The organism is Flavivirga amylovorans, assembly GCF_030540875.1.
In the GTDB taxonomy this organism is placed as follows: Bacteria; Bacteroidota; Bacteroidia; order Flavobacteriales; family Flavobacteriaceae; genus Flavivirga; species Flavivirga amylovorans.
Genome location: NZ_JAUOEM010000009.1, coordinates 1 through 57,671, shown reverse-complemented (window position 1 = coordinate 57,671; position 57,671 = coordinate 1). Strand labels below are relative to the sequence as shown.

Genomic DNA, 57,671 nt, shown 5'->3' with positions numbered 1-57,671 from the left:
ATCTTTTAAAACCATAGGTGCAGATGGGACTATACTGTGTTTCTTTTCCTCAAAAAAACTTAAAAATTTTGACCGTATATCTTGTGACTTCATATATTTTTGTTAAAAATCTTGTTTTCATTAAGTGTCTTTTAATAAAAAACAATTTTTATATTTACTTTCGATTAATTCTAAATTTAAGATCAACTAAACATACAATGAAAATAATCACAAATGGTTATGATAATTTTTTTGTAGGTTTGCTCGTTTGCATATTAAATGAGGGAATTGCTATGACCTCAATTTAGTTGCAAAAATAGTATAATTTAAGAAATGAGTAAGGTAAAATATTATTACGATTCAGAATCGCTTTCCTACCGAAAAATAGAGCGAAAAAAAAGAACCACTTTTAAGTATGCTTCCTTTTTTATATTAGGCTGTGCTTTTTTTGCTTTTATCTTTGTTTTTATAGCAAGTCAATATCTGGAATCTCCTAAAGAGAAAGCAATGAAAAGAGAGCTACATAATATGGAGCTACAATTTGAATTGCTTAATAAAAAAATGTCTGAAGCAGAAACTGTTTTGGCTAATATAGAAGATAGGGATAATAATATTTATCGTGTTTACTTTGAAGCCAATCCAATACCTGAAGCACAACGTAAAGCTGGATTTGGAGGTATAAATAGATATAAGACTCTAGAAGGTTTTGATAATTCTAAATTAATTATAGAAAGTAATAAGCGTATAGATATATTACAAAAGCAAATTGTAGTACAATCTAAATCTCTTGATGAAATTGCTATTTTAGCAGAAGAAAAAGAAAAGATTTTGGCAGCTATTCCAGCAATACAACCTGTTAGTAATGAAGACTTAACAAGAATGGCTTCTGGTTACGGTATGAGATCCGATCCTTTCACTAAAGCTAGAAAAATGCACTGGGGCATGGATTTTACTGCACCAAGAGGCACGCCTATTTATGCTAGTGGCGATGGAAAAGTTGTACGTGCAGATTCAGGATCTAGTGGTTACGGTAAGCATATAAGAATTGATCATGGTTTTGGCTACGTAAGTTTATATGCTCATTTGTATAAATATAATGTGAGAAAAAATCAAAAAGTTAAACGTGGTGATATTATTGGTTTTGTTGGTAGTACTGGGCGCTCTGAAGCACCTCACTTACACTATGAAATTTTTAAAGATGGTTCACGTATTAACCCTATAAACTTCTACTACGGTAGTTTAACAGCTGAAGAATTTAACAAACTATTGGAGCATGCTTCTTTAGAAAATCAATCTCTGGATTAATGCATATAGACTTACCTGAAAAACGATATTATGGTATTGGCGAAGTCGCCAAAGCATTTAATGTTAATACCTCATTGATTCGTTTTTGGGAAAAAGAATTTGATGCTCTTAGACCAAAAAAGAATGCTAAAGGCAATCGCAAGTTTACCCCTGAAGACATAAAAAACCTAAAACTTATTTATCATCTGGTTAAAGAACGTGGTTTTACTCTTGAAGGTGCCAAAATTCATTTAAAGGAAGGCAAAAAAGAAACCCTTACTAATTTTGAAATTATAAGCAAGCTTGAAGATGTTAAAAATCAACTCATAAAAATAAAGCAACATCTTTAAAGTGACCGTCTAGAATTAAAAATACATTTAATTATGTAACGTTTTTAAAAATTGTGTGTCTCATAAATAACCATTAACAAATTATATTAAACTAATTTATTATGAAGAAATTTTTACCATGGATCATTATAGGAGTTCTTGTATTTGGTCTATATTCTTGGGGAAAAGGTTTTAACAATACAGCAGTTAATCTTAATGAAAATGTAAAAGAAGCTTGGGGAAATGTTCAGACATCTTATCAACGTAGAAATGATCTTATTGGCAATCTAGTTAATACTGTAAAAGGTGCTGCTGATTTTGAAAAGAGCACTTTAACTGCAGTGATTGAAGCTCGTGCTAAAGCAACCTCTATAAACATTGACCCATCTAATGTTACACCAGAACAATTAGCAAAATACAACCAAGTTCAAGGAGGTTTAAGTGGTGCTTTAAAAAGTTTATTGGTAACTGTAGAGCGCTACCCAGAATTAAAAGCAAATCAAAACTTTTTAAAATTGCAAGATGAGTTAACCAGTACGGAAAATACTATTCAAACAGCAAGAACGCGCTATAATGAAAAGATAAAGCCGTATAATGTACACGTAAATAGCTTCCCAAATTCAATACTTGCTGGTATTTTGAATTTTGATGAAAAACCGTATTTCGATGCAGAAGTGGGAGCAGATAAACCTGTTGATGTAAAGTTCGATTTTAATTAAAAGTTCATGTCTAAAATAGAAGATTTTCTTTCTAAAGAAGAAGAACAGGAAATCGTTGAAGCTATTAGAATAGCTGAACAGAATACTTCTGGGGAAATTAGAGTTCACATTGAAAAAACATCAAATGATGATATTTTTAATCGTGCCATGGAAGTCTTCCATTACCTCAAAATGGACAATACTAAAGATCAAAATGGTGTTTTAATTTATGTTGCAGTCGAAGACAAAGCATTTGTTATATATGGAGATAAAGGTATTAATGATGTTGTTCCTGATAATTTTTGGGATAGTACAAAAGACCTAATGCAATCACATTTTAAAAAGGGCAACTTTAAAAAAGGGATCTCTGAAGGTGTATTAAAAGCTGGAAAACAGTTAGAAACTTATTTTCCATGGAAACATGGAGATGTTGATGAATTGTCTAATGAAATTTCTAAAGGCTAAGTTTTAAGTATGCAATATTCAAACCCCAATATCCAATCATTTAAAGCGAAAGGTATTATCTCCGTTTTAATAATAACACTTTTCTCATTTGTTAGTTCCCATGCTCAATTTAACATTCCTGAAAAGCCTGAATTTCAAACAAGCATTTACGATTATGCTAACTTACTTTCTACCTCACAAAAAAAGAGTTTAGAACAAAAACTTATTAAATATTCAGATACTACTTCTACTCAAATAGTCATTGCAATAATAAGCACAACTAAAGGGGAGAATATCGGTTTATTAGCACCAAGATGGGGGCATGAATGGGGTATTGGACAAGCTGAAGAAGATAATGGAGTATTCGTTTTATTAGCTAAAGATGATCGGAAAATCTGGATTTCCCCTGGGTATGGTGTCGAGCATAAATTAACAGCAGGTATTACAGGTGAGCTTATTAGAAACATTATAATTCCAGAATTTAAACGTGGAGATTATTACAGCGGGTTAAATAAAGGAGCTGATGCCATATTTCAAGTTTTAAATGGTGAATATAAAGGAACGCGCAAAAAATCATCTGAGAGTGGCTTCCCTGTTGGATTCATTTTCATTCTTATATTTATTTTTATAATCATACTTATTTCTATTTCTAAAAACAAACGTGGTGGCGGAGGTGGAAATAGAGGTAATAGATCTAAAGGCAGTAATATTCTAGAGGCTATTATACTCAGCAATATGGGACGTGGCAGCTACAACCGAGGTTCATCTAGTGGTTGGGGCGGAAGCTCAGGAGGTGGATTCGGCGGCGGTGGCTTTGGAGGCGGCTTCGGTGGTGGTGGTTTTTCTGGTGGTGGTGCTGGGGGTAGTTGGTAATTATGAAAAGAGTATTATCATTTCAAAAAACGATAGAAAAACGGATATCATAATAGGGAATAGTACTGAAAAAACAATAAAAGATTACATCTGTAAGTGCCTAATAAACAGCGCATTAATTTCTGATTTAAAAAACAGAAAACTAAAACACATGAAAACCACCTTCTCTTATTTCTCCCTTTTGCCCCAGACTATTAAACTTCCAACTAAAGCTTAACATAAAATATTGTTGTAGCACTGTACTTTGAGAATCTTGAATAAAATTCTGATTTGCAGTTCGCCTTGCATTCGTGTTTTGGTTCAATAAATCGTAAGCTTTAAATGTTATGGTAGATTTATCTTTCATAAAAGAATAAGCTAAAGTAGCATTCCAGAACCAAGAACTTTTTTGAAAACCTTCAGCAATATTAGGATTATAATTATATTGCATTTCGTTTCGCCATTCAAAATGTTTAGGCAAAAAGGTTGCTGTGCTTAAATGCAGCGAATGAAACAAAAACTCTCTATCTTCAAAGGAAGTAATGTCGAAAGTGTTTTTAGTAAAATTAATTTGATATCGTGGCATAAACTCCATAACATCTTTCCATGTGAACATAAAATTAACACTAGGAGATAAACCCGTTATATGACTAGCATATTGTACCCCATTATTATAATTTATGTTTCTATTTTTATTTCCGTTTATTCCAATGGCCAATCTTAAAGTCCTTAGTGAATCTAGTTTAACACTTTTATTATAATTTAAATTTCCGTTAATTCTATAATTTCCATTTACATTCGAATAGGTTGTTTCTCTAACAAAATTCTCATCAATAGTTGTATTGGAAACCACTTGATTATTTATAAAACTAACATTAAAATATGAGTAAAATCCTGTTCCTTTTTGAAAATCGAACGCATTGTAACTTAAATCAACTCTATGATTATTTGTTGGTTCCAAATTAGGATTACCTACTATGGTGTTTAATGGGTTAGAAACATTTTGAAAGGCTTGTAATTGCCTTAATTGTGGTGGGCTATTATTCAATCCATAACCAATACGTATTGACGATTTTGGACTAAACCTATAACGAAAGTTAGAACGTAATTCTACGGCTTCGAATTTACGTTTAATAGTAAATTCAGGTCTTAATAAATCTTTATTTTCTAAGTTTCTAAACAGATAACTTGTATTAAATCTAGCTGACCATTTTTTATTTCTATATCTAATTGAAAATTCTGGTGTAAGTATTTCATTTATATATTCAAAATCTGTACTTAATTCCGTATTAAAAACTGTATAATCTCCGTTAACATCTTTATCTAGTGTGCTTTGTTTATCTTCTTGCTTATTTCGACTATACCCGTATCCAAAATTTAAAAATAGTTCTTTTGCGATTAAAGGGATATTATAATTTATACTTGTTCTTAAATCATTAACCTTATTATTCCCTCTTGTAAATTGATCCCTTATAATTTCATCAGGATTATCTCCATAAATATCAGTCTTAGAAAATAAAAAATCATCGCTCTCTCTACTACTAATTTCGTTATCTATATTTAGCCTCAAGTAAGCTCCATTTGAACCAAAACGCTTGGTAACTTGAATATCATTAGTGAAATTCTTACCAACAGTTTCCACAACCGATTCTGTATTTGACTCATTGATTAGTGCATTTAATTCATCTCTGGAATCTTCATCTCTAGAAAAAACAGTTTTACTTCTTGTATGCCTAAATGAAGGTTCTATGTTGATTAAAAATGTAGAATCAATTTTCATATCAAATTCCATATTAGCACTATGATTGTCATTATCGCTAAAAGACCTAGACTCTGAATTAGTAAAAAACCTGGAGTCTGGTAATATATTTTCTCGTTGCGTAGATGTAACATTTTCTGAGCTACTCCCTGAATAAAAGTAATCTGTGCTCAAATCTACTTTCTCACCAAATTTATCGGCAAAATTAGCCCCTACATTATTAGATGTTGTAATCCCTTGACCTCCTCCAAAAGAACGCCCCCCTATTTGAAAAGCTCCTCCTCCGTTAAAGTTCATGGAATTACCCCCTCCAAACATTTTTCGTATTTCCCCAAAACTAAACCCTGGAGAATTTATATTATTTCCTCCAACCAGCACACTAAATCGCTGATCATTGTCAAAACGATTAAACATACCCGCAAACTCATATCTTTCATCTGTTCCTGTACCTGCCGAGGCTCTACCAAAAACACCTTTGTTATTTTCTTCTTTTATAGTAAGGTTAATCGTTTTATTTTCATCATCTCCTTCTTCTCCAGAAAATGCTTGCGACTTTGTTTTTGTATCTACTACTTGTATTTTTTCAATAACATCTTTTGTTAAATTTCTAGTAGTTATTGTAGGGTCATTTCCAAAAAAAGGTTTACCGTTTACGAGAATCCTGTTTACAGGTCTGCCATTTACAGTTATCACTCCTTCTTCATCTACTTCAATACCTGGTAACACTTTTAACAGATCTTCAACATTAGCGTCTTTTTTAGTTTTAAAAGATTTTACATTAAATTCAAGCGTGTCTTTTTTAATAGTAATTGGTGCTCTAGATTTTATAACAATCTCATCCAGAGCGTTAGCGTCAATCTGCATGATAATTTTACCTAAATTAATTTCAGGCCTATCTATTTTTATCGTTTTTGAATAGGTTTCATAACCAACATAGGATATTAATAGGTTTAACTGCATATCTACAGTTTTATCTTCTAGGGTAAAAAGACCTTTTTTATCGGTTATTGTATAATTAACTAAAGCACTATCTTTTATACGCTCTATATAAACAGTTGCAGACTCTAATGGGAGATTTTCGTCATCTGAAATTAAGGTTCCAGAAATTTTAAACGTTTTAGATTGAGAAAAGGATAATGTTACACATAAGAAAACTAGATAGAAAAAGTTTTTTTCCATTTGATTGATAAACTAGATTGATGACTAACTGATATCTTTTCCTTACATGCATTACTCCTTACTTAGGAAAAAACTTAAACGAAGATAAATTAGTAATTGTATAAACTTTCTTAAAAAAAATATAAATCATTCATAAAGAAATGTTATTTCTTTCTCATACACACACTAATGGGAACTCCTTTAAAATCAAAGTGTTCGCGAAGTTTGTTTTCTAAGAAACGTTTATAAGGACTTTTACATGTAATGGTAATTACATAAAACAGAAGTTCCGTTTTCACGATGGTTGTGAGAGGCTTATTTCTGGCGAACGGTAAGAGAGCATTATATAATACAAAAAGTCTCAACCTATTAATAATTGAGACTTTTATATAATATCAATTTAAATTATTTCTGTATTTCAGTATTAAAAATTGTTTTGAGTTTAGCATTCGAGCTATGCCCCATCTTAGGGTTTACAACTCTACCTTTCTTATTTACCAATACATAATGTGGAATTCCTGAAATATTAAATTTCTCAGTTAAGTAATTCCATTCATCTGTAGATACCCTATAATGTTCTCCTTTAATATTTGCAATAGCATTTTTCCACGTGTCTTCTGGAGACGTTTGATTTGTTATATATAAAAAAACCACATCATCATTTTTCATAGTTTCTTTAAGTGGTGCAATTCTCTTAATACCAGATTTACAAGGTCTACACCATGTTGCCCAAAAATCCACATACACTACTTTTCCTTTAAACTTTTCTATCATAGAATCAAACAATTCATCCCCTTCTGTTTTATTGACTTCATTTACAGTATACCCTCCTTTAGTTTTGTTTGTTTCAATGTTGGCTTTTGTCCGCTCATTTTCCACAGACAGATAGTTTGCCAAAAAGGGATCTTTTATTTCGCTCTGAACTCTTACTAACTCATTATCTGTATAGACTTTATAATCTTCCAATCTTTTGCTTGCTCTTTGAAATCTTATTACATCATATAAAAACGCATCAGATTTACCGAAATAGGCTTTAATCTTATTATCTCTATCAGAGTAGTATTTATATCTACTCACATCAGAAAAACTCTTTCCATACTTTTTGTAAAACCGTTTGGTTACTTCTCCATACGTTTCATAAAAAATGCGTTCTTTTTCAAATTCTTCTTTAGTCTTCATGATTTTAACAGCTTCTACCATCTTCATTTCTTCATTAGATAGTTTTTCGCCTTTACTTTTAATATACTCTGCCATATTTACAAGAAAATGACCATGTTTTGGCTTTAAATCATTTTCTTTTAAATAGTCCCTATAAGCTTTCATGTCTTCTTTGTGCTTTTTATAAAATGCTTGTTCAGATTTACCATGAACTTTTCTAAAAGCCTCTTCTTTCTTCAAAATTTCAGATGTTTGTATTTGCTTACTCATTTCAACCATCTCTAATTCTTCTACTGTAAGTTCTCTATTGTTTTTTTGTAACCAATCAGCAAATTCTGTAAAAGTCGCTCTAGAAGATTGATTTACTTTAAAAAGGTCTGCATATATTAATCTGTTTACGAAAAAATAATAGTCATTGGATAATAGTGCTAGTTTGTTATTTATAATATCTTTTGGGATAAAATCATAATAGTCTTCATGAACCTTAAAATCTTTAAAAGGTTTTTTCTTTTTATCTGATTTCGCCTTTTCATTTTGACGCTTTAAACTTCGTCTAGACATTCCATAACCTAAAGCATTTTGATAAGCCGTTAATTCTATCTGTATGTTTTTAATTTGAAATGCTTTAGCACTTACAAAATGATTATTAGCATATTCTTTTAGCGTATTTAACTCTTTATCTCTTACATCTAAGCATACTTTTTTATAATCTTCAGGAGAAGTAATCCCAATATTTTCTCTTGTTTTTCGAGAATTAAAATACTTTATAAACTCCAAAGCTTGTAAATCTGAATTCACTTGAGCACAATCTCCCATGAAAAATGATTCTTTTCCATCTATACAATGAAACGTTTCCTTACCTGGTTCTACAAAAACGGAATAGGCACCATTCGGCATTCTTACAAATGCAGACTGAGGATGAGTAATTGGGAACTTTACAGAAAAACTACCATCGTCAGCAATTTTGATTAAATAAGAATCTTGATGCCCAGAAAAGGCGTTATTAATATGTATCGTCCCAGTTTTTTGCTCTGCTCTAGTTGTAAAACCTTTTACAAATCCAGAATATGTTGTTGAATCTAAATTAAATATAGGTTCTGTATATTCAACATTATTAGCTAATTTGTAATTAGGGTTATTTACTTTCTTTAAACTATAACTTTGTGATTTTTTTCGGCTTTCACCAAATCCAACTTTATCATTTTTAAGAAGTTTGGCATACACTGTTTTTATAGTACTCCCTTTTTCTAAAACTATGGTGTATTTTTTCCCTTTCACTTCTATAGACTTATACTTCCATATAGTCTTGTCTATGACAGCTCTTTTTGAATATAAACCGTAGTGCCATTGATTGCTTCCATCGGTTAACATCCAATTTCCTCTAAGTGCTTTTGGCAGCCTTAAAATACTTTTATCTTCATTAATTACAATATCATAAACTTTCCAATCTCCTCCTTCATTAGCTTCACCAAAATCAATTGCTTTAACGTTCTTATTTAATTTTGGAAAATGTAAACTGTAGCTATTTTCACCAGATTCTGGGACTACATTCCATTTTCCAAGCTTCGTCCCCTCAGTCTTGGTTATAAATAACTTATCTCCTCCATTTAAATCTTGTATGTAAGATTGCTTAGGAATAAAGAAACGGCTACCATGACGCATTTTAAGATGGAAATGCAATACAGTTGATGTATCTAATAATTCTACTTTTACGATAGTTCCAGGAACAGAACTAAACCCGTATTCTGGATTTTCAATTACTTTTTGTGCAAATGTGTTAATACATACGAATCCTAATAGGAAAGTGATGATCAGGCTTTTTTTCATGTTGATTGTCAATAAATTGATTTGATTATTAATAGCTTTTGTTATAACGAATGTAAAACATAAACCGTATGAAGGTTCTTAATCAAATTATAAAATACTCTAAACTGATGTTATTTTTTATCCTTTTTATAAAAAGAACATGCTTTACTTATTGGTAAGTATAAGCTTTAAGTAGAATGTTACAAATTTCCAATAAATATAAAAGTACTCTATACCAATTACAGCATTTTGTCTCAAAAAATGAGTGATTTACTATAATTAACTAGAAATATGCTTTTATTTTTCATAAAAAGTCTTAAAAGGCTATTTCTTACGCATATAAACACTAATAGGCACACCATTAAAGTCAAAGTGTTCGCGAAGTTTATTTTCTAAGAAACGTTTATAAGCATCTTTTACATATTGTGGTAAATTACAGAAAAAAGCAAACTGCGGTTGTGGTGTTGGCAATTGCATAATGTATTTAATCTTTACAAATTTTGCTTTATAAGCTGGCGGTGGATAGTTTTCTATAATAGGAAGCAATACATCATTAAGCTGGCTCGTTTTTATTTTTTTGGAACGATTTTTATAAACCTCAACAGCTGTTTCTATCGCTTTAAAAATACGTTGCTTGGATACTGTTGAAATAAATATAACTGGCACGTCCGTAAAAGGCTCTATTTGCTTTCTAATAGCCTTTTCATACGCTTTCATTGACTTATGGTCTTTCTCTACCAAATCCCATTTGTTAACTAAAATAACAATGCCTTTTCGGTTACGCTCTGCTAACCAAAATATATTCTGTACCTGTCCATCAAAACCACGTGTGGCGTCTAATACTAAAAGACACACATCTGCATGCTCAATAGCTCTAACACTACGCATGACTGAGTAAAATTCTAAGTCTTCTTTTACTTTGGCTTTTCTACGTATTCCCGCTGTGTCAACTAAATTAAACTCAAAACCAAAACGATTATATTTTGTATCAATAGAATCTCTTGTGGTTCCTGCTATATCAGTTACTATATACCTATCTTCCCCTATTAATGCATTAATAAATGACGATTTTCCTGCATTGGGACGACCAACAACTGCAAAGCGTGGTAGTTCCTCTTCTTCTACTTCTTCCTTTTCTGGTAAGGCTTCAACTAAAGCGTCTAATAAATCACCTGTACCACTTCCGTTGATACTTGCAATATTATAATATTCTCCTAATCCTAATGAATAAAACTCTACGGCATCTTCAGAACGTTTAGCATTATCAACTTTATTAACTACCAAAAACACTGGTTTGCTAACTTTTCTAAGCAAATTAGCAACGTCTTCGTCCATACCTGTAACGCCATTTTCAACATCTACCATAAAAATAATAGCATCTGCTTCATCTATAGCTAATTCGACTTGCTTATCAATTTCAGCTTCAAAAACATCATCACTACCTAACACATAGCCCCCAGTATCTATAAGAGAAAACTCCTTTCCGTTCCAATCACTTTTACCGTAATGACGGTCTCTTGTAACGCCACTCACTGCATCAACTATAGCTTCTCTTCGCTGTATTAAACGATTAAAAAAAGTTGATTTCCCTACATTTGGTCTTCCTACTATAGCTACTATATTGCTCATAATCTATAAATGATATGCAACAGCCTAAGGCTGATTTATTTATATTCCTCGTTTGAAATATTTTGCAAAAATAGGAAATATAGTCTACTCAAAGTGTTTTTATAAAGATTAAAACTAAGAACTCATTTAGACTTTTTGGATTTAAGCGAAAATTAGAAGTTTTTGACTATGTTGAAGGCTTTTTTGAATTGTATAACAGAGCTATGGAAGGAAAAAAAGACAAAAACAGAGCTGAAAACAGCCATTTTTTAGCAAATTGAAAAAGTCTAAATGAGTTCTATTTATGTTTTATAGAAAAAAACAGTAATTTACTGTACTTAAAATACTGATAACATGCCAGCAACAAATGATATTGTTTTAAGACCTCGTTTTAAAATAGAACTTAATAAAAGCAACCAATCTATTTTAAAAGATTTTGAAGCTCTAAAATCCAGCCAATCTGATTTTATTGTAACACGACTAGACAATCATGTATTTATTAAATTCCCAAAAGAAAAACAGCATTTTTGGTCGCCTCAACTCCATCTAGAAATTGATGAAATTGACAGCAATTCAAGTTTACTTCATGGACTATTCGGACCAAATCCTACGGTTTGGACCATGTTTATATTTTTTCATTTTCTAGTTGCAGGTTTATTTATAGCCTCTGGAATATGGGCTTATACTAATTCATCTTTAGATAAAAGTTATGCAATACAAGTTAGCCTAATGTTCTTAATGGTACTTATATGGGTTGTTTTATACTTTGCTGGTAGTATAGGGAAGGCTTCGAGTAAAAATGAAATGCGAGCATTGCATAATTTTATGAACGATGTTATTAAAATTGAAAAAGCACCTAAATTTTAAAAATCAAAGTGCTTAATCAACTAACTAAAACTCAATAAGCTAAACTAACTAAACATTATTGAATATTTTCTAAGAAACCAACTACCAACTTCATCAGAAGCCAATAATAAATACTCCTATATTTTGGCTTTGTTGCATTGCAGAGTACTAAGCATAAATACTAAACGGTTTGCTATAAAGTTTCATATTTGGCTACTTTTAAAGTCTCAAAGATGATACATATATTTAAAATTAACGTTACCCTATTAAGAAGAAAGTATTAAGGTTTTCTATTGATTGTAACCAAAACGTTTCAATTGATTTTGATTGCTTCTCCAGTTTTTATTCACTTTAACATACAACTCTAGGTGGATTTGCTTACCGAAGAACTTTTCTAAATCTTTTCTAGCTTCTACGCCTACACGCTTTAAAGCACTTCCTTTATGACCGATAATAATGCCTTTTTGAGTTTCTCGTTCTACCATGATAACAGAACGAATTCTGATTATTTTCTCTTCTTCTAAAAACTCTTCGGTATCGACTTCAACAGCATAAGGGATTTCCTTTTTATAATGAAGTAGTATTTTTTCTCTTATACTCTCATTTATAAAGAAACGTTCTGGTTTATCTGTTAACTGATCTTTGGGATAAAATGGTGGCGATTCCGGAAGTAAGTCTATAATTCTATCAAATACTTCTTTTACTTGAAAACCTTCAAGCGCAGAAATTGGTATAATCTCAGCATTAGGTACTTTTTCTGCCCAAAGCTGTACTTGTGTTTCTAATTGTTCTTGATCTGATCTATCAATTTTATTTAAAAGTAATAATACAGGAATTTTAGAGCTTGTAATTTTTTTAAAGAATGCTTCATCTTTTAATGCTTGCTCTCCAATTTCAACCATATAAATTAATACATCTGCGTCTTCAAAAGCCGATTTCACAAAACCCATCATTGATTCTTGCAATTCATAAGCTGGCTTTATAATTCCTGGCGTATCACTAAACAGTACTTGAAAATCATCTCCATTTACGATACCTAAAATTCTATGACGTGTCGTTTGCGCTTTAGATGTTATAATAGATAACTTTTCTCCCACAAAGGCATTCATCAATGTAGACTTACCTACATTAGGATTACCAATAATATTTACAAAACCTGCTTTGTGACTCATATGTTCTCTATTTTTTACTGATGCAAAGTTACGATGTTTGTACTTTATCACAGCATCAATACTTATAAAACAAAAAACAGGAAGCACGTGCTTCCTGTTTTTTGTTTTATAGTGAACTCATTTAGACTTTTAGGATTTAAGCGAAAATTAGAAGTTTTTGCCTATGTTGAAGACTTTTTTGAGTTGCATAGCAGAGCTACGGAAGGAAAAAAAGACGAAAACAGAGCTGAAAACAGCCATTTTTTAGCAAATTGAAAAAGTCTAAATGAGTTCAGTGTTAAATAGTTTTAAATTACTTAACTATTTCTAATAATTCTACTTCAAATACTAAGGCATCAAATGGCTTAATAGCACCACCTTGACGTGGAAAAGCACCATATGCTAAATCTTGTGGAATGAAAAATTTATATTTTGAACCAACTTTCATAAGTTGAAGTCCTTCTGTCCATCCTGGAATTACTTGATTAACTCCAAATTCTGTTGGTTTTCCTCTATCTACAGAACTATCAAATACAGTTCCATCAATTCTAGTTCCATGATAATGAACTTTAACTTTTGACGTTACTGTAGGAACTTCTCCTGTACCTTGTTTTAAAACAATATATTGCAATCCACTTTCTGTAGATTCTACACCTTCTTTAGATAGATTTTCAGTTAAAAATTTCTCACCTTCTATTTTATTTCCTCCATACTGCTCTTCAGCTTTTTTAAGCGCTTCTTCTTGCGCCTTTTTAGCTTTTTCTTGCTGTGCTTTTTGCATATAGGTTTGAATAATTTTCTGAACTTCTTCTTGTTTAATTAAAATATTAGAAGAATCTGATGCATTCACATATCCTTGAACAAATAAATCATTGTCAAACTCAGTAAAACTAGTTTTTACGTTTCTAGCTACATCCATTCCAATGGCATAACTAACAGAGTCTATTTGTGTTGTTAATGGTTTATTTGTAACACCGCTCTTATTACATGACACTACAAGTAAAGCAATCATTGCTACACTTAAAAATTTTATTGTCTTCATCTTTTTAATTTTATTTTTTTAGTTACTAGTTATTACATTTATAATTTCGACTATAAATGCTAAGTTTTATTATGTTATTTTTCAATTGATGCCAAAAGTAACAAATTTACACGCATAAAAAAAAGAAAAACCTTCCTGAATACAGGAAGGTTTTTAACCATGTAGGGTTAATGATATTCTTTTAATTGATTATCTAACCTCTTTAATAAGTTCAATAGAAAACCTTACTTTCTCTTCAATCTTAGCATAATCAAACTGCCCATTGGCATCTTTCGCCATTAACTTAGATCCCATTCCAACACAAGTAACTCCTGCATTAAACCAAGCTTCAAGGTTTTCTTTTGTTGGAGACACCCCCCCAGTAGGCATAATACTTGTCCAAGGTTGAGGCCCTTTAATCCCTTTTACAAATTGTGGTCCGTAAATATCTCCAGGGAATAATTTAACAATCTCACAGCCTAATTCTTCTGCTCTTGCTATTTCTGTTAAAGTTCCACAACCAGGAGACCATAAAACTTTTCTTCTATTACAAGCAATAGCGATATCTTCTCTTAAAACTGGTGTTACAATAAAGTTAGCTCCTAAAGCCATATACCTAGAAGCAGCAGCAGCATCGGTTACAGAACCAACACCCATTACCATACCTGGTAATTCTTTAATTGCATATTTTATTAGCTCACCAAAAACTTCATGAGCAAAATCACCACGAGCTGTAAACTCTAGTAATCTAGCACCACCATCGTAACAAGCTTTTAATACTTTTTTACTAGCTTCTATATCACTATTATAAAACAAAGGAACTAATCCTGAGCTTTTCATAACTTCTGCAACTTCTATTCTTGTAAATTGTGCCATATATCTTTAATTTGTTGATTTATTGAGATATTTTACTATCTAGCAACTCTTCCTGAAGCGTCACCGCCCATTAATTTTTCTACTTCACTAACAGTAACTAAGTTAGCATCTCCTTTTATTGTATGTTTTAGACATGATGCTGCTACGGCAAAATCTAAAGCATTTTGGTCATCTTCTGGGTATTTTAATAATCCGTAGATTAGGCCTCCCATAAATGAATCTCCGCCACCTACTCTATCAACAATATCTGTGATTTGGTATTGACGTGTTTCGTACATTTGCTTACCATCATATAAAACACCTGCCCAAGTATTGTGGGATGCAGATATTGAACCTCTTAACGTTGTAATTACTTTTTTAGCTCTTGGAAATTTTTCCATCATTTGCTGACAAACAGATAGGAATGCTTCCGCTTTTACATCATGTCCTTGCGTTTGAACCGAAATACCTTCTGGTTTAATACCAAAGTGCATTTCTGCATCTTCTTCATTTCCTAAAACAACATCACAGTATGATGTTAACTCGGTCATAACGGCTTCTCTGTGCGCTTCATCACAGTATTTCCATAATTTAGCACGGTAATTTAAGTCTGTAGAGATAGTAATTCCTTTTGCGCTAGCTGCTTTTACAGCTTCTAAACAAACATCTGCAGCACCTTGAGAAATTGCTGGTGTAATACCAGTCCAGTGGAACCATTCTGCACCATCAAATACTTCATCCCAATCAATCATTCCTGATTCAATTTCAGCAATCGCAGAATGTGCCCTATCATAAACAACTTTACTTCCTCTTGAAACGGCTCCCGTTTCTAGAAAATAAATCCCTAAACGATCTCCTCCATAAACAATCTTATCGACACCTACGCCTCTTTTACGCATTTCCATCATTGCACATTCACCAATGTCATTTTTTGGTAAACGTGTTACGAAATCTACTGAGACACCATAATTAGCTAATGAAACCGCTACGTTTGATTCACCTCCACCATAAATAGCATCAAAATTATTAGCTTGTGAAAATCTTAAAAATCCTTGAGGAGCTAATCTTAACATGATCTCTCCAAATGTTACTACTTTACCCATTACTTAAATCCTTATTTAGGTTAATTTATTATTTTGCTTAAACGTTTAAGCATATATGCTAAAATATAATCAAAGTCATAAAAATTATATAATTTTGATTATAAAAACTAACGCAGTATATTTGCTTAAACGTTTAAGCAAATATATAAAAAATTTGAATATCAAAAAGAAAACAACCATAAAAGATATTGCTAACGTATTAAATATTTCTCCAGCTGCTGTTTCCAAGGCTTTGCATGATGACTCTCGTATAAGTGAAAAGACAAAAAAAGCTGTAAAACAAGTTGCTAAAAATTTAAATTACCAACCAAATCATCTTGCCAGTGCATTACGCAAAGGGAAAAGTCATTTAGTTGGTGTTATTGTCCCTAGAACAAATAGTAACTTCTTTTCTTCTGTAATTCAAAATATTGAGGAAGAATTAGATAAAGAAGGTTATAACATTATTATTACGCAGTCTAACGAATCTTATAAAAAAGAGTGCCGTAATATCGATACTCTTTTATTTACACAGGTTGATGGCATTATAGCTTCTATGGCTAATGAGACTATTAACTTAGATTACTATGAAAAAATTAAATCTAAAGGGATTCCACTGATTTTATTTGACCGTGGGGAAAATGATTTAAACGTAGATTATATTGGTATTAATGATTACGATAGTAGCCACATGATTGTTGAGCATTTAGTACAGCAAGGTTGTAAACGAATTGCTCATATTGGTGGTTATAAGCGTACACGAATTTTTAATAATAGGATTAGAGGTTATATTGACGCTCTAAAAAAGCATAATCTTTCTTTAGAAGATGAACTATTAATTGAAAGTAATCTTACGATTGAGGATGGAAGAGAAAAAATGTCTCAACTGTTGGCTTTAAAAAACAAACCGGATGCTGTTTATGTTGCTGGGGATTATGCCGCTTTGGGTGCCCTACAAATATTAAACGAACAGGGTATCAAAATACCTGAAGATATTGCTTTAGTTGGGTTTGGTAATGAACCTTTTACTGCAATGGTTACTCCCAGTATTACGAGTATAAATCAACATAGTGCAGAGATAGGAAAACAGGCCGCTAAAACGTTTTTAGAGCATGCAAAAAAATCGGTTGTTAAACAGCAATTGAATAAAATAATACTGGATGCCGAGTTAATTGTTAGAGATTCTTCTAACATTAAAAATTCATAATTTCTATTATAGAAATTCGTTTAAACTGCTGCTGCTAACTTTGCAGCAATTCCAGAAAACACTACCAATGTACCAACTGTCTTACCTCCAAAATAATCGCTTGGTAATGTTTGAACATTTTCTATAGCAATTTAGAAGCCACGTAAATATCCTCGAGCCCAAAAATGATTGCCCAATATGGTTTCTCTTTTAAATAGCACTTCTTTGAAAATATTTGAACGGCTGTCTTTCCATTGACAACTCCTACTATCTTAGAAACAGAATACTTCGAAGGAATTGAACAAACTAAGTGGATGTGATCCGGTTGAATTAAAATTTCTTCTATCAAAACATCATACCAACTACATATTTGTTCTATTCTTGATACTACTATTTCTTTGATTTTTCCCTCTAAAACACGAAACCTATACTTAGGCGTCCAAACTATATGATATGTACAACTATAAACACAATGTGTTAATTTCCTCTATTTTGGCGTAAACCAAAATTATAAAAATCGGTGAAACCAATGGGGGCGTAATTCCACCAAAAGTAGAAGTTTTACTAATTTTCAATAAAAAAACCTTCAATCTATAATTGAAGGTTTTGCCTATTCGATTTCTTTTTGATTTTATAAATAACGCTTCTGGGGTACAAGTGATTAAGTTGGTAACAATAAACAAATTCACTAGGAGTTTTTATATCTAAACTAATTATTCTCCATAACTCCCATTAGCTCCATTGAATAGTTATCTTTTGCCTGTATATAGGCTACTTTAGGAATAATAGTAGCCCCTACTTTTTTCTTTTCAAAGGATGCAGTCATACCAAAATCTATCTTTTTAAACCCAAGTCTTGTAGCTCGTTTAATTGTTTGATACAATAACTGTCTATAAACCTGATGTTTTTCGGTATAATTATAATCCATACCAATAAATGCGGGTGTGTATGTCACTCCTAAATTCTTATAACAAAACATAACGCCCACTGGGATATGCGATTTCCCTTCATTAAACTCCTCTTTTAAATAAATTGCTATAAACTCCCAATTAGGATGCTGGGACATCATTGTAAATAACTTTCTCGGTAAAGGAAACATGTTTAAAGCAAGATTATGCTTATTCACATTAGTATATAATTCATAAAATTGATCTATCAGTTTTTCACTGGATGCTTCACTATATGATACCTTAAAGTGTTTTTCATAAGGCTGGATATCTTTTTTAAAGTGTTTTCTAGAACGTGTGGATAATGACTCTGGATACTCATCTATGGTTTTCCAATGAAGATCAAGTATTTGGCATGAGTCTGGCATCACTGTTTTAATAAAACCTTGTTGATGGAATAATTGACTTAGCTCATCATCGTTTTCAAAATCTCTCAGTACGACCCAATTTGAGTTAAATTTCAGCTCCAGTTCTTCAATTTTATCCAGCATTTGCTTCATTGCCAACTTCCAATCTGGATGTGATTTATCTAAGTATATATGCTCCCCTTCAGTAAATGGCGACCCCATTCCCAATACCTGTGAGGTGAGATAATAAGGATCGTTCTTTCGTGTTTCTTCCAACTTAAGCGATACAGAAACCGGAGCTAACATATCTTCTTTCCAAAGCGCGTATGTAAAAAATGTAGCTAGTATAGGAGTGTTGTTTTCATCTCTAATAATGATATAGTGAAAGTCCCAATTATTTTCGGAAAGCTTGTTTTTAGTAAAAACATTTTCAAGAAAAAGTAAACCATCCCAATCAAAAACTCCTTTTCCTCCCATCAGTTTGTTCCATTCACCCATATCGACATCTTGTATGGTCTTTTCATACACGACACGGAATTCTTCATGAACTTTCTTTTTAGGCGTTTCGTCTAAAGTAGGCAACTTAAAAGCTCTTCTTACTTTATCTGAAGTTGTATGTGTATCTTCTAAGGCTTTCGGATAATGGTAAACCATGGCATCTACTAAGCTTTTAATTTCTTCTGCTTGATTATGTCTAGAAATAGTAACTCTTATACCTGTATTCTTTACAGGGACTGCTGGAAATATTCCTAAATTCACAAAAAATCCCTCTTTCATTAACCTATTCACAAAATTATATCCAGTAACCGGCATACCTGTACCAATATAGAATACAGGAGAATTGTTTTCTTCAACTAAAGGCAGGTCTGTTTTTGATAATAAGGTATTGAATAGCGTTATGCGTTCCAATAGTTCATTTTGAAGCATATAAATTTCGGGGGAAAGATGAATATCGGCAGATGCTATTGCTGCTGCAACTGACGCTGGTTCTAATTGAGCTGAAAAGGTTAAAGGGCCTCCAAAAGTTTTAATTTTATGATATCTTTTTTTATGAGTACATACTGCAACAGCACCACTGGCTCCAAAAGTTTTACTAAGTGTTCCAAACAATAACACATTATCTGGTAATTCATCTAATTTACTAAGAACATATCCTGTTCCATTTTTACCTGCCCAACTCATTCCATGAACATCATCTAAATACAAGTGTAGTTGCGGGTATTTGTTACATAACTCCATAAGTTCATCTAAAGGCGCCACATCTCCGTACATAGAATAAACACCATCGGCCATGTACCATATCTTTTTGTACTTAGAAGATAATTTTTTGATTTTGTCTTCTAACATATCAAGGTTGCTATGCCTAATCATCTCAATGGGCACACTACGCGTTTTAAGTACATTTGCTGCACTTTGCACGCTCCAATGCACCTGATGATCTAAAATAATAGCATCACCATCTTCAACAGCACTAGGAATAACACCAAGATGCCCAAGCGTACTGTTCTTTGTAATAATAATTGGCGCATCGTACAATTGGGTGATTTTCTCCTCTAGCCCAGCATATAATGGGTTTGAAATATAGCTTTTAGAAAGTGGAAACTGTGTTCCGTATTTATAAACAGCGTCCATAGCTGCTTTTTTTAAACGCTCATCCTGTTCCAACCCTAAATATCCTGTTGTTCCGAAATGAAAAAGATCTTTTTGTTTTATCCGTATCTTTCTACCTGTAAAACTATCGCCTTCTGCATACAAATGCAAGACACCTTGTTCTTTTGCATCTGTGAATACTTCATTAACGGTGTCAAGAAAATTATTGTGCTTAATTTTTGCCATTTTAAAGTTTATTATGTGATTAAAGTAATATATATGGGGACAGATACGATCTATAGTACTTAACCCGTATAGGCTATAAATCCAAACAATACTAACACCTAGATATTTATTAAAATTAAGAACCTAATTTCACAATAACTCTAATGATTTAATAAAAAATCCCTTACAGATAAGTTTTTATCCCTTTAAGACAAGTTTTGTTAAAGTAAAAAAATGTGTTGAGACTAATTTATACAATCAAAAAAACAACCAAAAAACCTAACAAACAGACGATTAACAGGAGATTCATTTTTTTTTGTTTTTTTTAAAAGCAGAGAATTAAAACATAATACATAATTAACTAAAAAAGACATCTAAGGATTAAAAAGTACGGTTTTACCCCAGCTACGTTAAAATAATTGTAATTATATTTGTTTTGTTATAATCTATTTTGTCATAATTTGTTTCGCTTTATATTAAGATAAATCTCTCCCTTATACAAATATAATTGCAATTTATGCGTTTAGATTAGTTATGTATAAAATTTTTGAAACCCCTAAATTATAAAACACTTTGATAGACCATTTAGAAAATGAGTACGCGAAGTTTTGGATAGAAAAAGACATTCTTTATTTTGTTTACAAAGATGGAATCTCTATAGATCAATCGGTCGCGATAAAAGTTGTAGAAGATCGACTTCTACTGCAACAAGGCAAGGCTTTTTTAATCCTTTGTGATATGAGAGGTATTAAAAAAATCAATAAAAGCGCAAGAAATTATCTAGCGTTGGAAGGATCTACTTTAATTAAAGCGGTTGCTTTATTAGTTAATACCCCATTATCTAGTACTATATCTGGTTTTTATATAAAAACTAGTAATCCCTCAATTACAACTCAGGTATTTACCGAACAAGAGGATGCTTTAAAATTTCTAAATAACTATAACCCTTTATAAGTTTTGATTTCTCTATTTTTTCAAGTAAAATAATTTTTAGCTTTTACTGTTTATAACATATTAAACCCCTCTAATAATATAAAACAATGCATCTATTTAAATTTAATTTTACCCCCTATCAATGTAAATAGTATGGCTAACCGCGTGATAGAAAACGAGTATGCTAAATTTTGGATTGAAAAAGGTATTCTATATACCGTATACAAAAATAGTGTCTCATTAAACGAATCTGCAGCCATAAAGATTGTAGAAAACCGCCTGACATTGCAACAAGGTAAATCTTTTTTAATCCTTAGTGATGTAAGAGGTCTTAAAAACACAAATAAAAATACGAGAAACTACTTTGCTATGGAGAGTTCTGTACCAATTACTGCTGTTGCATTATTAGTCAATAGTCCATTAGACAATACCTTGCCAGAATTTTTTATTAAAGCCAATAATCCTGTCTTTAAGATTGAAACGTTTACTGAAAAAGAGAATGCATTAGAGTTTCTTAATAACTATACCACCACACCGATTAACTATGAACCCTATAGAACTTTAGACCCCAACTGTTCAATTAAATTTGAAAAGGATAAATCCCTTGAACATTAAACATAACCTATAAAGTAACATTTATGAACGATGATGACACTAATAAAGAAAGAATAAAGCAAATCCATACGATGCTTTTGGAGTTTGCCAGTGGAAATTTTGCATACAAGATTGAAAGATCTGACTTGGATGATGATATTGAAGCACTTACCGCACTAGTTAACATGACCTTTGAAGAAATAAAAGCTTCTTTTCTTCATCAAGGTTATGCAAATCTTAATGAAACGTACAAACACCTGGTTCAAATGTTTTTGTTTTAGACACCAAAGACTCAATTATTGCCTTCAATTCTCGTATTAAACAAATGTTGCTTTTTGATGATCATGAATTACAAGATAAAACGTTTTCTACGTTTCTAACTGATGATTCCAAATTAGCCTGGAATGGTTTAAAATCTAAGCTAGCTAAAATTAATATCGATGCTCAAGAGGAATTCATTTTGCTGTCCTTTAGAACTAAACAAAAGTTAATTTTAACAACAAATTGTCTGGTTAGTAAATTTATAGATAAGGTCAATCAATCGGAAAGAGTCGTCATCACATCTATAGAAATTATTAAAAACAGTACAGAAAGAGAAACCGAGTTACGAAAAACGGTAAGCTCTGGCAAGAATCAAAATAAAATTGCCAGTCTTTCCTCCAATGTAACTAAAAGTAAACAATTAAATTTAAGTTTCGCTGATATTAGAAAAATCCGAAAAATACATGATCACATCATAAACAATTTAGACAAACCTCTTTCTCCACTAATAGAATTGGCACACACTTTTGGAACCAATGAGTTTAAATTAAAGTATGGTTTTAAACAATTATACGGACAAACAGTATTTCGTTTTTTAATAAATGAAAGGCTCCGAAAAGCTAGTGTATTAATCCAACATACGGATACATCCATAAAAGAAGTTGCCCATGTAACAGGGTTTATAAGTGCGCCTCATTTTTCTAAAGCTTTCAAGGAAAAATACGGGTACACTCCAAGAGATTTAAGAAAACGATCTAATAACGATGATTATTTATAGCTAAATAACATAACGTTTTATTAACATTCCTTTTTGTAACTTGTTATTCTTTAATTCAAAAAACAGTATTCATGCCTGATGATGCTACGAATAAAGAAAGGATAAAACAAATCCATAGAATGCTTATGGAGTTTGCTAGCGGAAATTTTGCTTACAAGATTGAAAGATCTGATTTGGATGATGATATTGAAGCACTTACCGCACTAATTAACATGACCTTTGAGGAAATAAAAGCTTCTTTTCTTCATCAAGGTTACGTAAACCTAAATGAAACTTACAAACATTTAGTCCAAATGTTCTTTATATTAGATATGGAGGACACTATTATCACTTTTAATGCTCGCATAAAACAAATGTTGCTTTTTGATGATCATGAATTACAAGACAAAACGTTTTCTACATTCTTAACCCAAGACTCTAAATTAGCTTGGTATGCCTTAAAATATAAACTCACACAAATTAATTTAAACACTCAAGAGGAATTTATTTTGCTTTCCTTTATAACCAAACAAAAGTTAATTTTAACAACAAATTGTCTGGTTAGTAAATTTATTGATAAAGCTAATCAATCAGAAAGAATCGTAATTACGTCTATAGAAATTATTAAAAATAGTACGGAAAGAGAAAATGAATTACGAAAAACAGTACGTTTTGGTAAGGAGCAAAGTAAAACAAACCATATATCCGGTAAAGGTAAACAGTTAAGTCTAAGTATTTCTGATATTAAAAAAATACGAAACGTATATGATCACATCATAAGCAATTTAGAAAAACCACTGTCTCCATTAATAGAATTAGCACACACTTTTGGAACCAATGAGTTTAAATTAAAGTATGGTTTTAAGCAATTATACGGACAAACTGTATTCCGTTTTTTAACAAACGAAAGATTAAGAAAAGCTAGTGTATTAATTCAACATACGGATACATCAATAAAAGAAGTCGCGCATGTAACTGGTTTTAAAAGCGCTCCTCACTTTTCTAAAGCTTTTACAGAAAAATATGGATATACTCCCAGAGATTTGAGAAAACGATCTAAAGATGATTCAGTACAATCTAATGATAGCTCCTAAGTTTAAAAAACCAAACATCAAGTTCCAAATATTAAATATACCAACATCTAGCACAAAGTATCAAGTTTTGGACTTCTAGCTCAACGTCATTAAGTTAAGGCTGAAATGTTAGTCTGAGTACTTCGACTATGCGCAGTATAAACTAAAGCTTAGAATCTAAGCTTCAATCAAATACCAAATTCTAAGTTTGAAAGAACATACAACCTCCCGTTTACTGTAACTGACAACTGCCTGTAATATTACATCCCTTTCAGATAAGTTTTAATCCATTTGAGTTAAATTCTATCATCGATATTTGCCATATAGTTGTTAGTTAGTTAGTTGTCTTTTCAACTTCGGTTGCGCCCAGTCAACTTTATTGGGATTTTAGATGTTGAGCGTAACTGGATTTGAAAAGAACAAAATTTCTAGTACTAAACAATAAATCCATAGCGCCCATTGATAACCATTTCATTAATTACTAACAAAACGACAGCCTCTATAAAGACTTATAGCATGGGCTCAAAAATCAACTTTCATATCAAAAAACAAGGCTATTCATCACAAGTTTGTATAAAGAGGCACTCATTTTTATTAGCTTTTAAAAAGTCTAGCGTGGGAGTTACTTGCTCCTACAAATTCCATATTACTAAATTAATTCATTGCCAGTTAATAAACTTAAACGTGTGAAATATTGTTTTTTTGTATTTACAATACTTTACCTGACGGCATCTTTCGCACAGACAAAACCGTTTAAAATTTCTGGAACACTCATTTCTGAAACAGACAAAATACCTTTAGAAGCTGCTACCATTTATTTAGAACGTGTTAAGGACAGCTCACTAGTTACCTACACTATTTCAGATAAAAATGGTATATTTTCTTTAGAAGGTAAAACAACCGATACTCATTTAAACTTTTATGTCTCGTATGTAGGGTATCAAACCCATTATCAAACAATTCATTTAGACCAAGAAATTACCGATTTAAAAACCATTAGCTTAAAAACTGATCTTAATGCTTTAGAGGAAGTTTTTATAAAAGTCAGTCCTCCAGTTGTTATAAAAAAAGACACCCTAAAATTTAATGCTTCATCTTTTAAAACAAAAAAAGACGCTAATGTTGAAGATTTATTAAAACAGTTACCAGGAGTTGATGTTAATGAAGCAGGGAAAATAACCATAAATGGTAAAGAAGTAGATAACATTTTGGTAAACGGAAAACCTTTTTTTAGCAACGACCCCACTATTACGACCAGACATTTAAGTAAGGAAATTATTGAGAACATCCAGATTACAGATACAAAAACAAAGGCTGAAGCTTTTGCTGGAGACGAAGGAGATAGAGAGAAAAAAACAATTAACCTCGTTATTAAAAAAGAAAACAACGATGGTGTTTTTGGGCAAGTAGCAACTGGCATCGGAACAGATAAGCGTTATAAATTTGCTGGGATGCTTAACCTTTTTAATAACGATCAGCGTATTAGTCTTCTTGCTGGAGGAAATAACATTAATTCACCTGGTTTTAGCTTTGGAGGTGGACTTACAAACGGTCAGGGCATTACAGTATCACAAAATTATGGCGCTAATTACGTTGACAAATTAAAAGACAAGAGCGATATCTCTTCCAATTATTTTTTCTCTAATAGTAGTACTGAAAACGAGAACACTGTGCAACGTGTAAATATTCTCCCAGATTCGAGATACAATTCCAATTCTAACACAAAATCATATAGTGAAAGTGATAATCACAATGTTAATCTAGGATTTAATATCGAGTTAGATTCCACACTTTTAATTCATATTAATCCATCATTTAATGTTTCTAAAAATAATACCGAAACTTCGGGAAGTGAAGCATCCAGAGATGAAGAAAACACGTTAACAAATCAATCCAGTACATCTTCATTTTCAGAAGCTTTAAATAAAAATTTTAGTAATCATTTAAGTATTACAAAGCGTTTTGGTAAAAAAGGAGCTTATTTAAGATTTAATATCTCAAACACCTATAATGTTATAGAATCAGATGACTTTTTAAACACTGAAATTGCCATTTTTGGAGATAATCCAGAAACTATTAATAGGGATCAATTTACAGATGGGGATCAAAAATCAAAAAGTATTAATACAAGTACTACTTTCAGATGGCCTTTACTATCAAAAGCATTGTTTTTAGACCTTAAATTTAATTACAGGCATGACAAACAGCAAAACATTAAAAGTACTTTCGCCTTTGATCCAAACACACAAGATTTCACTCAATTTGATGAAGAACTGAGCACCGATTTTAAATATACGAACAAAAGGAGCACACCAGCTTTAAGACTTGCTTATAAAAAAGAAAAATGGTCTGTTAGTTCTGAAGCAGGATACGTATTTAGGAGCTTACAGAATAATGACCTTTTAAGACCTCAGTTAAGTTTAGCTCGTAACTTTGAAACCATCGAATTACGATCGAATTTTCAGTATCAATTCAATCCAAAATCTTATGCATACGCTAGCTATGGCCTAGACAACGTCCCACCACAACTGTCACAACTACAACCCTTTCAAGATATATCTAACCCCCTAAATACGGTGACAGGTAATCCAAATCTAAAACCCACAAACACGCATAGTTTTTATTTTGGGTATAATACATTCAACTTTCAAAAACGCAACGGTTTCTTTAGCTATATCTATGCCAATTTAAGTAATAACCAAATAGTCACTAAAACAACTATAGACGAAAATTTTGTTCGAAACACCAGTTATTCTAATGTAGATGGTGGCTATACTTTAAGTGCCAGTAGCAGTTACAACAAGACAATAAAAATAGATAGTTTAAAAACATTTAAATATAATGTGGGGCTCTCTGCAAGTATAAACAAATCTGTTAACTTTAATAATGACGTACAATATGCTTCAAACAATACGGCTTTAACACCACATCTAGGCATTACTTTTGCATGGGATAACGTTATGATGATTGTCCCCAACTACAGACTATCATTTAACAAAACCACCTTTGATTTAGATGATTTTGAAAACCAGGAGTTTATTAATCATTCGGCTGGATTACAAATAACAACATTCGTTCCCAAAAATTTCGAATGGCGGCACGATATAAATTTTAATTATAATCCTAATGTTGGAGAAGGCTTTCAAAAAAGTGCCTGGTTTTGGAATACAACTCTGGCTTATACTATGTTTAAAGATCAGGGAACTTTATCTTTAAAAATTTATGACTTATTAAATCAAAACACAAACGCCAGGCGTATTGCGACCCAAAACTACATTCAAGATTCTCAAAGCACGGTTCTTAAACAATACTTTATGTTTAGTTTTAATTGGAAGTTTAATAATTTTTAAAAGATCTCCTATTTAGTAAATTGCTTTGTCAGAAGAAGGAACGACTGAAGAATCTAAAAAACGTTTTTCGCTTTATCAGTAATTCTACAAATACAGAAACGATGTAAAACATTGATTTTTCAATAGATCTAAGAAGTGTTATGAGATTCCCTGCCTGCGGCAGGCCAATGTCATTAAGTTAAGACTGTGGTGTCATTTTGAGCATTACTGAATAACAAAACATGTTTTGTTATGAAAGTAGCAAGCATAGCTTATCGAAGACATTTAAACTACTTGCTTTCAATAGCATTTCGACTGCGCTCAACGTGACAAAATAAAATAAATTCCTTTAACTTAATGACATTGTGCGGCAGGCAGGTTCGCTTTGCTCTGACAAACAAATTTTTTAAAAATATATACTTATTATAACAAGGTTCTTAAACTAAACTTGAAGCCTTCCAGAAAAGTAAAACGAATGTCATATTGGGGCCTGTCGAAATATTTCAACTATTTAATAATCAACGTTTTTTTCGACAAGCTACTGTTGACGTATATTTTAAACAAGTATAAAACAACATATCTACTTGTCAATTCGAGTATTCCAATTTTTTCATCGGAATATACCGAGAACTCATCATAATCGTTACTTTTAATTAGGTCTCGATACATTTTTATCGTTCCTCAAAAAACACTCGACCTGACAACTTGATATTATTTCAAATTACTTTGAACATTTTCAATAACTATTCGGAATGGAGAAATCACATAATTAATAACTATATTTTCTCTAATGTGATATCTCCTATCGTCGACATGACAACAAAACACAATTTCACATTCAGTGTCAGTTCAGTATTCCGATTTTTTCATCGGAATGTATCGAGAACTCATCATAATCATTACTTTTAATTAGGTCTCGATACATTTTTATCGTTCCTCAAAAAACACTCGACCTGACAACTTGATATTATTTCAAATTACTTTGAACATTTTCAATAACTATTCGGAATGGAGAAATCACATAATTAATAACTATATTTTCTTTAATGTGATATCTCCTATCGTCGACATGACAACAAAACACAATTTCACATTCAGTGTCAGTTCGAGTATTCCGATTTTTTCATCGGAATGTATCGAGAACTCATCAGAATTGTTACTTTTAATTAGGTTTCGATACATTTTAAAACACTCGACCTAACAAGTTAAAATTACTATGCCTTTTTTGGATAGCCTTACTCTTTTCTATAAAACCAACACGATATCGTTAAATCCTTTTCAGTTAAGTTTTAATCCATTAAAATTAAACTCTATCCTCGATATTTGTGATGGTTAGTAATTTTTGTCTTTTTGACTTCGGTTGCGCCCAATCAACCATCTATTGGATTTCTTCCGATTGTGCGTAGCCGAAACAAAAAAAAGAAAGTATCTTTTTCTTTTAATCAATCTTGTCAACTAAGCATATACCTATCCTTCTATGTCAGTCTAAAGGAGCGTAGTCGAAGACATTATTTAACCTTAGTTATTAATAATATCCCAACTTTAGTTGATGTTAAATACCTACAATATAAACCAAACAAAAAGACATCCTTTTCGGATAATTTTTCATCCTTTTAAGTTAAATCTTATCCTCGATATTTGTAGTGGTTAGTAATTTTTGTCTTTTTGACTTCGGTTGCGCCCAATCAACCATTTACTGGATTTCTTCCGATTGCGCGTAGCCGAAACAAAAAAGAAAAATAGACTCAATAGATACACGAACCAAGCCCCATTTTATAAATAATATACTACGATATTTTTTTGCTGTTAACGCAGTCATATCTCCAAAGTTGGACAAATTAAAACATGAACATATCTATTTATAAACCAGACTTATAAGACATCCTTTAAGGACAAGTTTTAATCCTTTTCAGTTAAATCTTATCATCGATCTTTGTTCAGTCTGATATCTAATTTCGGTTGCGCCCGATCAACTTTTTTATAGGGATTCTGGGGGTTGAGCGTAACTGAAATTAAACAGAAAATCTGATGTTTTCTTTAGGTTAGTCTTAACATTTCAAAGTTATTTATATTTTTAATAGACTTACTTAAATGTCATGCCTTAATCGTATCTCATGTCTGCATGACTACAAGATACAATTTTAATTCACAATTAAATAATGGTAGGTCAGTTCGAGTATTCCTATTTTTCGTTGGAATGTATCGAGAACTCATCAGAATCATTACTTTTTATTAGGTCTCGATACATTTTTATCGTTCCTCAAAATTCACACGTTTGTCATTTCGACAGAATGAGGAACGAATGACGAGAAATCCCATTAGGATGAGATGTCTCCTATCGTCGACATGACAGGGAGGTTCAAGTAAAAATCACATTCTCAAACTAATTGAATAAACAGATTAATATATATACATAATAAAGTTTCATTTTAACTTCAATTTTCGCTTCGACTAGCTCAGCATGACACAGGAACTTCTTTTTGTCTTAATCGTACATCATGTTGACATAACTACGAGGTACAATTTTAATTCATAATTAAATAATGACAGGTCAGTTTGAGTGTTCCAATTTTTCATTGAATGTATCGAGAACTCATCAGAATCATTACTTTTTATTAGGTCTCGATACATTTTTATTTTTCTTCAAAATTCACACGTATGTCATTTCGACAGAATGAGGAACGAATGACGAGACACCCCATAAGGATGAGATGTCCCCTATCGTCGACATGACAGGGAGGTTCAAGTAAAAATCACATTCTCAAACTAATTGAATAAACAGATTAATATATATACATAATAAAGTTTCATTTTAACTTCAATTTTCGCTTCGACAAGCTCAGCGTGACACAGGAACTTCTTTTTGTCTTAATCGTACATCATGTCGACATAACTACGAGGTACAATTTTAATTCACAATTAAATAATGACAGGTCAGTTCGAGTGTTCCAATTTTTCATTGGAATGTATCGAGAATTCATCATAATTATTACTTTTATTAGGTCTCGATATATTTTTATCGTTCCTCAAAATTCACACCCTTGTCATTTCTACAGAATGAGGAACGAATAACGAGACATCCCATAAGGATGAGATGTCTCCTATCGTCGACATGACAGGGAGGTTCAAGTAAAAATCACATTCTCAAACTAATTGAATAAACAGATTAATATATATACATAATAAAGTTTCATTTTAACTTCAATTTTCGCTTCGACTAGCTCAGCATGACACAGGAACTTCTTTTTGTCTTAATCGTACATCATGTCGACATAACTACGAGGTACAATTTTAATTCATAATTAAATAATGACAGGTCAGTTTGAGTGTTCCAATTTTTCATTGGAATGTATCGAGAATTCATCATAATTATTACTTTTATTAGGTCTCGATACATTTTTATCGTACCTCAAAATTCACACGTTTGTCATTTCGACAGAATGAGGAACGAATGACGAGAAATCCCATAAGGCTGAGATTTCTCCTACCGTCGACATGACAGGGAGATTCAAGCAAGAGACATTCTCAAACTGATTGAATGAATAAGTTATACGTCTTGTTTTAGATTCAGACAGAATTAATCCCTCTAAGGTAACTTTTACTCCTAGTAAGTTAACTACCGTTATCTACATTTGTAAACGAAAATTTAAATTAACTTATATATAATCCCCCTAAGCTGGGTAGTACTAATTTACGGTTGTCCTGAATTACTTTTCAAATTAAGCTACCCAGTTTTAATGCCCTTATTAATAGATTATAATAAAGAATATAAACTTCAGTCCTCATTAGATACTGAAATTGAAATACTGAAATACTGAAACGAGTTCAGCACAAGCTATTTGAGTTTTTGGGATCCCGCTGTAGGCGGGATTAGTTCGACTTACGATTTTGAATTCGTCCTATGGTCTTCTCAAAATCGAGTCTCACTAACAAATCCCTTTAAGACAATTTTTTATCCTTTTGAATTAAGTTTTATTTACGAATTTTGTAAGTAGTTATCCTCAATCTAAATAAGAAATGAAATACCGTATTTTAACACATAAAAAGACTAGCAAGAAACATATCGTATTTGATGACGAGGAATTCGAAATGAAAAACCCTATTAAACAATACGAAAATGATATTATTGCAAAACAAATGATTTTAAATGGGGTTTCTAAAGAGGAAATGACTGGTGAAAAAGAATTGACTACAACGAGTAACGAAATACTTAAAAGTGCCCATATACAATGGTTAAAGCTAAAAAGTGACTTCCAAAAAATAAAAGTTCCTGAAAATTTAATGCAGCTTTTAAAAACTGACAAGAAAAAAGATCAGGAAAAACTACTTGATGGGTTCTTTCTTCCTCTGGAAACTTTAACGTCTTTTATTTTTACTGCATATCATGAATTTGGATACACCTTAAGTCAATATATCTCTGAATTTTCGAAAAAAGATTTTAAATCGGTTGCCAGAATTATTGATTGTGGTGAACACTGGCATTGTTTTTTTACAACACCAAAGGACTCCACAGGAGAAAAAACACAGCTTCATTACCTATCTAGTGCCTTTGGTATTAAAAGAGATGACCTAGTAAAACAGATAAAATCAAATGAGTCCTTATCCAAACTTGACAATTTACCTCTTATTACGTTATAATAGTATATAGTAATCTATGGACGTTGTTAAGGCTTTATCATATAGAAGCCCCAAAAGAAAGCCAAAGCAAAATCTTTTCTTAAATTTTTAGAATTCTTTTCATAAACGAATGTGCTCTGGTTTTTCTTTTTAAGCTAATATGGTATTGAAAAGTTAAGACTGCTTTGTTCTTAGAATCAAGAATAGAGACTTTTTGTAGTTAACAAGAATCTAAAAAACCAACTATTAATTTTGAATATCTAGGTTTTGTTTTACTTGTTATGTTATTTTTAATCTTTCGACCCCTCGGCAAGTTTAGTGTAATCCAAGCTCAAGATAAACTCCATGAGAAATTATAGAATCATAATAGCATAAATCTATGAGATGAGATGTCTCAATCGCGCCTCACTTCGACATGATTACTTAAATATAATTTTATATTCCGTGTCATTTCGAATGCAATGAGAAATCACATAATTTATGAAACATATGCTCAATACCTTATGTGATATCTCAATCATACCTCTTTCGACATGATACTTACAAAAAATGTTCTTTATTTATAAAGTTTAATACCAATAGGTTGGATCTTCTTTTATTTAAAATCTTACTTCTCAGAGGAGAACTTATCCTTCTCAGACAAGTATTAATCCATTAAAAATAAATTTTATCATGTATTTTTATGTAATTATTATATAACTGGTTATTGATTATCATAAATCTATAATAATGTTAGTGTTTTTCTGTAGTATTAATCAAATTATTCAATTTTAATTCCATACAGCATTCTTCTTTGCAATATAAAAACTAAAGACAGCTGTCTTTGAGAATAGAACCCTTGTAAATAATATTGTTTAAGTCTCTATACGGTCTTCTAACATAACACCTAGACATAAAAAATAAACTGGTATTCCAGTAAACCAAACTACATCCAGGGTTAAGGCTGAAAACCTGTATAAAAGAGTAGGTCTTTAATTTTTAAATATTTATTATCATGAAAACATTTTTTTTTAAAATCGTTCCACCTGCTTTTGCTCTTATGTTAGCTGTCACAGCTTCACTTGCTTTTACCCCTGCTAATGATACTTCTCTAGTTCAAGGGTACATCCAAGTCTTAGATGAAACAGGATTCATAGTAGGATGTGATGAGTCAATCATATGTTCTACTGGAAGTGACCAAGAATGCACTGTTGGAGTAGGTACTCCAAGTCAAGTTTTTGGATTACAATATTCTTCTGCAACTAGTTGTACAAGAGTATTGTATAGACCTTAACAATACTTTTTATTAAGGAAAAGGAAATCAAAGATTAATGTATGCCTGTACTTTTTAGCAAAGAGGAAGGGGAGTCTCGCACATTCTTCAGGAAGAATGTGAAATTAAAATACTGATCAGGCAATCTTTACGCTCTCTTCACCATAGCACCCAAGGTTTAAACTTTTAAATCATAACTGCAATCAGGGTTAAGACCGAAAACCTGTAAAATAGAGTAGGTCATTAATTTTTAAATATCTATATTATGAAAACATTTTTTTTTAAAACCGTGTTACCTGTTCTTGCATTGGTATTGGCTATCACTTCTTCTCTTGCATTTACGTCTACTAACAATGAGGTTAATACAGTACCAGGCTATATACAACGTTTAGATCAACATGGAGAGTTAAAAGGTTGCGACGAGTCAATCCAGTGCAGTAATACCCCAAGTGAAATAATATGTACTGTTGGAATAATTGATCCAATACAAGTTTTTGGAAAATATAGTCCACCTTCTCCAACTAACTGTACAAAGCTATTGTTTAGATGCCCACAACAATAGCATTCCGAATACTAAAGGAGATCACCTAAAACTATTTTAGATAGTTTTAGGTGATCTCCTCAAGTTCGTGAATCACTGTAATTAAAGCTATTTCCACATTTTTATAATGCTATTACCATTTTCTAAGCAAATTATTTAGTAATTAAAATTTAACAAATCCTTTTAGGACAAGTATTTATCCATTATAAATAAATTTTATCTCGCACCTTTGTATTGTCAATAAACAATTCATCTTTTATGAAAATTAGTGGTAAATATAAAAACGCTTTTTTAGAATTTATTTGTTTCCTATATATACTCTTGTTTGTATATGCTGCAATGAACAAGTTGCTGGTCTTTGACGAATTTATAATTCAGATTGGACAGTCCCCCGTATTGACAGCATATGCTGGTTTGGTAGCATGGACTGTACCTTATCTTGAAATTATCATCGCAGTGATGTTAATCGTTCCTCGATTCAGACTATTGGGACTTTATGCCTCCTTTTCCCTTATGGTCATGTTCACCGCCTATATATTCATTATTTTGAATTTCAGTAAGTCTATTCCTTGTTCCTGTGGAGGTGTTCTTGAAAAATTAGGGTGGACAGAACATCTAATCTTTAATATCGCCTTTGTTATACTCGCTTTTATAGGAATCCAAATAATGAACGGACAAAAAAATTACAGCACCCCAAAATATGCCTCCTTATGAAATATAATAAAACTTATATACCTCTTTTAATATGCACTCTTGGAAGTATCGGGTTTATTGCCTTATTATTTATTTCTTCAGAAAAAAAAATACATCGTGACAATAGTTTTACACGACGTCTTTCGGGACATCCTGCTATACAAGCCAAAAAGTTAGATCTTAAATACAATTCCTATTATATCGCCGGAGCTGACAATGGACAGATTTACCTGGGAAATACAACTGCACCTCTACGTCTAACAGTACTGGACACTGCGCTTCAAAACAAAAAGGAGATCTCCTTATCTGTGGATCAGGACAGTCTACCCTTTCACGCTATAAGGCTACGGGTTGTTCCCCCTTATTTCTTTCTCACTGACGGTGTGATACCCTACATATATAGAGGCAATACTACCGATTGGATAGCTAGTTCTATCATGGACGGACCCGCTTATTTTTCAAAAATAGAGCCTATAGATTCTACTAATTTTATCATTAAGGCTACAAGCAATAAAACAAAGGAAAGTGTCCTTGGCAAAATAAATCTTGTGGACTCCCTTAAGGTGGATCTCTCCTACGAATTGTTACAAAAACAAATAGATGGTGTTTTTGATACTGATGGTTCCCTTCTATATAATAGGCAGTTACAAAAATTGGTGTATACCTACTTCTATCGCAACCAATATATCGTCGCAGATAAAAATCTGGAATTGAAACGCCTGGGAAAAACCATAGACACAATAAGCCGTGCCCAAATAAAAGTGGGGACTATAGCTTCCAAAAATCAACTGAAAATGGCAGCTCCTGCCCTATTAGTAAACAAATACAGTGCTACGTATGGCTCCTACCTTTTTGTAAACTCCAAATTGATAGGCCGGTACGAACCTATTGACATGTGGGAACAGGCCTCTATTATTGATGTCTACAACATTGAAGAAAACACCTATGAGTTCAGTTTTTATGTCTATAACATAGGGAAAGACAAATTAAAAACATTTCAAGTGCTTAATGATAAACTTATTGCAATGATCGGCAATCATATTGTTATTTATCAACTAAGCACATATCGCTTTAATAAGCTAGAACCTGCCTTGAAAGAGACCATAGACCAAAAAATAACATATTCTCAAATTAAATAAAAATACTGCAGTCAGGGATAAGACCGAAAACCTGTAAAATAGAGTAGGTCATTAATTTTTAAATATCTATATTATGAAATCTAATTTTTTTAAAATCGTTTTGCCAGCTTTTGCTCTTATGTTAGCTATCACAGCTTCTCTTGCTTTTACTCCTGCTAATGACGCTGATGTAACTCTAGAACAAGGATTTATTCAAACCTTAGACCAACAAGGAACGATAACAGCATGTGACGAGTCAATTATATGTGATGCAGAAGAAAATGCTCAAGTATGTACTGTTGGATTAGGTACTCCAATACAAGTTTTTGGAAAACAAACTCTTAGTCAAACTAGTTGTTCTAAGGTATTGTATAGAGTACAATAATAATAGTTTTATCAAGGAAAAGGTGACTAATTTTGGTCACCTTTTTTATTAATCAAAATCCTGTTTTGAAAAACTACTCATTAATATTCAAAATAGTGTACTTAAACTTGTCTATGGTTTTATACACTTTAAAGGCTTCATAGTGAGGTTTTATAGTATTTAGTACCATACATACTTATTAGGTATATACTCTTACATAGTTTTACACGTAGTTTTTATCTAACACAACGAAAATTTATTTTACTAATTTAACGTGAGTGACGTGACTAAGTGTATCTGGAGTCTTTCAACATAGCTTGACCTTTAAAGCCTTTCAACTTCGCTGCTCATAAAGAAGTTATGAGAAGGTAAGGAATGAATTTTAACAGAACTTTTGGTATTCTTTTCGATTAAAAGTATAGTTTATTAATTAAAACGTTATTGGCAACCAAACTATAATAACCGTGTCCATTACATTATTTGAAAACGTTGTCTCTAGAGTAACAATCTCAAAAAACAACTAGAGTTATTTCTATTTACATATCAATTTTGATCTTTTCTCTCCAATACCATTATACCATCTGAATTTATTTGGTCACTACGACCCATATTACCTGACTATCATGCCTTTGCTCGATAAACCGTTAGGTAGATTCACTTAAAAAGAGGCTTCTTAAAAAGTAAAACATATGTTGTATTGAGCTTCTAAAAACACCTTAACCCGTTTGATAACAAAAATCAATATAATAAAGTAAATTACAATGGCTTTTTAGACCTTATTTTTTAACACCCTATTCATATTTTTGACATTACTCTTATTTTTCTTTTCTGTCCTTCACGTAAAGCTGATTACTTTCAACCCACACTCTAACTGGAAATGGAAGCCACAATATTTTAGTATAAATCTCTATTACAACCTTTTCTAAAAGAAAAGAGGGTTCCCTTTATGTTTGTAACTTCTTTTAGGGGCTGCCTCTTAATGAGATTATTACCTTCATAAAAACTTATTTAATACCCATCATTCTGTGGTAATAAATTTGGATTAAGCAATAGCTCTGCCTCAGGAATAGGCAATAACATATCGGTGTCTTTCCAATTAGGTTTGATTGCTGTCAGTACTTCCGCAGCTTTTCCTGTTCGCTTTAAGTCGAACCAACGGTGCCCGTGTTCTGTAAATAACTCTACACGCCGCTCCTGAAGAATGGCTTCTAACAGTTCTTCCATGGTTGTTGCTGTCGTGTTTGGTAATCCTGCCCTGTTTCTAATCGCATTTAAATCAGATTGTGCTTCAGGTATTTTTTCGAGCTCTGCCCTGGCCTCTGCCCGTATTAAATATTGCTCTGCCAAACGAAGCTGTACCGGATACTCCACAGAAGTTCCTGCATTTCTTTGTTTATACTTATAGGCGTGATGTAAGGTGTCACCTCTATTATTAAACACCGTTTTTGTCCAATCGGACTTTCGTTGATCTCCAACTTCAAATCCATCGAACAAAGCATCATTTAGAGCAAAAGTTCGGGACGGTAAGTTATCGAGTATAAATTGCTGGGCCTCGATAGTATTCCCGCCTTCTAAGTTTGGCTTAAATTGCCATATGATTCCTGAAGATTCCTTGAGAAACACCTTGTTTAAATCGGGTTCCAAGGCTCCAAATTTATTAATGACACTAGTAGATGCCAACTCAGCCAGCTCCCAGTTCCCTATATATAAGTAAGCTCGTGCCAACACACTGTTAGCGGCTTCCTTGTATGGACGGATGGGACGGATGGGGTCCCCACTGGGATTAGCCTCACCCTCCTCAGGTAATAAGCTTGCAGCAAGGCGAAGGTCCTCTATGATGCTATCATAAACCAAAGCTCTGGGCATACGTGATACATTCGTGTTCTCTATATAATTTTTAGTGTCAATATAGGGAACATCCCCAAAAAGCTCTACAATTAATAGATGTAGGTACGCCCTAATAAATAAGGCCTCTCCCTTGAACTGGTCTTTATCTTCCATGGTCAAGGCCGTAGAATTGCTGACCCCTTGAATAACATCATTGGCTATATAAATTTGATTGTAGGTGTTGTTCCACCATGTTTCAACATCTGAGTTCGTTGCAAGCAGGTTATGGTTTTGAAAATCTTCCAAGCTCTGCTCGGAAGTGTAATTATCCAACTCATCTGTATACACTCCCATTCGGGTACTCAACCCCGTTCGACCATATAGCAATCCGATATCTCGTATTTTGGCATAAATACCTTTAAGGGCTGCTTCTGCGGTCGCTGACTCCAAGAAAACGGCCTCACTTGTTAATTTGTTCTTTGGAAGATCCACTTCTACGAAATCGCTGCAGGACATTATTGAAAATATAAATAATATAAATAGACACAATAACTTAGACGTCTTAGATGCTAGTATAAAAACCAAGGGATATAACCTTAAATTTGTATGTGATTTTTTCATAGGTTTATAATTATTGTTTTTTATGTTTTTTTAATTTAAAAACCCAATTGCAGACCCAAGGTCAATTGCCGCAATAAAGGCATCCTTGTACCTTCCAATACCTGTTCTGCATCAGCATTTCTAGAATTAGAATAAAGAAAGAAAAGATTCTGCCCTTGAAGATAGATACTAGCATTAAAGCCAGAGACAAGATCCTTAGGCAGGTCATAGCTCAAGGAGACACTTCTAAGCCTGATAAAGGAGGCGTCTGTATAACGCCTGCTACTATCAAAATCATTACTAAAAGCTAATCTCGCATTAAAATCGGCCAATGATGTGATATAACGCTGTATCCCGGCCTGGTCTCCAACTCCCTGCCAGCGGTTTAATACCGAGACATGTTGATTTGTTAAACTTCCAGGGGATCGTGCATTAAAAGTAAGATCCGATGCACTTTGCTTCTTGAAATTCAAAAAGGCATTCAAGGTCCAGTTCTTGTACTTTATAGTATTGCCCAAGCCGCCATAAAACTTAGGAGCCGTCTGTACAATCCATTGACGATCTTTTCTATCTATTTCTCCATCATTATTATAATCTTCAAACTGGTATATCCCCGTCTCTGGGTCTACTCCAAGATTATGATACAGTTTAACTATACTCAAAGGCTCCCCCACTATATAACGATCTCTAAAAGTGGATGCTTCCAGGCCATCAAACTTTACCAGCTTATTTTTGGGTACCGAGATATTAAAGGTCGTGGTCCACTTAAAACCCTTGTTTTGGATGTTTACAGAACGAAAGTCGACTTCTAAACCAGTGTTCTCCACAGTAGCATCAAAGTTCGCATTAATACTGGAAAAGCCCGTCGTTCTGGGCAGGGGAATCCCCACCAGTTGATTGGAAGACCGGTTACGGTACCATGCAGCCGTGACAAAGATACGGTCCTGAAAAAAACCAAGCTCCAAGGCGGCTTCAAACTTCTTGTTTGATTCCCAGCCAAAGATCGGATTGAACAGTCCGGTAGGCTCTAAAACAGAGCCGTCGTAGTCACGGCCTGAAGATTCATAGGTATCATAAAATCCGTAATTTGGTATCCCATCGCTACCCGTAATACCATAACTGCTACGAAGCTTTCCGAAACTTAAAACAGATTGTCCTTCCAAAAAGCCTTCCTCTGTAAACAGCCATGCCATACCAACAGCTCCAAAATTACCGAATTGCCTGCCTGGTCCAAAACGGGAGGAACCATCCCTACGACCTGTCAGGTTAATGATATATTTATCGGCCCATTTAAAATTAAGCCGCCCAAAGAACGCCTGGTAATTATACTCCGATTCGGCATCTAATCGAACGTTTACTAAATTTGCAGCTGACAGATCCAAAATTTGACTGTTACTCGGGAAATTGGACGCCCCTAGTGCGAGGTCCTGTGATTGCTGCTGCTGGAAGGTCGCTCCCAACAAGATATTAAAACTCGCTTTGCCCCATGCCTTTTGCCAATGAACCTGCGGCTCCACAATCCAGGATTGACGTGTCGCATTATTGCTTACAAGTATTGATCTTTCACTTGTATTATTAGGAGCAGGGGCGAAGCGCGTATGTGGCTGTGTAAGATATTGTTCTGTGCTATAGCTCGTATAACCCAGATTGGTTTTAATCACCAGGTCTGGAACTGGTCGATAGGAAATCACCGAGTTCATGATAAGGGTACGGTTCTGCGCCCGAAACTGATCCTCTAAACGGGCCAGTGGGTTTGCCCAGGTAAAGTTTTCCCAATTTAGATCCCCGTTCTCATCATAGAGCGCCGGTGCATTGGGTACCAGTGAATAGGCCAGATCTGTTAAATCTTGACCTGGAAGTTGGTTGTCATCAGCGGTATAATTTGTCGAAAGACTTATCTGGAAGCGGCCATCTGCCGATTGGTGGTTGATCCTACTATTTAATGAGACCTTACCATAGTTTGAGTCTCCTGGAAATACCGTGGTCTCATTTTGGTAACCCCCACTAATTAAAAACTGTGTCTGTTCGCTGCCCCCTGAAAAGGACAATTGGACATTATGTCTATAGGACGTACCACCTAAAAGCTCCTCCTGCCAGTCTGTATACCGGTCTGGATCCCATCTGTATAAATCGTGCGCTCGAGCTTTAAAATCATCAGGGGCCGTTTCTAAAGTATAACCCTCATTAGATAGCGCTTCTAGTCGCATCTCTAAATATTGCTCCGTATTCATTAAATCTACAAAACTACTGACCTTACCAACTGTGCTACTTACATTCGCATTCACACGGGTCTTTCCTGACTTGCCTCTTTTAGTGGTAATCAGTACCACGCCATTGGCTCCTCGAGAACCGTAAATAGCCGTAGCATCGGCATCCTTTAAAACCTCGATACTTTCAATATCCGAGGGGTTTATCGCATTTAAGGGGAGGACATTACCCAAAGAGATCGCAGGGTTAGACAAGTTTTGTCCTATTGCCTCCGTGCTAAAGGGTACCCCATCTATGATATAAAAAGGCTCCGTATTACTGCCTATAAAGTTCTTCCCTCGAATCTCTATATTAAAGCCCCCTCCTGGTGTTCCAGATCTTTGCGAAATGTTAACTCCTGGCATATGCCCCTGCATGGCTGCCAAAGGATTGTTGACAGGTTGCTTTTCTATGATTTTTGAATCGATCTTACTAATACTTCCTGTTACTTCTCTTTGGGACGTATTATAATAGCCCGCACGAATGGTTACCGCATCTAAAGCACTTATATTTTCTTTAAGATTCACATTTATTGTGGTTTGATTACCTACCACTTTTTCCTGTGTTTCAAAACCTAATGAGGAAAAAATCAGTACACTGGCAGGGTCTGGTACTGTGATAACGTACCGGCCGTCTAAATCGGTAACTGCTCCTTTTCGGGTCCCTTTTATTAAAACCGTTGCCCCTGAGACTGGAAGGCCTGATGGTCCCATTACAATACCAGAAACAGAGAGCTGCTGCGCTTTGGTTTTGCTTGTACGCTCTTTTATAAGAATGGTATTATTAGCTGTAAAGATAACATGGACTCTGCCCGATGAAAGGCTGTGAGTTAATAACTTATTAAGACGGATCGCCCCTTTTTTGAGCGCGACCTTGGGATAGTCCTTAAATAAATTTTCATAATAAACAAATGAATAATTGGTTTGTGCCTTCACTATCTTAAAAACCTTGTCAACAGATACCACTTGATCTGTATCTATGACAATCCTATCGTTTTGGGATACTGCATGTCTTGGTGAAAAACCAAACAATGTGGTGCAAAACAAAAATATAAAAGTTCGCATAATGAGTTTTATGGGGTCTTTTCTTAGACAGAAAAAGACTTGAGTTAATCTAATTTTCATAAATTTACATGTAATTAGTTGATTATTTTAATTGATTAATACATTCTTAAGGGGGAAATCCAGTTTGTTACGTCTCACAGTGTCAACTTTTTTCCTCCTTTTTGTTTTTAAATTTGTTTAATTTTTACTCTAGCCGTTAGGGTAAATTTATTCTTATACCTTTTTTATTCTTAATGATTCTAACCATCTTTTTGCTTGAACAAAAAGTTTAAAAAAACAAAGACTTACTAAAAGTATCTAAGAAAATGCTAAGTAACCAACCGCTTCAAACATTATTACAAATTGGTTTTCAATACACTTCTCTAAATGAATCCTTTTTTACTTTCTTCTATTATTATTTATATTAGCAATTACTTTTTAATAACCCTTTTAGTCTCTGTGCCTTGATCGGTGTGTATCTGTAAAAAATACATACCCTTTGACAGATGCCCAACATCTATACTTTCGGTATTGCTTTGGAAAACCTTTTGCCCTAAGTTATTATAAACATCAATAGATTTTAAACCTGAAATATTTTTAATGTAAAGTATGTTTTCTACTGGGTTTGGATATACTACAGCTTTTTGAAATCTATAATTATCTGTAACCGATAATGTTGAAATAGGATATACCGATAAATTATCAAATGCAAAGCCACCACCTGTCTTTGTTACCGTAAAGGAAGTCACATCGATCCAATTTAAATCAACATCCTTAAAGCCGCCAGCTAGCGTTGCTTCCACTTCCAAATTATCACCACCATCCGGAGTAAACGTAAAATCTACGGTGCCCCCTGCATTACCCTCTATTGCCAGAATTGAATTGACGACTACGGGTTGGCTAAATGTAAATGTCACTGTAGTTACTGATGCAGCCGAATTAAAAATAACATCTCCTGATGACCCTCCAAAAGACCCAAAGGGTGTCAATAACCATGAAGAACCTGCTGTATCAGTTGTTACGGTAGTGGTTAAACCTCCTATCTCCTCGGTTATACTCGTTCCAGTGTCAACGGCATTAGTATCCCAATCAAAAATAGTAGGAGGATCGATAGGATATACCGATAAATTATCAAATGCAAAGCCACCACCTGTCTTTGTTACCGTAAAGGAAGTCACATTAGTCCAATTTAAATCAACATCCTTAAAACCGCCAGCTAGCGTTGCTTCCACTTCCAAATTATCACCACCATCCGGAGTAAACGTAAAATCTACGGTGTCACCTGCATTACCCTCTATTGCCAGAATTGAATTGACGACTACCGGTTGGCTAAATGTAAATGTCACTGTAGTCACTGAAGCAGCCGAATTAAAAATAACATCTCCTGATGACCCTCCAAAAGACCCAAAGGGTGTCAATAACCATGAAGAACCTGCTGTATCACTTGTTACGGTAGTGGTTAAACCTCCTAGCTCCTCGGTTATACTCGTTCCTGTGTCAACGGCATTAGTATCCCAATCAAAAATAGTCTGACCACTAACTGAGTTTATAACCAATGTTAACACCGTAAATAAAATTGCAATTTTTTTCATAATTTAGGATTATTTAATTGTTAGTTATTTAATTTTAGTTCTTAATTATTTAATACCTTTTTGGAAACGATCCTTTCTATATATTTGTAAATTTTGATTTTTTACAAAATACAACGACTCAATAGTTAGCGTTTTTATATTAAAAATCTTAAGGTCACAAACCCAACTTTTGGGTTTATAATTAAAACAATCATACCTGTTTGTCTGCAACAGTTTGCCCTTACCTTTTGCTCCTCTTAAGAGAGTAGCAAGGATAAAATTGGGGTGAGAGCATCATTTGTACTTCGAATATGAGAGAGGCAAGATGAGTTCTATTGAAAACACAACTAAAAAATAAAAGTGGGTGGTATAATTTTAAAAAAAATATAATTATAGTAAATTATATTCTTGTTTTTTTACAAAAATTCTTGATTGGTTTAGTTCCCTTTAACTCATAAAAAGCAGCATTTTCTATGTAACTCGTTTAATAACTAGTTGTTCAAGATGGCCCATCAATTTAGTCTATCCTAAACAAAATGAAAGACTCAAATAGACATCTGTTTTTGGTTTATAATTACTTAAGCATTCTAGATTCTTTGTTCCGTTCGTTTCTTTCTGAAATGGAGTTCTTTTTATTAAAAATATCCATATTAAGGTTTATATAAAAATAGTACTCAAAGTTTAATCTTTTCTAACATTCTGATGTAGCAAAATATCAGTAAAAAGGAATCAAATTAAGCAAAACATAAAAATATTAATGCTAAAATATGATGTGATGCCTCAATCGTAACATTTTCAACATGACACTAAAATTTCTTTATTTTCTGTTTATAATTTATATTGAATCTAGTCTGCCTTGAGTTTATTGGGAGATCAAAGTATCGCAAAACCAAGGCTCTTATAAATCCCTTTAAGACAAGTATTTATCCATTATAAATAAATTTTATCTCGCACCTTTGTATTGTCAATAAACAATTCATTTTTTATGAAAATTAGTGGTAAATATAAAAACGCTTTTTTAGAATTTATTTGTTTCCTATATATACTCTTGTTTGTATATGCTGCAATGAACAAGTTGCTGGTCTTTGACGAATTTATAATTCAGATTGGACAGTCCCCCGTATTGACAGCATATGCTGGTTTGGTAGCATGGACTGTACCTTATCTTGAAATTATCATCGCAGTGATGTTAATCATTCCTCGATTCAGACTATTGGGACTTTATGCCTCCTTTTCCCTTATGGTCATGTTCACCGTCTATATATTCATTATTTTGAATTTCAGTAAGTCTATTCCTTGTTCCTGTGGAGGTGTTCTTGAAAAATTAGGATGGACAGAACATCTAATCTTTAATATCGCCTTTGTTATACTCGCTTTTATAGGAATCCAAATAATGAACGGACAAAAAAATTACAGCACCCCAAAATATGCCTCCTTATGAAATATAATAAAACTTATATACCTCTTTTAATATGCACTCTTGGAAGTATCGGGTTTATTGCCTTATTATTTATTTCTTCAGAAAAAAAAATACATCGTGACAATAGTTTTACACGACGTCTTTCGGGACATCCTGCTATACAAGCCAAAAAGTTAGATCTTAAATACAATTCTTATTATATCGCAGGTGCTGACAATGGACAGATTTATCTGGGAAATACAACTGCACCTCTACGTCTAACAGTACTGGACACTGCGCTTCAAAACAAAAAGGAGATCTCTTTATCTGTGGATCAGGACAGTCTGCCCTTTCACGCTATAAGGCTACGGGTTGTTCCCCCTTATTTTTTTCTCACTGACGGTGTGATACCTTATATATATAGAGGCAATACTACCGATTGGACAGCTAGTTCTATCATGGACGGACCCGCTTATTTTTCAAAAATAGAGCCTATAGATTCTACTAATTTTATCATTAAGGCTACAAGTAATAAAACTAAGGAAAGTGTCCTTGGCAAAATAAACCTTGTGGACTCCCTTAAAGTAGATCTCTCCTACGAATTGTTACAAAAACAAATAGATGGTGTTTTTGATACTGATGGTTCTCTTCTATATAATAGGCAGTTACAAAAACTGGTATATACCTACTTCTATCGCAACCAATATATTGTCGCAGATAAAAATCTGGAATTGAAACGCCTGGGAAAAACCATAGACACCATAAGCCGTGCCCAAATAAAAGTGGGGACTATAGCTTCCAAAAATCAACTAAAAATGGCAGCTCCTGCACTATTAGTAAACAAATTCAGTGCTACGTATGGCTCCTACCTTTTTGTAAACTCCAAATTGATAGGCCGGTACGAACCCATTGACATGTGGGAACAGGCCTCTATTATTGATGTCTACAACATTGAAGAAAACACCTATGAGTTTAGTTTTTATGTCTATAACATAGGGAAAGACAAATTAAAAACATTTCAAGTGCTTAATGATAAACTTATTGCAATGATCGGCAATCATATTGTTATTTATCAACTAAGCACCTATCGCTTTAATAAGCTAGAACCCCTCTTAAAAGAGACCATAGACCAAAAAATAACATATTCTCAAATTAAATAAAAATACTGCAGTCAGGGCTAAGACCGAAAACCTGTAAAATAGAGTAGGTCATTAATTTTTAAATATCTATATTATGAAATCTAATTTTTTTAAAATCGTTTTACCAGCTTTTGCTCTTATGTTAGCTATCACAGCTTCTCTTGCTTTTACTACTAATGACGACTTTGCTCTTGAACAAGCTTATATTCCAAGCGTAAATCAGCAAGGACAAGATATCTGTGACGAATCAATCATGTGTAGCGATATCGATAATGGTCAAGAATGTACTATTGGATTAGGTACTCCAATACAAGTTTTTGGATTACAAACCGTTCAAGGCGTTACTAAATGTACTAAGACATTATGGAAGCCATGATACTAAATTTTATTAAGGAAAAGGTGGCCAACTTTGGCCACCTTTTTTTATTAATCTAAATCCTGTTTTGAAAAGCTACTCATCAATATTCAAAATAATATACTTAAACTTGTATATCTAAAAATAAACATCAAAAACAACTAATCTTCCTCATCCTAAGTGCTTGTTCTTACTCTCAGACAAGTGGTTTCATAGTCCCTACATCTATAAATCCTTTTATTCAGTGCTACTTGAAATTCAACTATTTTTTGATTTATATCTTTTTCAACAAGCCACTATTGCTTAAAGGAACTATTTATCTAGAGGTAAGATACCTTTCTAGATTTAATGAATAAGCCTTTCATTTACCGTTAAAAGCACTTAACTGACCTCCAAACAAAGCCACAAAGGGATGCTTTGACCTAATTAGAAATTCTGTATTTAAATTTCTCTTGAAGTTTATCTTCAACCTTTCGACTTTACTCAAGACTGACTATGATAATTTTAACTTTTTTTCTTCTATATCATTGCACCATCTGAATTTACTTTGTCTCATAAATGCTTCAACTTTGCTCAGTACAGACTTTATCGAAATCGGTATTGGTTATCAAAAAGTTAAAACATTTTGAAGGACTCAATATTACTTACTTTTCAAACGGTTTCATTTTTTAATACCTGCCTATTCTTTTGGCATTACCCTTTATTATTATTTCCAGTATTTTCTAGGAAAGCTGATTATTTTTAACACACTTATCAATCGCATTATTTCGGATTCAGTCATCTCGCCAAATGGTCCACTCAATAAAAAAGGAAAGGATCGTAGAGTCATAAACAACTCTAACCTAATTAATATTAAAACCATTCATTCCTATTCCTTTTTGGCCTTTATCATTATATGTTAATCGTATAGTTTTCTTGTTTAATTATTTTCTCAGCAGCTTTATTGGTACGCTTATAAGTTAACTGTTTCAGCGTATTCCTACCTGAGGATAAAACCACAATTAATCACTTTGACTCCATTGTTAGTTCAAATACCAGTAGCACTAAACCTTACTTTCAATTCCTATCTATTTCTGTTGATTCATTTTTTATACTTACACATAAAATCATAGCTCTTATTTTCATAAAACAGTTTTTCTCTACTTTTAACAAATTTATTATCATACTTACCTTTTATTGTATTGTCTCTTAGTATTGTTCAATAACTATTTACTCGGGCAACTTTTTGGGAGGTTCCAAAATCATACATAACCAATGTTAAATTCTTCTTACTAGACACATTGAATTTCTGCAAAGGATCTACTGTAATGGAATTTAGCATATTACCTGAGCCATCCTTAAACTCAAAAATATAGCTCCCATCTACTTCTTTAGCAGGAAATTCGATATAATCTGTCTCCACTTCCTGATTTAACCCAGAAACAACTGTAGCGGTCTCACCTGTAATATTGATGTTCACTAACCCCGAAGTTTTGGACAGGTTTATAAAACGAATCCCAACAAGGCTATCTGTAATTTGTTTAGGTTTATCTTCAATTAGAAGCCATTCTTCGTTTTCTAAAGCACCATAAAGATATAGAGAGTGAATGCCTTTTAAATGAAGGGATTCGGAATAAATAGGATTTAAGGTATCACTTTGCTTAACGATCTCTAATTGTCTGTTAATACTTGCTTCAAAAGAAAAATTTCTATAATCATCAAAACTTACCTTCGCTTTAGTAGTAGCATAGTTAATCAGATTATTCTCTATCTTTACGATCACATTATCCGCTCCATTGATTAAATTAACCACTTTAATAGTGGTAGCTCTTGTAAAAATATCATCTTCGCTGCATGACAGCATTATTAAAGTGACTACTAATAGTAATAGATTGAAAATGGGTTTCATAATAATTTTATTAAGATTGATAATTCGTTTTATAGCTTTGTCTTTTTTCACAAAAAAAGACATGAAATTTTCTATGTTCAAATCATAGTTCTTTTATCTTCTCAATTAGCCTTAATGTTTCCGATGCATCCCTAGCATTTTCCTCTGCAAGTTTCACAGCATTATTGGCTGCCATAAGTGCATCTTCTTTTCTATGTAATTTATAAAGCAAAGCCGCTTTAGTATCCAAAAAACTGTAATTCTCTTTATTTTGTAATGCTCTATTTACCCATCCTAATGCCTCATTCAAGACTTTATAGTCTGTAATGGCGTTATTTTTATAAAACCCCCATGCAAAATTATTTAGCGCCGTAGGTTGATCCAGAGCATGGGTATTTACATAAGCAATAGTATATTTTATATAGCTATCCCAATCTTGATCTCTTTTTGTTATGAGTCTTTTAGAAATAAAATCGTAATAAGCTACTTCCTTTGGACTTAACATTAAACTAGCATGTGATAACAATGTATCAACGTCCTTTTGTTCTTTTCTTTCTTCTATAATTTGTTTTAAATACTGTTTATAAACTGAGTCAAGAATAACTGGAATCCAATAACTTCCAAGAGTCGAATTTGCAAATTCTGCCCGACATTTTCCTAAATACTCAATAACCTCATTATAAGGGCTTTGTATATATGCTTGGATTAACTTCAGGTTGTCTTTAGATAGCCATTGCTTTTTCTCAAACCTTGCTAAATAACTAATCATTATTTCTTCTGTTGGAAGGTCTCTTTCCTTTAAAAAAGCGAGGTACTTAATAATGAACTTAGGAGATCTATCTCCAGCATTGTAAGTCGATCTCATATTGGTTACTTCGCTTTTAGAGAGCATCGCTTTATTACCAAATTCTAGTATTTCTTTTACACCCATTGAACCTTTTCTTCTTATAACAAGTTTTCCATTACCATCTACAAATAGCAGATTGGGATAACTATCTACAGCGTACTTTTTACTTAAGTTAATACCTTTTCCTTTTTCAGCATCCAATTTATAAGATATAAAATGAGTATTAAAATAATCACCTACTTCTTTATTTGTGAAAATATTTTTAGCCATTTGCTTACAAGGTTTACACCAAGTGGTATAAACATCAATAAAAATTAATTTGTTAGTATTTTTAGCCTTTTTTAGAACAGATACCCAATCTCCTGTTTCAAAATTAATGCCTTGTGCTTGTATATTTCCACAACTTAAAAATAATGAAAGGGGTATTATTACTATTACATAAAAAAATACTAGCCCTTTTTTTGATGTATCCATATTTATAATTATTTTTATTTTTCCTTATAATTTGCAGTACAATTTTTAATCACAGGTTGATGATATCTTGTTTTGAATGTCTCAATAAAATTAGTTGACCTCTAAATAGGATAAGATATTAGAATTAAAACTCAAATTCTTCAAGATTTTATTATCATTAAATTTCACTTTACTTACTCTTTATCTCTAATAAACATAATTCAAGATGTTCCTTAGTCACTATATCATTAGTGTTTTGTATGGCTTTCTCAATGGTATTCTTAAGAGTATTTAACGCACTTAACATGCCTGCCCTTGTATAATTACTATAACTATATTTATTTACCGCTAGGTTCAAAAAATTGCTAGGGTAATGTGAATTTACACTATTTATAGCTGCCTTTAATCTTATAATATATGCTATCTGAAGTTCCTGGCGATAGGGGTTAATTTTTATGTCTCTGGATTCCAACTCGCTCCACAAGCCTTTATATAAATCTTGTAAAAGATCTGTAATTGAGTACCCATTTTCCATTGTTAGACTTGTTTCTTCTACCCTTTTTAAACGTCCTGTGTCTAATAAACCGAAAAGAATCTTTAATTGCCTTCTTGATATTATAGCCAGGCGACTATTTATAACTACGTTTTCAAAAGATTCTGAACTAAATCTTCTTATCAGATTTGGAGGTGCCATCCATAATGGTGGATGGAAAGCATATGTATTCAAAAAGGCGACGGCTTCTCTTTGACGGTTTGCTCGCACCGGAGTATAAACCGACCCTTCTTGACCTGCTGATTTATATTGCGCCGTATACCCTCCTACCAGAGAGACTACCGATTCCATTTGGTCTATCCAGAGTTGAAGTGTTTTTCTATAAAAACGTCGTTTTATCTCACTCTCTGGTTCATTTCTCGTCGCAGAAGGAATTAATTGGATCACGCGTTTTAAATTTTGGATGCCCAATGCAGTCGCTTTTACGGGATTATCACTCTCTACTATCTCATTTAAAACTCCGGGTCCATAATCTATTCCGGTGTTTCCTATATACTTGTACCATGGAATTGAATCCTGTTCTCTTACAATTTTTTCTAAATAAGGCAATTCGGCATCGGGTGTCTTGGCCTCTTTAAAAGGTGTGTAGCCCCAACGAATACTATAAAGATCAGTAGGTCCTACTTTTTGAATTAAAAGCGAAGGTGGAATACTATCCTCTGGCTGTACTATAAAATTATCTCTAGCATAACTCATAGCACTTGGTGTATGTCCCATCTCTTGTAACCATTTTTTATCACGCATTCTTTCGAAGGGATAAGTATATTCGCCATAATTACCGTCCATTAACCCAAAAATATGGCCTGCTTCATGAGCAGTTAAAGATTGAATTAGCTCCCCCATTAAATCATCTGGAAATGGATACTCTTGTGCTCGTTTATCCAATGGACTACATCTTGTAAAATATCGATCTACCAAAAAATTAATCTCTCCTATCAATACATCACCCTTAAGAATCTCACCTGTTCTTTCGTCTATAATTTTACTTGCAGTCGTACCTCCTTCTCCTTCATGCCCTCTATATTTGGAATGGTTTACCCAACGAATATAAGAGTATCTCATACTATTTATAGCCCAGTTCTCATCATTTACTGGAGGCTCCTTGACCACAATCGCATTTTTAAAACCTGCCGCCTCAAATGCTGGTAACCATTCTTCTACTCCCATTTTTACATAGGGTTTCCATTTATCGGGCATGACCGGATCAAAATAGAAAGTTATGGGTTTTATAGGATCACTTAATTCTTTGTCTGGATCCTTTTTCTCTAAGCGCCATCTCACAATAGAGGCTCTGGACACCTTGTTATCTAGAGTAGCAGGAACTTGTTTATCATGATGAAAACCCATCCGACAATCATATAAACGTGGCATCATTGGTTCTGGAAGCAGTACCAAACTATAATCAACATCGGCTGTTATTGAACCTTTATCTGACATGGTTGTTTTGCTTGTTTTAACTTCTATAACAGCATCAAACGCTAACACTTTATTGATAAATGCCAGATCATCAAATATAACCATAACACCCCCATGTAATTCTTTAGGCGTTTTTAAAAACAAAGAAGTAATATCTATAACGTCACTTAAACCCTTATCTCCTATCGCCAGTATAGGAAACGTAGCTACTGTCATTTTTTCAATGAATTTACCCTTGATAAGTGGAATGGTATTTCCTGCTTTTGACTGAATCTCAGGGATGATCAAATGAATTTTGTTTTCTTTTTTTATCCATTTTATTTGTTTAGAATTACCGTATCGACCATGTCTTACAAACAACAGCTCTTTGTTTAGCATGGCTGATGGAATTTCCAAATAGAACTTATTTTTAAGTAGATGAACCGATAAAAACCCTTTTTTTGTAATAGTTTCGGATGTTATGACTTCATCATATGGTCTTAAATGACTTGTTGTCTTTTGAGCATAACCTCCTGTACTTATTATACAAAATGTTAGAATTGCTATTTTGATTATTTTTTTCATCTTTATTCTGGTCTTTAGTTTAGTATAAATCTCCATTACAATCTTTTCTAAAAGAAAAGAGGGTTCCCTTTATGTTTGTAACTTCTTTTAGGGGCTGCCTCTTAATGAGATTATTACCTTCATAAAAACTTATTTAATACCCATCATTCTGTGGTAATAAATTTGGATTAAGCAATAGCTCTGCCTCAGGAATAGGCAATAACATATCGGTGTCTTTCCAATTAGGTTTGATTGTTGCCAGTACTTCCGCAGCTTTTCCTGCTCGCTTTAAGTCGAACCAACGGTGCCCGTGTTCTGTAAATAACTCTACACGCCGCTCCTGAAGAATGGCTTCTAACAGTTCTTCCATGGTTGTTGCTGTCGTGTTTGGTAATCCTGCCCTGTTTCTAATCGCATTTAAATCAGATTGTGCTTCAGGTATTTTTTCGAGCTCTGCCCTGGCCTCTGCCCGTATTAAATATTGCTCTGCCAAACGAAGCTGTACCGAATACTCCACAGAAGTTCCTGCATTTCTTTGTTTATACTTATAGGCGTGATGTAAGGTGTCGCCTCTATTATTAAACACCGTTTTTGTCCAATCGGACTTTCGTTGATCTCCAACTTCAAATCCATCGAACAAAGCATCGTTTAGAGCAAAAGTTCGGGACGGTAAGTTATCGAGTATAAATTGCTGGGCCTCGATAGTATTCCCGCCTTCTAAGTTTGGCTTAAATTGCCATATGATTCCTGAAGCTTCCTTGAGAAACACCTTGTTTAAATCAGGTTCCAAGGCTCCAAATTTATTAATGACACTAGTAGATGCCAACTCAGCCAACTCCCAGTTCCCTATATATAAGTAAGCTCGCGCCAACACACTGTTAGCGGCTTCCTTGTATGGACGGATGGGACGGATGGGGTCCCCACTGGGATTAGCCTCACCCTCCCCAGGCAATAAGCTTGCAGCAAGGCGAAGGTCCTCTATGATGCTATCATAAACCAAAGCTCTGGGCATACGTGATACATTCGTGTTCTCTATATAATTTTTAGTGTCAATATAGGGAACATCCCCAAAAAGCTCTACAATTAATAGATGTAGGTACGCCCTAATAAATAAGGCCTCTCCCTTGAACTGGTCTTTATCTTCCATGGTCAAGGCCGTAGAATTGCTGACCCCTTGAATAACATCATTGGCGATATAAATTTGATTGTAGGTGTTGTTCCACCATGTTTCAACATCTGAGTTCGTTGCAAGCAGGTTATGGTTTTGAAAATCTTCCAAGCTCTGCTCGGAAGTATAATTATCCAATTCATCTGTATACACTCCCATTCGGGTACTCAACCCCGTTCGACCATATAGCAATCCGATATCTCGTATTTTGGCATAAATACCTTTAAGGGCTGCTTCTGCGGTCGCTGACTCCAAGAAAACGGCCTCACTTGTTAATCTGTTCTTTGGAAGATCTACTTCTACAAAATCACTGCAGGACATTATTGAAAATAGAAATAATATAAATAGACACAATAACTTAGACGTCTTAGATGCTAGTATAAAAACCAAGGGATATAACCTTAAATTTGTATGTGATTTTTTCATAGGTTTATAATTATTGTTTTTTATGTTTTTTTAATTTAAAAACCCAATTGCAGACCCAAGGTCAATTGCCGCAATAAAGGCATCCTACTACCTTCCAATACCTGTTCTGCATCAGCATTTCTAGAATTAGAATAAAGAAAGAAAAGATTCTGCCCTTGAAGATAGATACTAGCATTAAAGCCAGAGACAAGATCCTTAGGCAGGTCATAGCTCAAGGAGACACTTCTAAGCCTGATAAAGGAGGCGTCTGTATAACGCCTGCTACTACCAACATCATTACTAAAAGCTAATCTCGCATTAAAATCGGCCAATGATGTGGTATAACGCTGTATCCCGGCCTGGTCTCCAACTCCCTGCCAGCGGTTTAATACCGAGACATGTTGATTTGTTAAACTTCCAGGGGATCGTGCATTAAAAGTAAGATCCGATGCACTTTGCTTCTTGAAATTCAAAAAGGCATTCAAGGTCCAGTTCTTGTACTTTATAGTATTGCCCAAGCCGCCATAAAACTTAGGAGCCGTCTGTACAATCCATTGACGATCATCAATATTTATACTTCCATCGCTATTATAATCTTCAAACTGGTATACGCCCGTCTCTGGGTCTACTCCAAGATTATGATACAGTTTAACTATACTCAAAGGCTCCCCCACTATATAACGATCTCTAAAAGTGGATGCTTCCAGGCCATCAAACTTTACCAGCTTATTTTTGGGTACCGAGATATTAAAGGTCGTGGTCCACTTAAAACCCTTGTTTTGGATGTTTACAGAACGAAAGTCGACTTCTAAACCAGTGTTCTCCACAGTAGCATCAAAGTTCGCATTAATACTGGAAAAGCCCGTCGTTCTGGGCAGGGGAATCCCCACCAGTTGATTGGAAGACCGGTTACGGTACCATGCAGCCGTGACAAAGATACGGTCCTGAAAAAAACCAAGCTCCAAGGCGGCTTCAAACTTCTTGTTTGATTCCCAGCCAAAGATCGGATTGAACAGTCCGGTAGGCTCTAAAACAGAGCCGTCGTAGTCACGGCCTGAAGATTCATAGGTATCATAAAATCCGTAATTTGGTATCCCATCGCTACCCGTAATACCATAACTGCTACGAAGCTTTCCGAAACTTAAAACAGATTGTCCTTCCAAAAAGCCTTCCTCTGTAAACAGCCATGCCATACCAACAGCTCCAAAATTACCAAATTGCCTGCCTGGTCCAAAACGGGAGGAACCATCCCTACGACCTGTCAGGTTAATGATATATTTATCGGCCCATTTAAAATTAAGCCGCCCAAAAAACGCCTGGTAATTATACTCCGATTCGGCATCTAATCCAACACCTACAAAATTTGCTGCTGACAGATCCAAAATCTGGCTGTTACTGGGAAAACTGACCCCTGCAACTTCAATATCCTGTGATTGCTGCTGCTGGAAGGTCGCTCCCAACAAGATATTAAGACTCGCTTTGCCCCATGCCTTTTGCCAATGAACCTGCGGCTCCACAATCCAGGATTGACGTGTCGCATTATTGGTTACAAGTAATGACTCTTTACTTGTCAAATTGCGAGAGGGGGTGTAACGCGTATGTGGCTGTGTAAGATATTGTTCCGTGTTATAGCTCGTATAACCCAAATTGGTTTTAATCACCAAGTCTGGAACTGGTCGATAGGAAATCACCGAGTTCATGATAAGGGTACGGTTCTGCGCCCGAAACTGATCCTCTAAACGGGCCAGTGGGTTTGCCCAGGTATCGTTTTCCCAATTTAGATCCCCGTTCTCATCATAGAGCGCCGGTGCATTGGGTACCAGTGAATAGGCCAGATCTGTTAAATCATCAGCTGGGAGTTGGTTGTCATCAGCGGTATAATTTGTCGAAAGACTTATCTGGAAGCGGCTATCTGCCGATTGGTGGTTGATCCTACTATTTAACGAGGCCTTACCATAGTTTGAGTCTCCTGGAAATACCGTGGTCTCATTTTGGTAACCCCCACTAATTAAAAACTGCGTCTGTTCGCTGCCCCCTGAAAAGGACAATTGGACATTATGTCTATAGGACGTACCACCTAAAAGCTCCTCCTGCCAGTCTGTATACCGATCTGGATCCCATCTGTATAGATCGTGCGCTCGAGCTTTAAAATCATCAGGGGCCGTTTCTAAAGTATAACCCTCATTAGATAGCGCTTCTAGTCGCATCTCTAAATATTGCTCCGTATTCATTAAATCTACAAAACTACTGACCTTACCAACTGTACGACTTACATTCACACTCACACGGGTCTTTCCTGACTTGCCTCTTTTAGTGGTAATCAGTACCACGCCATTGGCACCTCGAGAACCATAAATAGCCGTAGCATCGGCATCCTTTAAAACCTCGATACTTTCAATATCCGAGGGGTTTATCGCATTTAAGGGGAGGACATTATTCAAAGAGACCGCAGCCTCCGACAATTCTTGTCCTATTGCCTCCGTGCTAAAGGGTACCCCATCTATGATATAAAAAGGCTCCGTATTACTGCCTATAAAGTTCTTCCCCCTAATCTCTATATTAAAGCCCCCTCCTGGTGTTCCAGATCTCTGCGAAATATTAACTCCCGGCATATGCCCCTGCATGGCTGCCAAAGGATTGTTGACAGGTTGCTTTTCTATGATTTTTGAATCGATCTTACTAATACTTCCTGTTACTTCTCTTTGGGACGTATTATAATAGCCCGCACGAATAGTTACTTCTTGTAATGCACTTATACTCTCTTTAAGACTCACATTTATTGTGGTTTGATTACCTACCACTTTTTCCTGTGTTTCAAAACCTAATGAGGAAAAAATCAGTACACTGGCAGGGTCTGGGACTGTGATAGCGTACCGGCCGTCTAAATCGGTGACTGCTCCTTTTTGGGTCCCTTTTATTAAAACCGTTGCCCCTGGGACTGGAAGACCTGATGGCCCCATTACAATACCAGAAACAGAGAGCTGCTGCGCTTTGGTTTTGCTTGTACGCTCTTTTATAAGAATGGTATTATTAGCTGTAAAGATAACATGGACTCTGCCCGATGAAAGGCTGTGAGTTAATAACTTATTAAGACGGATCGCCCCTTTTTTGAGCGCTACCTTCGGATAGTCCTTAAATAAATTTTCATAATAAACAAATGAATAATTGGTTTGTGCCTTCACTATCTTAAAAACCTTGTCAACAGATACCACTTGATCTGTATCTATGACAATCCTATCGTTTTGGGATACTGCATATCTTGGTGAAAAACCAAACAATGTGGTGCAAAACAAAAATATAAAGGTTCGCATAATGAGCTTTATGAATTCTTTTCTTAGACAGAAAAAGACTTTGGTTAATCCAATTTTCATGTAATTAGCTGATTATTTTAATTGATTAATACATTCTTAAGGGGGAAATCCAGTTTGTTACGTCTCACAGTGTCAACTTTTTTCCTCCTGTATATATTTATATTAGTAATTACTTTTTAATAACCCTTTTAGTCTCTGTGCCTTGATCGGTGTGTATCTGTAAAAAATACATACCCTTTGACAGATGCCCAACATCTATACTTTCGGTATTGCTTTGGAAAACCTTTTGCCCTAAGTTATTATAAACATCAATAGATTTTAAACCTGAAATATTTTTAATGTAAAGTATGTTTTCTACTGGGTTTGGATATACTACAGCTTTTTGAAATCTATAATTATCTGTAACCGATAATGTTGGAATAGGATATACCGATAAATTATCAAATGCAAAGCCACCACCTGTCTTTGTTACTGTAAAGGAAGTCACATTAGTCCAATTTAAATCAACATCCTTAAAGCCGCCAGCTAGCGTTGCTTCCACTTCCAAATTATCACCACCATCCGGAGTAAACGTAAAATCTACGGTGCCCCCTGCATTACCCTCTATTGCCAGAATTGAATTGACGACTACGGGTTGGCTAAATGTAAATGTCACTGTAGTTACTGATGCAGCCGAATTAAAAATAACATCTCCTGATGACCCTCCAAAAGACCCAAAGGGTGTCAATAACCATGAGGAACCTGCTGTATCACTTGTTACGGTAGTGGTTAAACCTCCTATCTCCTCGGTTATACTCGTTCCTGTGTCAACGGCATTAGTATCCCAATCAAAAATAATCTCAGGATTGATAGGATATACCGATAAATTATCAAATGCAAAGCCACCACCTGTCTTTGTTACCGTAAAGGAAGTCACATTAGTCCAATTTAAATCAACATCCTTAAAACCGCCAGCTAGCGTTGCTTCCACTTCCAAATTATCACCACCATCCGGAGTAAACGTAAAATCTACGGTGCCCCCTGCATTACCCTCTATTGCCAGAATTGAATTGACGACTACCGGTTGGCTA

General features: G+C 33.8%; 41 protein-coding genes and 2 pseudogenes (1 of these 43 running past the window's edge). 23 read left to right on the top strand and 20 right to left on the bottom strand.

Features of this window, described 5'->3' with window-relative positions; genetic code table 11:
- Positions 1–93: the start of an alanine--tRNA ligase gene (alaS, locus tag Q4Q39_RS19345; protein WP_303284228.1), read on the bottom strand. 2,523 nt of this gene lie to the left of the window's left edge; 93 of the gene's 2,616 nt are visible here — the first part of the coding sequence; the start codon lies at positions 91–93; its stop codon lies beyond the left edge, outside the window.
- A gap of 219 nt (positions 94–312) precedes the next feature.
- Here alaS and Q4Q39_RS19340 point away from each other — a divergent pair, with 219 nt between their 5' ends.
- From Q4Q39_RS19340 to Q4Q39_RS19320, 5 genes are all read left to right on the top strand, one after another.
- Positions 313–1,284, top strand: coding sequence for a M23 family metallopeptidase (locus Q4Q39_RS19340; protein WP_303284227.1), 972 nt, complete (start codon positions 313–315; stop codon positions 1,282–1,284).
- Entirely contained in the window at positions 1,284–1,613 is a 330-nt protein-coding gene (locus Q4Q39_RS19335) for a MerR family transcriptional regulator (protein ID WP_303284226.1), read from the top strand. Before Q4Q39_RS19340 ends, Q4Q39_RS19335 begins: the two co-directional genes overlap by 1 nt.
- A gap of 101 nt (positions 1,614–1,714) precedes the next feature.
- Entirely contained in the window at positions 1,715–2,311 is a 597-nt protein-coding gene (locus tag Q4Q39_RS19330) for a LemA family protein (protein ID WP_303284225.1), read from the top strand.
- 6 nt (positions 2,312–2,317) lie between these two features.
- Positions 2,318–2,755, top strand: coding sequence for a TPM domain-containing protein (locus Q4Q39_RS19325; RefSeq protein ID WP_303284224.1), 438 nt, complete (start codon positions 2,318–2,320; stop codon positions 2,753–2,755).
- 9 nt (positions 2,756–2,764) lie between these two features.
- Positions 2,765–3,607 carry a TPM domain-containing protein gene (locus Q4Q39_RS19320; protein ID WP_303284223.1) on the top strand — a complete coding sequence of 281 codons (843 nt, stop codon included), beginning with the start codon at positions 2,765–2,767 and terminating at the stop codon, positions 3,605–3,607.
- Positions 3,608–3,749: 142 nt separating this feature from the next.
- On the opposite strand, the gene Q4Q39_RS19315 is transcribed toward Q4Q39_RS19320, so the two are convergent.
- The 4 genes and pseudogenes from Q4Q39_RS19315 to der form a co-directional block, all read right to left on the bottom strand.
- Positions 3,750–6,524: an outer membrane beta-barrel protein gene (locus Q4Q39_RS19315; RefSeq protein WP_303284222.1), complete on the bottom strand. Its 2,775-nt coding sequence runs from the start codon at positions 6,522–6,524 to the stop codon at positions 3,750–3,752.
- A 143-nt stretch (positions 6,525–6,667) separates the two neighbouring features.
- Positions 6,668–6,757 (bottom strand): annotated as a pseudogene (locus Q4Q39_RS19310) (hypothetical protein); the annotation flags it as partial.
- Positions 6,758–6,908: 151 nt separating this feature from the next.
- Positions 6,909–9,488, bottom strand: a complete 2,580-nt coding sequence (locus tag Q4Q39_RS19305) for a TlpA family protein disulfide reductase (protein WP_303284221.1) — start codon at positions 9,486–9,488, stop codon at positions 6,909–6,911.
- A 303-nt stretch (positions 9,489–9,791) separates the two neighbouring features.
- On the bottom strand, positions 9,792–11,096 hold the full coding sequence (gene der / locus Q4Q39_RS19300; RefSeq protein WP_303284220.1) for a ribosome biogenesis GTPase Der: 1,305 nt from the start codon (positions 11,094–11,096) through the stop codon (positions 9,792–9,794).
- Positions 11,097–11,429: 333 nt separating this feature from the next.
- Here der and Q4Q39_RS19295 point away from each other — a divergent pair, with 333 nt between their 5' ends.
- Entirely contained in the window at positions 11,430–11,942 is a 513-nt protein-coding gene (locus Q4Q39_RS19295) for a GTP-binding protein (protein WP_303284219.1), read from the top strand.
- A 269-nt stretch (positions 11,943–12,211) separates the two neighbouring features.
- Here the strand turns inward: Q4Q39_RS19295 and era are convergent, their stop codons facing one another.
- Positions 12,212–13,093 carry a GTPase Era gene (gene era / locus Q4Q39_RS19290; protein ID WP_303284218.1) on the bottom strand — a complete coding sequence of 294 codons (882 nt, stop codon included), beginning with the start codon at positions 13,091–13,093 and terminating at the stop codon, positions 12,212–12,214.
- 111 nt (positions 13,094–13,204) lie between these two features.
- On the opposite strand from era, the gene Q4Q39_RS19285 reads away from it, so the two are divergent.
- Positions 13,205–13,348, top strand: a complete 144-nt coding sequence (locus tag Q4Q39_RS19285; RefSeq protein WP_303284217.1) for a hypothetical protein — start codon at positions 13,205–13,207, stop codon at positions 13,346–13,348.
- A 37-nt stretch (positions 13,349–13,385) separates the two neighbouring features.
- Here Q4Q39_RS19285 and bamJ read toward each other — a convergent pair whose 3' ends face one another.
- The 3 genes from bamJ to Q4Q39_RS19270 form a co-directional block, all read right to left on the bottom strand.
- Positions 13,386–14,114: a BamJ family beta-barrel-assembly machinery protein gene (bamJ, locus tag Q4Q39_RS19280; protein ID WP_303284216.1), complete on the bottom strand. Its 729-nt coding sequence runs from the start codon at positions 14,112–14,114 to the stop codon at positions 13,386–13,388.
- A 189-nt stretch (positions 14,115–14,303) separates the two neighbouring features.
- The gene (locus Q4Q39_RS19275; RefSeq protein WP_303284215.1) at positions 14,304–14,969 is read right to left on the bottom strand and encodes a bifunctional 4-hydroxy-2-oxoglutarate aldolase/2-dehydro-3-deoxy-phosphogluconate aldolase; all 666 of its coding nucleotides are present in this window, start codon (positions 14,967–14,969) and stop codon (positions 14,304–14,306) included.
- 35 nt (positions 14,970–15,004) lie between these two features.
- Positions 15,005–16,051, bottom strand: a complete 1,047-nt coding sequence (locus Q4Q39_RS19270; protein WP_303284214.1) for a sugar kinase — start codon at positions 16,049–16,051, stop codon at positions 15,005–15,007.
- Between the two features lie 121 nt (positions 16,052–16,172).
- Here Q4Q39_RS19270 and Q4Q39_RS19265 point away from each other — a divergent pair, with 121 nt between their 5' ends.
- Positions 16,173–17,237: a LacI family DNA-binding transcriptional regulator gene (locus Q4Q39_RS19265; protein ID WP_425555503.1), complete on the top strand. Its 1,065-nt coding sequence runs from the start codon at positions 16,173–16,175 to the stop codon at positions 17,235–17,237.
- A 121-nt stretch (positions 17,238–17,358) separates the two neighbouring features.
- Here the strand turns inward: Q4Q39_RS19265 and tnpA are convergent.
- Both tnpA and Q4Q39_RS19260 read right to left on the bottom strand, forming a co-directional pair.
- Positions 17,359–17,688, bottom strand: a pseudogene (gene tnpA / locus Q4Q39_RS20655) (IS200/IS605 family transposase); the annotation flags it as partial.
- Positions 17,689–17,925: 237 nt separating this feature from the next.
- Positions 17,926–20,346 (bottom strand): bifunctional aminotransferase class I/II-fold pyridoxal phosphate-dependent enzyme/GNAT family N-acetyltransferase, encoded by a 2,421-nt coding sequence (locus Q4Q39_RS19260; protein ID WP_303284213.1) that lies wholly within the window; start codon positions 20,344–20,346, stop codon positions 17,926–17,928.
- 552 nt (positions 20,347–20,898) lie between these two features.
- Here Q4Q39_RS19260 and Q4Q39_RS19255 point away from each other — a divergent pair.
- From Q4Q39_RS19255 to Q4Q39_RS19200, 12 genes are all read left to right on the top strand, one after another.
- The gene (locus Q4Q39_RS19255; protein ID WP_303284212.1) at positions 20,899–21,279 is read left to right on the top strand and encodes a DUF7793 family protein; all 381 of its coding nucleotides are present in this window, start codon (positions 20,899–20,901) and stop codon (positions 21,277–21,279) included.
- Positions 21,280–21,411: 132 nt separating this feature from the next.
- Entirely contained in the window at positions 21,412–21,873 is a 462-nt protein-coding gene (locus tag Q4Q39_RS19250) for a DUF7793 family protein (RefSeq protein WP_303284211.1), read from the top strand.
- Between the two features lie 23 nt (positions 21,874–21,896).
- Entirely contained in the window at positions 21,897–22,133 is a 237-nt protein-coding gene (locus Q4Q39_RS19245; RefSeq protein WP_303284210.1) for a hypothetical protein, read from the top strand.
- 44 nt (positions 22,134–22,177) lie between these two features.
- Entirely contained in the window at positions 22,178–22,891 is a 714-nt protein-coding gene (locus tag Q4Q39_RS19240; RefSeq protein WP_303284209.1) for a helix-turn-helix domain-containing protein, read from the top strand.
- Between the two features lie 71 nt (positions 22,892–22,962).
- Positions 22,963–23,964, top strand: coding sequence for a helix-turn-helix domain-containing protein (locus tag Q4Q39_RS19235; protein ID WP_303284208.1), 1,002 nt, complete (start codon positions 22,963–22,965; stop codon positions 23,962–23,964).
- Positions 23,965–24,629: 665 nt separating this feature from the next.
- The gene (locus tag Q4Q39_RS19230) at positions 24,630–27,293 is read left to right on the top strand and encodes an outer membrane beta-barrel protein (protein ID WP_303284207.1); all 2,664 of its coding nucleotides are present in this window, start codon (positions 24,630–24,632) and stop codon (positions 27,291–27,293) included.
- A 3,996-nt stretch (positions 27,294–31,289) separates the two neighbouring features.
- Positions 31,290–31,910 carry a hypothetical protein gene (locus tag Q4Q39_RS19225; RefSeq protein ID WP_303284206.1) on the top strand — a complete coding sequence of 207 codons (621 nt, stop codon included), beginning with the start codon at positions 31,290–31,292 and terminating at the stop codon, positions 31,908–31,910.
- Between the two features lie 973 nt (positions 31,911–32,883).
- Positions 32,884–33,162 carry a DUF6520 family protein gene (locus Q4Q39_RS19220; RefSeq protein ID WP_303284205.1) on the top strand — a complete coding sequence of 93 codons (279 nt, stop codon included), beginning with the start codon at positions 32,884–32,886 and terminating at the stop codon, positions 33,160–33,162.
- 244 nt (positions 33,163–33,406) lie between these two features.
- On the top strand, positions 33,407–33,703 hold the full coding sequence (locus tag Q4Q39_RS19215) for a DUF6520 family protein (protein ID WP_303284204.1): 297 nt from the start codon (positions 33,407–33,409) through the stop codon (positions 33,701–33,703).
- A 318-nt stretch (positions 33,704–34,021) separates the two neighbouring features.
- Positions 34,022–34,396 (top strand): MauE/DoxX family redox-associated membrane protein, encoded by a 375-nt coding sequence (locus Q4Q39_RS19210; RefSeq protein ID WP_303284202.1) that lies wholly within the window; start codon positions 34,022–34,024, stop codon positions 34,394–34,396.
- A gap of 362 nt (positions 34,397–34,758) precedes the next feature.
- On the top strand, positions 34,759–35,514 hold the full coding sequence (locus Q4Q39_RS19205) for a hypothetical protein (protein WP_303284201.1): 756 nt from the start codon (positions 34,759–34,761) through the stop codon (positions 35,512–35,514).
- Between the two features lie 73 nt (positions 35,515–35,587).
- Positions 35,588–35,878 (top strand): DUF6520 family protein, encoded by a 291-nt coding sequence (locus Q4Q39_RS19200; RefSeq protein WP_303284200.1) that lies wholly within the window; start codon positions 35,588–35,590, stop codon positions 35,876–35,878.
- A 987-nt stretch (positions 35,879–36,865) separates the two neighbouring features.
- Here Q4Q39_RS19200 and Q4Q39_RS19195 read toward each other — a convergent pair.
- The 3 genes from Q4Q39_RS19195 to Q4Q39_RS19185 all read right to left on the bottom strand — a co-directional run bounded on the left by Q4Q39_RS19195 (position 36,866) and on the right by Q4Q39_RS19185 (position 43,166).
- Entirely contained in the window at positions 36,866–38,134 is a 1,269-nt protein-coding gene (locus tag Q4Q39_RS19195) for a RagB/SusD family nutrient uptake outer membrane protein (protein WP_303284199.1), read from the bottom strand.
- Positions 38,135–38,340: 206 nt separating this feature from the next.
- Positions 38,341–41,655 (bottom strand): SusC/RagA family TonB-linked outer membrane protein, encoded by a 3,315-nt coding sequence (locus Q4Q39_RS19190; protein ID WP_303284198.1) that lies wholly within the window; start codon positions 41,653–41,655, stop codon positions 38,341–38,343.
- Between the two features lie 350 nt (positions 41,656–42,005).
- The gene (locus tag Q4Q39_RS19185) at positions 42,006–43,166 is read right to left on the bottom strand and encodes a T9SS type A sorting domain-containing protein (protein ID WP_303284197.1); all 1,161 of its coding nucleotides are present in this window, start codon (positions 43,164–43,166) and stop codon (positions 42,006–42,008) included.
- A gap of 1,045 nt (positions 43,167–44,211) precedes the next feature.
- Here Q4Q39_RS19185 and Q4Q39_RS19180 point away from each other — a divergent pair.
- The 3 genes from Q4Q39_RS19180 (at position 44,212) to Q4Q39_RS19170 (ending at position 46,059) form a co-directional block, all read left to right on the top strand.
- Positions 44,212–44,586, top strand: coding sequence for a MauE/DoxX family redox-associated membrane protein (locus Q4Q39_RS19180; RefSeq protein ID WP_303284196.1), 375 nt, complete (start codon positions 44,212–44,214; stop codon positions 44,584–44,586).
- Positions 44,583–45,704 carry a hypothetical protein gene (locus tag Q4Q39_RS19175; RefSeq protein WP_303284195.1) on the top strand — a complete coding sequence of 374 codons (1,122 nt, stop codon included), beginning with the start codon at positions 44,583–44,585 and terminating at the stop codon, positions 45,702–45,704. Before Q4Q39_RS19180 ends, Q4Q39_RS19175 begins: the two co-directional genes overlap by 4 nt.
- A gap of 73 nt (positions 45,705–45,777) precedes the next feature.
- A complete protein-coding gene (locus Q4Q39_RS19170; RefSeq protein WP_303284194.1) occupies positions 45,778–46,059 on the top strand; it encodes a DUF6520 family protein in 282 nt (93 codons plus the stop codon).
- A 1,177-nt stretch (positions 46,060–47,236) separates the two neighbouring features.
- Here the strand turns inward: Q4Q39_RS19170 and Q4Q39_RS19165 are convergent.
- The 6 genes from Q4Q39_RS19165 to Q4Q39_RS19140 form a co-directional block, all read right to left on the bottom strand.
- Positions 47,237–47,926 carry a hypothetical protein gene (locus Q4Q39_RS19165; RefSeq protein ID WP_303284193.1) on the bottom strand — a complete coding sequence of 230 codons (690 nt, stop codon included), beginning with the start codon at positions 47,924–47,926 and terminating at the stop codon, positions 47,237–47,239.
- A gap of 82 nt (positions 47,927–48,008) precedes the next feature.
- Positions 48,009–49,226 (bottom strand): thioredoxin family protein, encoded by a 1,218-nt coding sequence (locus Q4Q39_RS19160; RefSeq protein ID WP_303284192.1) that lies wholly within the window; start codon positions 49,224–49,226, stop codon positions 48,009–48,011.
- 169 nt (positions 49,227–49,395) lie between these two features.
- On the bottom strand, positions 49,396–51,738 hold the full coding sequence (locus tag Q4Q39_RS19155) for a zinc-dependent metalloprotease (RefSeq protein ID WP_303284191.1): 2,343 nt from the start codon (positions 51,736–51,738) through the stop codon (positions 49,396–49,398).
- Between the two features lie 133 nt (positions 51,739–51,871).
- A complete protein-coding gene (locus Q4Q39_RS19150; RefSeq protein ID WP_303284190.1) occupies positions 51,872–53,206 on the bottom strand; it encodes a RagB/SusD family nutrient uptake outer membrane protein in 1,335 nt (444 codons plus the stop codon).
- A gap of 140 nt (positions 53,207–53,346) precedes the next feature.
- Entirely contained in the window at positions 53,347–56,661 is a 3,315-nt protein-coding gene (locus tag Q4Q39_RS19145) for a SusC/RagA family TonB-linked outer membrane protein (protein WP_303284189.1), read from the bottom strand.
- A gap of 109 nt (positions 56,662–56,770) precedes the next feature.
- Positions 56,771–57,671: T9SS type A sorting domain-containing protein (locus Q4Q39_RS19140; protein ID WP_303284188.1), on the bottom strand; the 901-nt coding region annotated here is incomplete at its 5' end.

Coding starts and splice junctions, on each gene's coding strand:
- Q4Q39_RS19145 (WP_303284189.1), bottom strand. CDS start 56,661: ATGAAAATTGGATTAACCAAAGTCTTTTTCTGTCTAAGAAAAGAATTC.
- Q4Q39_RS19215 (WP_303284204.1), top strand. CDS start 33,407: ATGAAAACATTTTTTTTTAAAACCGTGTTACCTGTTCTTGCATTGGTA.
- Q4Q39_RS19340 (WP_303284227.1), top strand. CDS start 313: ATGAGTAAGGTAAAATATTATTACGATTCAGAATCGCTTTCCTACCGA.
- Q4Q39_RS19295 (WP_303284219.1), top strand. CDS start 11,430: ATGCCAGCAACAAATGATATTGTTTTAAGACCTCGTTTTAAAATAGAA.
- Q4Q39_RS19305 (WP_303284221.1), bottom strand. CDS start 9,488: ATGAAAAAAAGCCTGATCATCACTTTCCTATTAGGATTCGTATGTATT.
- Q4Q39_RS19150 (WP_303284190.1), bottom strand. CDS start 53,206: ATGTCCTGCAGTGATTTTGTAGAAGTAGATCTTCCAAAGAACAGATTA.
- Q4Q39_RS19190 (WP_303284198.1), bottom strand. CDS start 41,655: ATGAAAATTAGATTAACTCAAGTCTTTTTCTGTCTAAGAAAAGACCCC.
- Q4Q39_RS19175 (WP_303284195.1), top strand. CDS start 44,583: ATGAAATATAATAAAACTTATATACCTCTTTTAATATGCACTCTTGGA.
- Q4Q39_RS19155 (WP_303284191.1), bottom strand. CDS start 51,738: ATGAAAAAAATAATCAAAATAGCAATTCTAACATTTTGTATAATAAGT.
- Q4Q39_RS19200 (WP_303284200.1), top strand. CDS start 35,588: ATGAAATCTAATTTTTTTAAAATCGTTTTGCCAGCTTTTGCTCTTATG.
- Q4Q39_RS19220 (WP_303284205.1), top strand. CDS start 32,884: ATGAAAACATTTTTTTTTAAAATCGTTCCACCTGCTTTTGCTCTTATG.
- Q4Q39_RS19165 (WP_303284193.1), bottom strand. CDS start 47,926: ATGAAACCCATTTTCAATCTATTACTATTAGTAGTCACTTTAATAATG.
- Q4Q39_RS19185 (WP_303284197.1), bottom strand. CDS start 43,166: ATGAAAAAAATTGCAATTTTATTTACGGTGTTAACATTGGTTATAAAC.
- Q4Q39_RS19270 (WP_303284214.1), bottom strand. CDS start 16,051: ATGGGTAAAGTAGTAACATTTGGAGAGATCATGTTAAGATTAGCTCCT.
- Q4Q39_RS19315 (WP_303284222.1), bottom strand. CDS start 6,524: ATGGAAAAAAACTTTTTCTATCTAGTTTTCTTATGTGTAACATTATCC.
- Q4Q39_RS19330 (WP_303284225.1), top strand. CDS start 1,715: ATGAAGAAATTTTTACCATGGATCATTATAGGAGTTCTTGTATTTGGT.
- era (WP_303284218.1), bottom strand. CDS start 13,093: ATGAGTCACAAAGCAGGTTTTGTAAATATTATTGGTAATCCTAATGTA.
- Q4Q39_RS19180 (WP_303284196.1), top strand. CDS start 44,212: ATGAACAAGTTGCTGGTCTTTGACGAATTTATAATTCAGATTGGACAG.
- bamJ (WP_303284216.1), bottom strand. CDS start 14,114: ATGAAGACAATAAAATTTTTAAGTGTAGCAATGATTGCTTTACTTGTA.
- der (WP_303284220.1), bottom strand. CDS start 11,096: ATGAGCAATATAGTAGCTATAGTAGGAAGACCAAATGTAGGGAAATCA.
- Q4Q39_RS19275 (WP_303284215.1), bottom strand. CDS start 14,969: ATGGCACAATTTACAAGAATAGAAGTTGCAGAAGTTATGAAAAGCTCA.
- Q4Q39_RS19225 (WP_303284206.1), top strand. CDS start 31,290: ATGAAATACCGTATTTTAACACATAAAAAGACTAGCAAGAAACATATC.
- Q4Q39_RS19335 (WP_303284226.1), top strand. CDS start 1,284: ATGCATATAGACTTACCTGAAAAACGATATTATGGTATTGGCGAAGTC.
- Q4Q39_RS19240 (WP_303284209.1), top strand. CDS start 22,178: ATGTTGCTTTTTGATGATCATGAATTACAAGATAAAACGTTTTCTACG.
- Q4Q39_RS19325 (WP_303284224.1), top strand. CDS start 2,318: ATGTCTAAAATAGAAGATTTTCTTTCTAAAGAAGAAGAACAGGAAATC.
- Q4Q39_RS19170 (WP_303284194.1), top strand. CDS start 45,778: ATGAAATCTAATTTTTTTAAAATCGTTTTACCAGCTTTTGCTCTTATG.
- Q4Q39_RS19235 (WP_303284208.1), top strand. CDS start 22,963: ATGCCTGATGATGCTACGAATAAAGAAAGGATAAAACAAATCCATAGA.
- Q4Q39_RS19245 (WP_303284210.1), top strand. CDS start 21,897: ATGAACGATGATGACACTAATAAAGAAAGAATAAAGCAAATCCATACG.
- Q4Q39_RS19250 (WP_303284211.1), top strand. CDS start 21,412: ATGGCTAACCGCGTGATAGAAAACGAGTATGCTAAATTTTGGATTGAA.
- Q4Q39_RS19210 (WP_303284202.1), top strand. CDS start 34,022: ATGAACAAGTTGCTGGTCTTTGACGAATTTATAATTCAGATTGGACAG.
- Q4Q39_RS19320 (WP_303284223.1), top strand. CDS start 2,765: ATGCAATATTCAAACCCCAATATCCAATCATTTAAAGCGAAAGGTATT.
- Q4Q39_RS19260 (WP_303284213.1), bottom strand. CDS start 20,346: ATGGCAAAAATTAAGCACAATAATTTTCTTGACACCGTTAATGAAGTA.
- Q4Q39_RS19160 (WP_303284192.1), bottom strand. CDS start 49,226: ATGGATACATCAAAAAAAGGGCTAGTATTTTTTTATGTAATAGTAATA.